Origin of the sequence: Bifidobacterium coryneforme (assembly GCF_000737865.1) — a bacterium.
Classification (GTDB): Bacteria; Actinomycetota; Actinomycetes; order Actinomycetales; family Bifidobacteriaceae; genus Bombiscardovia; species Bombiscardovia coryneformis.
This window is the reverse complement of sequence record NZ_CP007287.1, coordinates 1,384,114-1,439,174: the sequence shown is the minus strand read 5'-3', so window position 1 is coordinate 1,439,174 and position 55,061 is coordinate 1,384,114. Positions and strand designations below refer to the sequence as shown.

Annotated in this window: 60 protein-coding genes, 2 tRNA genes and 2 pseudogenes (2 of these 64 only partly in view); 49 read left to right on the top strand and 15 right to left on the bottom strand. The window is 60.8% G+C overall.

Annotated features, from left to right (window positions below; genetic code table 11):
- The 26 genes from adhE to bcor_RS05700 all read left to right on the top strand — a co-directional run.
- Positions 1–1,478: the 3' portion of a bifunctional acetaldehyde-CoA/alcohol dehydrogenase gene (gene adhE, locus bcor_RS05825; RefSeq protein ID WP_033497882.1), read on the top strand. 1,246 nt of this gene lie to the left of the window's left edge; the window shows 1,478 of its 2,724 coding nt (coding positions 1,247–2,724); the start codon falls outside the window, past its left edge; it ends in the stop codon at positions 1,476–1,478.
- Positions 1,479–1,842: 364 nt separating this feature from the next.
- Positions 1,843–2,151 carry a 30S ribosomal protein S10 gene (gene rpsJ, locus bcor_RS05820; RefSeq protein ID WP_006295278.1) on the top strand — a complete coding sequence of 103 codons (309 nt, stop codon included), beginning with the start codon at positions 1,843–1,845 and terminating at the stop codon, positions 2,149–2,151.
- A 16-nt stretch (positions 2,152–2,167) separates the two neighbouring features.
- Complete coding sequence (rplC, locus tag bcor_RS05815; protein ID WP_033490670.1) at positions 2,168–2,821, top strand: 50S ribosomal protein L3; 654 nt, start codon at positions 2,168–2,170, stop codon at positions 2,819–2,821.
- A gap of 4 nt (positions 2,822–2,825) precedes the next feature.
- Positions 2,826–3,500 carry a 50S ribosomal protein L4 gene (gene rplD, locus bcor_RS05810; RefSeq protein WP_033490669.1) on the top strand — a complete coding sequence of 225 codons (675 nt, stop codon included), beginning with the start codon at positions 2,826–2,828 and terminating at the stop codon, positions 3,498–3,500.
- Positions 3,501–3,505: 5 nt separating this feature from the next.
- Positions 3,506–3,808, top strand: coding sequence for a 50S ribosomal protein L23 (gene rplW / locus bcor_RS05805; protein ID WP_033490668.1), 303 nt, complete (start codon positions 3,506–3,508; stop codon positions 3,806–3,808).
- Positions 3,809–3,843: 35 nt separating this feature from the next.
- Positions 3,844–4,674 (top strand): 50S ribosomal protein L2, encoded by an 831-nt coding sequence (gene rplB / locus bcor_RS05800; RefSeq protein ID WP_038459255.1) that lies wholly within the window; start codon positions 3,844–3,846, stop codon positions 4,672–4,674.
- A gap of 15 nt (positions 4,675–4,689) precedes the next feature.
- Positions 4,690–4,968 carry a 30S ribosomal protein S19 gene (gene rpsS / locus bcor_RS05795; RefSeq protein ID WP_033490666.1) on the top strand — a complete coding sequence of 93 codons (279 nt, stop codon included), beginning with the start codon at positions 4,690–4,692 and terminating at the stop codon, positions 4,966–4,968.
- A gap of 21 nt (positions 4,969–4,989) precedes the next feature.
- Entirely contained in the window at positions 4,990–5,349 is a 360-nt protein-coding gene (gene rplV, locus bcor_RS05790; RefSeq protein WP_033490664.1) for a 50S ribosomal protein L22, read from the top strand.
- Entirely contained in the window at positions 5,349–6,194 is an 846-nt protein-coding gene (gene rpsC / locus bcor_RS05785; protein ID WP_033490662.1) for a 30S ribosomal protein S3, read from the top strand. Before rplV ends, rpsC begins: the two co-directional genes overlap by 1 nt.
- 3 nt (positions 6,195–6,197) lie before the next feature.
- Complete coding sequence (rplP, locus tag bcor_RS05780; protein WP_033490660.1) at positions 6,198–6,617, top strand: 50S ribosomal protein L16; 420 nt, start codon at positions 6,198–6,200, stop codon at positions 6,615–6,617.
- On the top strand, positions 6,617–6,880 hold the full coding sequence (gene rpmC / locus bcor_RS05775) for a 50S ribosomal protein L29 (protein WP_033490659.1): 264 nt from the start codon (positions 6,617–6,619) through the stop codon (positions 6,878–6,880). Before rplP ends, rpmC begins: the two co-directional genes overlap by 1 nt.
- Positions 6,881–6,882: 2 nt before the next feature.
- Complete coding sequence (gene rpsQ, locus bcor_RS05770; RefSeq protein WP_033490658.1) at positions 6,883–7,149, top strand: 30S ribosomal protein S17; 267 nt, start codon at positions 6,883–6,885, stop codon at positions 7,147–7,149.
- A 76-nt stretch (positions 7,150–7,225) separates the two neighbouring features.
- Entirely contained in the window at positions 7,226–7,594 is a 369-nt protein-coding gene (rplN, locus tag bcor_RS05765) for a 50S ribosomal protein L14 (protein ID WP_033490657.1), read from the top strand.
- Position 7,595: 1 nt separating this feature from the next.
- A complete protein-coding gene (gene rplX / locus bcor_RS05760; RefSeq protein ID WP_033490656.1) occupies positions 7,596–7,931 on the top strand; it encodes a 50S ribosomal protein L24 in 336 nt (111 codons plus the stop codon).
- Entirely contained in the window at positions 7,928–8,500 is a 573-nt protein-coding gene (rplE, locus tag bcor_RS05755; protein WP_033490654.1) for a 50S ribosomal protein L5, read from the top strand. Before rplX ends, rplE begins: the two co-directional genes overlap by 4 nt.
- Before the next feature lies 1 nt (position 8,501).
- Positions 8,502–8,687 carry a type Z 30S ribosomal protein S14 gene (locus tag bcor_RS05750; RefSeq protein ID WP_015022346.1) on the top strand — a complete coding sequence of 62 codons (186 nt, stop codon included), beginning with the start codon at positions 8,502–8,504 and terminating at the stop codon, positions 8,685–8,687.
- Positions 8,688–8,767: 80 nt separating this feature from the next.
- Positions 8,768–9,166, top strand: coding sequence for a 30S ribosomal protein S8 (rpsH, locus tag bcor_RS05745; RefSeq protein WP_033490652.1), 399 nt, complete (start codon positions 8,768–8,770; stop codon positions 9,164–9,166).
- Positions 9,167–9,182: 16 nt separating this feature from the next.
- The gene (rplF, locus tag bcor_RS05740) at positions 9,183–9,722 is read left to right on the top strand and encodes a 50S ribosomal protein L6 (RefSeq protein ID WP_033490650.1); all 540 of its coding nucleotides are present in this window, start codon (positions 9,183–9,185) and stop codon (positions 9,720–9,722) included.
- A gap of 1 nt (position 9,723) precedes the next feature.
- A complete protein-coding gene (gene rplR, locus bcor_RS05735) occupies positions 9,724–10,095 on the top strand; it encodes a 50S ribosomal protein L18 (RefSeq protein ID WP_033490648.1) in 372 nt (123 codons plus the stop codon).
- Positions 10,092–10,847, top strand: coding sequence for a 30S ribosomal protein S5 (gene rpsE / locus bcor_RS05730; protein ID WP_033490644.1), 756 nt, complete (start codon positions 10,092–10,094; stop codon positions 10,845–10,847). Before rplR ends, rpsE begins: the two co-directional genes overlap by 4 nt.
- Positions 10,847–11,032 carry a 50S ribosomal protein L30 gene (gene rpmD, locus bcor_RS05725; protein ID WP_033490643.1) on the top strand — a complete coding sequence of 62 codons (186 nt, stop codon included), beginning with the start codon at positions 10,847–10,849 and terminating at the stop codon, positions 11,030–11,032. Before rpsE ends, rpmD begins: the two co-directional genes overlap by 1 nt.
- A gap of 2 nt (positions 11,033–11,034) precedes the next feature.
- Complete coding sequence (gene rplO / locus bcor_RS05720) at positions 11,035–11,499, top strand: 50S ribosomal protein L15 (RefSeq protein WP_033497622.1); 465 nt, start codon at positions 11,035–11,037, stop codon at positions 11,497–11,499.
- Between the two features lie 177 nt (positions 11,500–11,676).
- Complete coding sequence (secY, locus tag bcor_RS05715) at positions 11,677–13,005, top strand: preprotein translocase subunit SecY (protein ID WP_033490640.1); 1,329 nt, start codon at positions 11,677–11,679, stop codon at positions 13,003–13,005.
- A 193-nt stretch (positions 13,006–13,198) separates the two neighbouring features.
- On the top strand, positions 13,199–13,771 hold the full coding sequence (locus bcor_RS05710) for an adenylate kinase (RefSeq protein ID WP_033490636.1): 573 nt from the start codon (positions 13,199–13,201) through the stop codon (positions 13,769–13,771).
- Positions 13,772–14,067: 296 nt separating this feature from the next.
- Positions 14,068–15,894, top strand: coding sequence for an ABC transporter ATP-binding protein (locus bcor_RS05705; RefSeq protein WP_033497624.1), 1,827 nt, complete (start codon positions 14,068–14,070; stop codon positions 15,892–15,894).
- Positions 15,887–17,899 (top strand): ABC transporter ATP-binding protein, encoded by a 2,013-nt coding sequence (locus tag bcor_RS05700; protein ID WP_033497626.1) that lies wholly within the window; start codon positions 15,887–15,889, stop codon positions 17,897–17,899. Before bcor_RS05705 ends, bcor_RS05700 begins: the two co-directional genes overlap by 8 nt.
- A gap of 139 nt (positions 17,900–18,038) precedes the next feature.
- Here the strand turns inward: bcor_RS05700 and gdhA are convergent.
- A pseudogene (gene gdhA / locus bcor_RS05695) lies at positions 18,039–19,387 on the bottom strand (NADP-specific glutamate dehydrogenase).
- 385 nt (positions 19,388–19,772) lie between these two features.
- Here gdhA and bcor_RS05690 point away from each other — a divergent pair.
- The 9 genes and pseudogenes from bcor_RS05690 (at position 19,773) to bcor_RS05650 (ending at position 25,051) form a co-directional block, all read left to right on the top strand.
- Positions 19,773–20,234 carry an Hsp20/alpha crystallin family protein gene (locus bcor_RS05690; RefSeq protein ID WP_033497884.1) on the top strand — a complete coding sequence of 154 codons (462 nt, stop codon included), beginning with the start codon at positions 19,773–19,775 and terminating at the stop codon, positions 20,232–20,234.
- Positions 20,235–20,529: 295 nt separating this feature from the next.
- Positions 20,530–20,748, top strand: a complete 219-nt coding sequence (infA, locus tag bcor_RS05685; protein WP_004268611.1) for a translation initiation factor IF-1 — start codon at positions 20,530–20,532, stop codon at positions 20,746–20,748.
- A 24-nt stretch (positions 20,749–20,772) separates the two neighbouring features.
- Positions 20,773–20,886 carry a 50S ribosomal protein L36 gene (rpmJ, locus tag bcor_RS05680; RefSeq protein ID WP_015022330.1) on the top strand — a complete coding sequence of 38 codons (114 nt, stop codon included), beginning with the start codon at positions 20,773–20,775 and terminating at the stop codon, positions 20,884–20,886.
- Positions 20,887–21,015: 129 nt separating this feature from the next.
- Positions 21,016–21,393, top strand: a complete 378-nt coding sequence (rpsM, locus tag bcor_RS05675; protein WP_015022329.1) for a 30S ribosomal protein S13 — start codon at positions 21,016–21,018, stop codon at positions 21,391–21,393.
- Positions 21,394–21,476: 83 nt separating this feature from the next.
- Positions 21,477–21,875 (top strand): 30S ribosomal protein S11, encoded by a 399-nt coding sequence (gene rpsK, locus bcor_RS05670; RefSeq protein ID WP_015022328.1) that lies wholly within the window; start codon positions 21,477–21,479, stop codon positions 21,873–21,875.
- A 76-nt stretch (positions 21,876–21,951) separates the two neighbouring features.
- Positions 21,952–22,947, top strand: coding sequence for a DNA-directed RNA polymerase subunit alpha (locus tag bcor_RS05665; protein WP_033490629.1), 996 nt, complete (start codon positions 21,952–21,954; stop codon positions 22,945–22,947).
- A 131-nt stretch (positions 22,948–23,078) separates the two neighbouring features.
- Positions 23,079–23,573: pseudogene (gene rplQ / locus bcor_RS05660) on the top strand (50S ribosomal protein L17); the annotation flags it as partial.
- Between the two features lie 299 nt (positions 23,574–23,872).
- Positions 23,873–24,874: a tRNA pseudouridine synthase A gene (locus bcor_RS05655; RefSeq protein WP_051875716.1), complete on the top strand. Its 1,002-nt coding sequence runs from the start codon at positions 23,873–23,875 to the stop codon at positions 24,872–24,874.
- An 88-nt stretch (positions 24,875–24,962) separates the two neighbouring features.
- Positions 24,963–25,051, top strand: a tRNA-Ser gene (locus bcor_RS05650).
- A 392-nt stretch (positions 25,052–25,443) separates the two neighbouring features.
- On the opposite strand, the gene bcor_RS07305 is transcribed toward bcor_RS05650, so the two are convergent.
- Positions 25,444–26,379, bottom strand: coding sequence for a hypothetical protein (locus tag bcor_RS07305; protein WP_148303975.1), 936 nt, complete (start codon positions 26,377–26,379; stop codon positions 25,444–25,446).
- Between the two features lie 71 nt (positions 26,380–26,450).
- On the opposite strand from bcor_RS07305, the gene nusA reads away from it, so the two are divergent.
- From nusA to ribF, 5 genes are all read left to right on the top strand, one after another.
- Positions 26,451–27,509, top strand: coding sequence for a transcription termination factor NusA (nusA, locus tag bcor_RS05640; protein ID WP_033497632.1), 1,059 nt, complete (start codon positions 26,451–26,453; stop codon positions 27,507–27,509).
- Positions 27,510–27,694: 185 nt separating this feature from the next.
- Complete coding sequence (infB, locus tag bcor_RS05635; protein WP_033497634.1) at positions 27,695–30,547, top strand: translation initiation factor IF-2; 2,853 nt, start codon at positions 27,695–27,697, stop codon at positions 30,545–30,547.
- Between the two features lie 137 nt (positions 30,548–30,684).
- Complete coding sequence (rbfA, locus tag bcor_RS05630) at positions 30,685–31,293, top strand: 30S ribosome-binding factor RbfA (protein ID WP_081870375.1); 609 nt, start codon at positions 30,685–30,687, stop codon at positions 31,291–31,293.
- A 185-nt stretch (positions 31,294–31,478) separates the two neighbouring features.
- Positions 31,479–32,615 carry a tRNA pseudouridine(55) synthase TruB gene (gene truB / locus bcor_RS05625; RefSeq protein WP_033497636.1) on the top strand — a complete coding sequence of 379 codons (1,137 nt, stop codon included), beginning with the start codon at positions 31,479–31,481 and terminating at the stop codon, positions 32,613–32,615.
- Positions 32,616–32,707: 92 nt separating this feature from the next.
- The gene (gene ribF / locus bcor_RS05620; protein WP_033497638.1) at positions 32,708–33,892 is read left to right on the top strand and encodes a bifunctional riboflavin kinase/FMN adenylyltransferase; all 1,185 of its coding nucleotides are present in this window, start codon (positions 32,708–32,710) and stop codon (positions 33,890–33,892) included.
- Between the two features lie 214 nt (positions 33,893–34,106).
- On the opposite strand, the gene bcor_RS05615 is transcribed toward ribF, so the two are convergent.
- The 3 genes from bcor_RS05615 to bcor_RS05605 are packed head-to-tail and all read right to left on the bottom strand — an operon-like array spanning position 34,107 to position 36,634.
- Positions 34,107–34,880, bottom strand: a complete 774-nt coding sequence (locus bcor_RS05615) for an amino acid ABC transporter ATP-binding protein (protein ID WP_033490613.1) — start codon at positions 34,878–34,880, stop codon at positions 34,107–34,109.
- Complete coding sequence (locus tag bcor_RS05610; RefSeq protein WP_033490611.1) at positions 34,877–35,734, bottom strand: amino acid ABC transporter permease; 858 nt, start codon at positions 35,732–35,734, stop codon at positions 34,877–34,879. Before bcor_RS05610 ends, bcor_RS05615 begins: the two co-directional genes overlap by 4 nt.
- A gap of 36 nt (positions 35,735–35,770) precedes the next feature.
- Entirely contained in the window at positions 35,771–36,634 is an 864-nt protein-coding gene (locus bcor_RS05605; protein ID WP_045921510.1) for an ABC transporter substrate-binding protein, read from the bottom strand.
- 244 nt (positions 36,635–36,878) lie between these two features.
- Between bcor_RS05605 and bcor_RS05600 the strand changes: the two genes are divergently transcribed.
- Positions 36,879–37,700: a 5'-methylthioadenosine/S-adenosylhomocysteine nucleosidase gene (locus bcor_RS05600; protein ID WP_158332637.1), complete on the top strand. Its 822-nt coding sequence runs from the start codon at positions 36,879–36,881 to the stop codon at positions 37,698–37,700.
- Here the strand turns inward: bcor_RS05600 and bcor_RS05595 are convergent.
- The 4 genes from bcor_RS05595 to radA all read right to left on the bottom strand — a co-directional run bounded on the left by bcor_RS05595 (position 37,675) and on the right by radA (position 42,576).
- The gene (locus bcor_RS05595) at positions 37,675–38,163 is read right to left on the bottom strand and encodes a cupin domain-containing protein (RefSeq protein WP_033497640.1); all 489 of its coding nucleotides are present in this window, start codon (positions 38,161–38,163) and stop codon (positions 37,675–37,677) included. The genes bcor_RS05600 and bcor_RS05595 overlap by 26 nt on opposite strands.
- Before the next feature lie 26 nt (positions 38,164–38,189).
- Positions 38,190–39,578: an amidohydrolase family protein gene (locus bcor_RS05590; protein ID WP_051875713.1), complete on the bottom strand. Its 1,389-nt coding sequence runs from the start codon at positions 39,576–39,578 to the stop codon at positions 38,190–38,192.
- Positions 39,575–41,098, bottom strand: a complete 1,524-nt coding sequence (locus bcor_RS05585) for an adenosylhomocysteinase (protein WP_033497643.1) — start codon at positions 41,096–41,098, stop codon at positions 39,575–39,577. The genes bcor_RS05590 and bcor_RS05585 overlap by 4 nt, the downstream gene beginning before the upstream one ends.
- Positions 41,099–41,166: 68 nt before the next feature.
- A complete protein-coding gene (gene radA, locus bcor_RS05580) occupies positions 41,167–42,576 on the bottom strand; it encodes a DNA repair protein RadA (RefSeq protein ID WP_033497645.1) in 1,410 nt (469 codons plus the stop codon).
- A 131-nt stretch (positions 42,577–42,707) separates the two neighbouring features.
- Here radA and bcor_RS05575 point away from each other — a divergent pair, with 131 nt between their 5' ends.
- Complete coding sequence (locus tag bcor_RS05575) at positions 42,708–43,331, top strand: hypothetical protein (protein ID WP_033497647.1); 624 nt, start codon at positions 42,708–42,710, stop codon at positions 43,329–43,331.
- Positions 43,332–43,399: 68 nt separating this feature from the next.
- Positions 43,400–43,489: a 30S ribosomal protein bS22 gene (locus bcor_RS07430; RefSeq protein WP_003817716.1), complete on the top strand. Its 90-nt coding sequence runs from the start codon at positions 43,400–43,402 to the stop codon at positions 43,487–43,489.
- A 78-nt stretch (positions 43,490–43,567) separates the two neighbouring features.
- Here bcor_RS07430 and rpiA read toward each other — a convergent pair whose 3' ends face one another.
- The 4 genes from rpiA to bcor_RS05555 form a co-directional block, all read right to left on the bottom strand.
- Entirely contained in the window at positions 43,568–44,266 is a 699-nt protein-coding gene (gene rpiA / locus bcor_RS05570; RefSeq protein WP_033497649.1) for a ribose-5-phosphate isomerase RpiA, read from the bottom strand.
- 93 nt (positions 44,267–44,359) lie between these two features.
- Entirely contained in the window at positions 44,360–45,478 is a 1,119-nt protein-coding gene (locus tag bcor_RS05565) for a ribonuclease H family protein (protein ID WP_033497651.1), read from the bottom strand.
- Positions 45,479–45,559: 81 nt separating this feature from the next.
- Complete coding sequence (gene pgm, locus bcor_RS05560) at positions 45,560–47,233, bottom strand: phosphoglucomutase (alpha-D-glucose-1,6-bisphosphate-dependent) (RefSeq protein WP_033497653.1); 1,674 nt, start codon at positions 47,231–47,233, stop codon at positions 45,560–45,562.
- A gap of 64 nt (positions 47,234–47,297) precedes the next feature.
- A complete protein-coding gene (locus bcor_RS05555; RefSeq protein ID WP_033497655.1) occupies positions 47,298–48,386 on the bottom strand; it encodes a diacylglycerol/lipid kinase family protein in 1,089 nt (362 codons plus the stop codon).
- A 199-nt stretch (positions 48,387–48,585) separates the two neighbouring features.
- On the opposite strand from bcor_RS05555, the gene bcor_RS05550 reads away from it, so the two are divergent.
- The 4 genes from bcor_RS05550 (at position 48,586) to bcor_RS05535 (ending at position 51,717) form a co-directional block, all read left to right on the top strand.
- Complete coding sequence (locus bcor_RS05550; protein WP_033497657.1) at positions 48,586–49,266, top strand: serine dehydratase beta chain; 681 nt, start codon at positions 48,586–48,588, stop codon at positions 49,264–49,266.
- A 28-nt stretch (positions 49,267–49,294) separates the two neighbouring features.
- Positions 49,295–50,170, top strand: coding sequence for an L-serine ammonia-lyase, iron-sulfur-dependent, subunit alpha (sdaAA, locus tag bcor_RS05545; protein ID WP_033490596.1), 876 nt, complete (start codon positions 49,295–49,297; stop codon positions 50,168–50,170).
- Positions 50,171–50,255: 85 nt separating this feature from the next.
- Positions 50,256–51,542: a serine--tRNA ligase gene (serS, locus tag bcor_RS05540; protein WP_033497659.1), complete on the top strand. Its 1,287-nt coding sequence runs from the start codon at positions 50,256–50,258 to the stop codon at positions 51,540–51,542.
- 92 nt (positions 51,543–51,634) lie between these two features.
- A tRNA-Ser gene (locus tag bcor_RS05535) sits at positions 51,635–51,717 on the top strand.
- Between the two features lie 210 nt (positions 51,718–51,927).
- Here the strand turns inward: bcor_RS05535 and bcor_RS05530 are convergent.
- A complete protein-coding gene (locus bcor_RS05530; protein ID WP_033497661.1) occupies positions 51,928–53,019 on the bottom strand; it encodes a type I restriction endonuclease in 1,092 nt (363 codons plus the stop codon).
- A 394-nt stretch (positions 53,020–53,413) separates the two neighbouring features.
- Between bcor_RS05530 and bcor_RS05525 the strand changes: the two genes are divergently transcribed.
- Complete coding sequence (locus bcor_RS05525; RefSeq protein WP_033497663.1) at positions 53,414–53,911, top strand: hypothetical protein; 498 nt, start codon at positions 53,414–53,416, stop codon at positions 53,909–53,911.
- Positions 53,912–53,981: 70 nt separating this feature from the next.
- Here bcor_RS05525 and bcor_RS05520 read toward each other — a convergent pair whose 3' ends face one another.
- Positions 53,982–54,593 carry a Type 1 glutamine amidotransferase-like domain-containing protein gene (locus tag bcor_RS05520; protein WP_033497665.1) on the bottom strand — a complete coding sequence of 204 codons (612 nt, stop codon included), beginning with the start codon at positions 54,591–54,593 and terminating at the stop codon, positions 53,982–53,984.
- A 191-nt stretch (positions 54,594–54,784) separates the two neighbouring features.
- Here bcor_RS05520 and bcor_RS07300 point away from each other — a divergent pair, with 191 nt between their 5' ends.
- Positions 54,785–55,061 carry the start of an HAD-IA family hydrolase gene (locus bcor_RS07300; protein WP_051875712.1) on the top strand. The gene runs 383 nt beyond the window's last position, so 277 of the gene's 660 nt are visible here — the first part of the coding sequence; the start codon lies at positions 54,785–54,787; the stop codon falls past the right edge of the window.

Sequence of the window (55,061 nt, the reverse complement as noted above, 5' to 3'; positions counted from 1 at the left end):
AGCCCAGCTCCCTGGGTGGCATCGGCGACATCTACAACTCCATCGCTCCCTCCCTGACCCTTGGTTGCGGCTCCTACGGCGGCAACTCCGTGTCGGGCAACGTACAGGCGGTCAATCTGATCAACGTGAAGCGCATAGCGCGGAGGAACAACAACATGCAGTGGTTCAAGGTGCCGCCCAAGACCTACTTCGAACCCAACTCGGTACGGTATCTGCGCGACATGTTCGGCATCCACCGCGCTGTCATCGTCTGCGACAAGGTCATGGAGCAGCTGGGCATCGTCGACAAGATCATCGATCAGCTGCGTGCCCGTCCCGAGCCCGTTACCTTCCGCATCATCGACTACGTTGAGCCAGAGCCAAGCGTGGAGACCGTGGAGCGCGGTGCCGAGATGATGCGCGACGAGTTCGGCCCCGATACGATCATCGCGGTGGGTGGCGGCAGCCCCATGGATGCGGCCAAGATCATGTGGCTCCTCTACGAGCGTCCGGAGATATCCTTCGCCGACGTGCGTGAGAAGTTCTTCGACATCCGCAAGAGGGCCTTCAAGATTCCGCCGCTGGGTTCCAAGGCCAAGCTGGTCTGCATCCCCACCTCGTCAGGCACCGGCTCGGAGGTTACCCCCTTCGCGGTCATCACCGACCACAAGACCGGCTACAAGTACCCGATCACCGACTATGCCCTGACCCCCAGCGTGGCCATCGTCGACCCGGTCCTGGCCCGGACCCAGCCCAAGCGGCTCGCCTCGGACTCAGGTTTCGATGCCCTGACCCACTGCATGGAGGCCTTCGTATCGGTCTACGCCAACGACTACACCGATGCCATGGCCCTACGGGCAGCCAAGCTCATCTGGGACAACCTGGCCGTTTCGGTCGGTACAGAGGGCGGCCGGACCAAGATCCGGGCCCAGGAGAGAATGCACAACGCGGCCACCATGGCAGGCATGGCCTTTGGTTCGGCCTTCCTGGGTATGTGCCATGGCATGGCACATACCATTGGGGCACTGTGCCACATCGCGCATGGACGGACCAACTCCATCCTCCTGCCCTACGTGATTCGCTACAACGGGCAGATTCCGCAGGAGCCCACTTCCTGGCCCAAGTACAGCGAGTACATCGCGGCCGAGCGTTACCAGGAGATGGCACATGTGCTGGGCATCGAGTCCTCCACCCCCGAGGAGGGTGTGGAGCTCCTGGCGCGGGCCGTTGAGGACTACCGCGACCAGAAGCTGGGCATGGACAGCTCCTTCCAGGCTGCAGGTGTGGATGAGGACTACTTCTGGAGTGTCCTTGACCAGATAGGCATGCGTGCCTATGAGGATCAGTGCACCCCGGCCAACCCCCGCATTCCTCAGATCGAGGACATGAAGGACATCGCCATCGCCGCCTACTACGGTGTTCCTCAGGAAGAGGGCCATCGTCTGCGCGTCAGCAGGGAGGGCGAGGCAGCTACGGAGGAAGCTTCGCAGCGCATCTGACCCTGTCAAAGACAGGTTGATTGGTCGGCCTCTTCACCGGGATCTAACTCACGGTGAAGAGGCCGACCATTTTCATGCGCGAGGCGCTGGTATGAGCGGTTTTATGATCGAGACCAAAGCGACACGCCCGGATTATGCTAGGGGTGGCCTCGTGGTTAAATATGAAAGTTGCCTGTTTTGGGCTCGCACTTTGTAATTCAAAATAGCGGGTACAGCTCGGGACCTGACCCCACTGGGTTCCGGACGGCTGTGCATGGATGCGGTTTTGGCTTGTCGGGTGGAATTCCCGCTGAGCCCCGCCGATCAGTGCCCTGCAACAGGCTGGATAACCAGTCATATAGATCGCTAGAAAGGGCGGACGGCAATGGCGGGACAGAAAATCCGCATCAGGCTAAAGTCCTATGACCATGAGGTCATCGACCAATCGGCGAAGAAGATCGTCGAGACGGTGACGAACGCGGGCGCAACTGTGGTTGGCCCCGTTCCGCTGCCGACTGAGAAGAACGTGTATGTCGTCATCCGTTCTCCTCATAAGTACAAGGACTCCCGCGAGCATTTCGAGATGCGCACTCATAAGCGTCTCATCGACATCGTGGATCCCACGCCCAAGGCTGTGGATTCTCTGATGCACATCGATCTGCCGGCGGACGTCAACATCGAAATCAAGCTGTAAGGGAGGAGGAAACCGTATGGCTGAAGATCAGAGGAACCGAAAGGCCCTCCTGGGCCGCAAGCTGGGCATGTCCCAGGTCTGGGATGAGAACGGCTTCTTCGTCCCGGTGACCCTGGTGGATGTTTCCACCAACGTGGTGACCGCGGTCAAGAACGAGGAGACGGACGGCTACAAGGCCATCCAGATCGGCTACGGCCAGATCGATCCCACCAAGGTGACCAAGCCCCTGGCTGGCCACTTCGCCAAGGCCGGTGTGACCCCTCGTCGTCACCTGGTCGAGGTCCGAACCGGTGATGCCGATAGCTACCAGCCCGGCCAGGAGCTCGGTCTGGAGCTGCTGCCCGAGGGCAGCGAGGTCGATGTGACCGGCACCACCAAGGGCAAGGGCTTCGCGGGCACCATCAAGCGTTGGGGCTTCAAGTCCTATCGCCGTACCCACGGCTCGCACAAGAACGAGCGTCGTCCCGGTTCTGTCGGCGCATGCGCCACCCCCAGCCGCATCCTCAAGGGGAAGCGGATGGCAGGCCGCATGGGTCACGACACCTCGACGGTCCAGAACCTGACCATCGTCTCCGCGGATACCGAGAAGGGCGTCATCGCCATCAAGGGTGCCGTCCCCGGCCCCCGCGGCGCCATCGTCCTGGTCCGTTCGGCAGTGAAGGGAGCCTGAAATCATGGCTAAGTTGACTCTGAACATCACGGACGCCAAGGGCAAGGCAGCCGGCAAGGTTGAGGCCCCCGAGGACATCTTCGGCATCGCCGAGGATGACGTCCAGGCCCACGTGCCGCTGATCCACCAGGTCGTTGTGGCCCAGCTGGCCGCGGCTCGCCAGGGCACCCACTCGGTCAAGACCCGCTCCACCATCTCCGGTGGCGGTCGTAAGCCTTGGAAGCAGAAGGGCACCGGTCGTGCCCGTCAGGGTTCCATCCGCGCCCCTCAGTGGGCCGGAGGCGCTGTGGTCCACGGACCCCAGCCCCGCGATTACTCCCAGCGCACCCCCAAGAAGATGAAGGCTGCAGCATTGCGCTACATCCTCTCCGACAGGGCCAACGCAGGGCGTATCCACGTGGTTGATTTCGGTATCGGTGAGACTCCGTCCACCAAGGCGGCCAAGGCAGCTCTCCTGCCCCTGGTCGAGAACCGCTTCACCACCATCGTGCTCTCCCGCGAGAACATCAACGAGTGGCTCTCCGTGAGGAATCTGCCCACCGTGCATGTGCTCTTCGCCGATCAGCTCAACACCTACGACGTGGTCACCGCAGAGGATGTCGTCTTCAGCAAGGACGGCTTTGAAGCCTTCCTCGCTTCCAGGGGCGACGCCAAGTCCGAGACCGTCAAGGAGGCCTGATTTTCATGGCAGCAATCCATAAGCCCGCGCACGATATCATCCTGCGCCCGGTCGTCTCCGAGAAGAGCTATGCCAACTCGGATCGGGGCCAGTACACCTTCGTGGTGGATCCCTCCGCCAACAAGGTGGCCATCAAGCAGGCCATTGAGCAGATCTTCAATGTGAAGGTCACATCGGTCAACACCCTGAACCGCAAGGGCAAGCGTGTTCGTACCCGTGCAGGGTACGGCCAGCGTGCCAGCGAGAAGCGCGCCATCGTCAAGGTGGCCGAGGGGCAGTCGATCGATGTCTTCGGTAGTGGTAACTGAAGGCTAGCCGAGAAAAGTTAAGGAAGAACTACATTATGGCTATCCGTACATATAAGCCGACGACCGCGGGCCGTCGCAACGCTTCGGTTTCGGACTTTGCCGAAATCACGCGCTCCAAGCCCGAGAAGTCGTTGGTTCGCAAGCTCAGCAAGACCGGTGGACGCAACTCCTATGGTCGTGTGACCAGCCGTCACCGTGGTGGTGGACACAAGCGCCAGTACCGTCTCATCGATTTCCGTCGCTGGGACAAGGACGGCGTGCCCGCCAAGGTTGCCGAGATCGAGTACGACCCCAACCGTTCGGCCCGTATCGCCCTCCTGCACTTCGCGGATGGTGAGAAGCGCTACATCATCGCCCCCCAGGGCGTCAAGCAGGGTGATGTCATTGAGACCGGCSMSAAGGCCGATATCAAGCCCGGCAACAACCTGCCGCTGCGCAACATCCCCACCGGTACCGTGGTCCACGCCATCGAGCTGAGGCCTCTTGGCGGCGCCAAGATCGCTCGTTCGGCCGGTGCGGCCGTTCAGCTGGTCGCCAAGGATGGTGCTTACGCCCAGCTGCGTATGCCCTCCGGAGAGATTCGCAACGTGGATGCACGCTGCCGCGCCACTGTGGGTGAGGTCGGTAACTCCGATCATGCCAACATTCAGCTCGGCAAGGCTGGTCGCGCCCGTTGGCTCGGTCGTCGACCGATCACCCGTGGTGAATCCATGAACCCCGTCGACCACCCGCATGGTGGACGCACACGCGGTGGTAAGCCGCCGGTGTCTCCTTGGGGCAAGGGCGAGGTCCGCACGCGCAAGCCCAAGAAGGCATCCAACAAGATGATCGTGCGCCGCCGTCCAAATGGTAAGAACCGCAAGTAAGGGAGTGCCGAAGAGATGACTCGTAGCATCAAGAAGGGCCCATTCGTCGACGCCCACTTGCAGAAGAAAGTCGACGAGCAGAACGAAAAGGGAACCAAGAACGTCATCAAGACCTGGTCCCGTCGTTCCATGATCACCCCGGACTTCATCGGGCACACCTTCGCTGTGCATGACGGTCGTAAGCATGTCCCGGTCTTCGTGACCGAGGCCATGGTGGGCCACAAGCTCGGCGAGTTCGCCCCCACGCGCACCTTCAAGGGGCACGTGAAGGACGACAAGAAAGCACGCCGCTGAGGCGAGGGAGAGTAGAGACACATGGAAGCTAAGGCAATTGCACGTCACGTCCGCGTGACGCCTCGCAAGGCTCGCCGCGTCGTCGACCTCATCCGAGGCAAGCAGGCGACCGAGGCCGTGACCATTTTGAAGTTCGCCCCCCAGGATGCGGCCGTTCCGGTCCGCAAGTGCCTGGAGAGCGCCATCGCCAACGCCCGTGTCAAGGCGGATAGGGCCAATGAGCCCTTCCGTGAGAACGAGCTTGTGGTTCGTGAGACCTATGTGGACGAAGGCACCACCCTGAAGAGGTTCCGTGCCCGTGCCCAGGGTCGTGCGGCCCGCATCAACAAGCGGACCAGCCACATCACGGTCGTGGTGGCCGACAAGGAAGGAGCCCGGTAATGGGGCAGAAAATCAACCCGTTTGGGTACCGACTCGGCATCACCGAAGAGCACCGCAGCAAGTGGTACTCCGACTCCAGCAAGCAGGGGGAGCGTTACAGCGACTTCGTGCTTGAGGACGACAAGATCCGCAAGGAGATGAACAAGGACCTGGAGCGCGCAGGCGTTTCCAAGATTGTCATCGAGCGGACCCGTGATCGTGTGCGCGTCGACATCCACACTGCCCGTCCGGGCATTGTGATTGGTCGCCGCGGTGCCGAGGCGGAGCGCGTCCGTGCCAAGCTGGAGAAGATCACCGGCAAGCAGGTTCAGCTGAACATCTTCGAGGTGAAGAACGCCGCGATTGATGCGCAGCTGGTTGCTCAGGGAATCGCTGAGCAGCTGACCAACCGCGTCACCTTCCGCCGCGCCATGCGCAAGGCCCAGCAGGATGCCATGCGCGCCGGGGCCAAGGGCATCAGGATCAAGCTCTCCGGCCGCCTGGGTGGAGCCGAAATGAGCCGCTCGGAGTTCTACCGCGAGGGCCGTGTGCCCCTGCAGACGCTCCGTGCCCTGATCGACTATGGCTTCTTCGAGGCCAGGACCACCTATGGTCGCATCGGCGTCAAGGTATGGATCTACAAGGGCGATATGACCGAGCGTGAGTTCGAGGAGCAGCAGGCTCAGCAGAACAACCGCCCGGGTCGTCGTGGAGACCGCCGTCCCCGTCGTGGTTCCCGTCCCACTGAGGGACGCACCAGGCGTGAGCAGGACGCAGCCCAGCAGAACAGCGGTGTGGCGACTCCGCCAGCGGCAGCTGAAGAGCAGACCGCAGCGGCACCCGTCGCAACTGAAGCAAAGGAGTGAGCTGTGCTTATCCCAAAGAGGACTAAATACCGCAAGCAGCATCGTCCGGTTCGTTCGGGCATGTCCAAGGGCGGCAACGAGATTGCCTTCGGCGATTTCGGCATTCAGGCTCTGGCTCCGGCTTACCTGACAAACCGCCAGATCGAGGCGGCCCGTATCGCCATGACCCGTTACATCAAGCGTGGTGGTCGAGTCTGGATTACGGTCTTCCCCGATCGCCCCCTGACCAAGCACGCCCTGGGATCCCGAATGGGTTCCGGTAAGGGTGCGCCCGAGTTCTGGGTGGCCAATGTCCGTCCCGGCAGGGTGCTCTTCGAAATCGGTGGCGTCTCTGAGGAAGTGGCCCGCGAGGCCCTTCGTCGTGCCGTCGACAAGCTCCCTATGAAGTGCCGGATTATCGCACGCGAAGGCGGTGACATCTGATGTCAGTCGGAACAGCCGAATATTCCATCAAGAATCTGAACGAGAAGACCGATGCGGAGATCGAGGACTTCCTGAAGAAGTCAAAGGAAGAACTCTTCAACCTGCGCTTCCAGTCCGCTACGGGCCAGCTGGAGAACACCTCCCGCCTCAAGGCCGTCAAGCACGACATCGCCAGGATGTACACGGTGCTGCGTGAGCGCGAACTGGGCATCAGCCAGGCGCCCTCCGATGCAAAGGCCGATAGCAAAGCTGAGGAGAAGTAAGCATGGCTGACAAGCAGGAGCGCAACTTCCGCAAGGTACGCACCGGATATGTCGTCTCCGACGGTATGGACAAGACCATCACCGTCGAGCTGGAGCAGCGTTCGACCCACCCCCTTTACGGGAAGGTCGTTCGTAGCAACCGCAAGGTCAAGGCTCATGATGAAAAGAACGAAGCGCATGTTGGCGACTTCGTGAGTATCATGGAGACTCGGCCTCTGAGCAAGACCAAGCGCTGGCGTCTCGACTCCATCGTCGAGCGCGCCAAGTAACAAGTTCGGCCAGGCTCCGCATCCATCCGCCTTTGGCAGGGTGTCTGCGGAGAACCAGCGCGGCTAAGGAGAATCAATGATTCAGCAGGAATCGCGGCTTCATGTCGCCGACAACACGGGTGCCAAGGAGATTCTGGCCATCCGCGTGCTCGGCGGGTCGAAGCGTCGCTATGCCGGCATTGGTGATGTAATCGTCGCCACCGTCAAGGATGCCATTCCCGGCGGGTCGGTCAAGAAGGGCGAGGTCGTCAAGGCGGTCGTCGTCCGTACAGTCAAGGAGCACCGTCGTCCCGACGGCTCCTACATCAAGTTCGACGAGAACGCGGCGGTCATTCTGGGCAATGGCCGCGAACCCCGCGGTACTCGTATCTTCGGGCCGGTCGGTCGTGAGCTGCGCGACAAGCGCTTCATGAAGATCGTGTCCCTCGCACCGGAGGTGATCTGAGATGGTAGCCAAGATCAAGACAGGCGACCAGGTCAAGGTCATCCGTGGCAAGGATCGCGGCAAGGAAGGAAAGGTCGTCAGGATTCTTCCCAACGACCGTCTGATCGTCGAGGGCGTCCAGATCGTCAAGAAGCACGTCAAGGCGACTCAGCAGGGTCAGGAGTCGGGCATCGTACCGACTGAGGCCCCGATCCACCGCTCCAACGTGATGGTCATCGATCCGGACACCAAGAAGCCGACCCGCGTCGGTGTCAACATCAAGGAGGAGGCGCGCGACGGTAAGGTCAAGATCGTGCGTACCCGCTTCGCCAAGAAGTCAGGCAAGGAGCTGTCATGAGCGATACAACCGTTGAAGCACCGGCAGTCCCTCGTTTGAGGCAGCAGTACAACGAGCAGATTGTGCCCGCACTGAAGAAGGAATTCAACTTCTCCAACCCCATGCAGGTCCCGAAGGTCGAGAAGATCGTCGTCTCCATGGGTGTAGGTGCAGCAGCTCGTGACTCCAAGCTGATCGAGGGTGCGGTCAAGGACCTGACGGCCATTACCGGCCAGAAGCCCAAGATCACCAAGGCCAAGAAGTCCGTTGCGCAGTTCCACCTGCGTGAGGGCCAGGCCATCGGCGCCTACGTCACCCTGCGTGGCGAGCGTATGTGGGAGTTCCTGGACCGCCTGTTGACCCTGGCTCTGCCCCGTATCCGTGATTTCCGCGGCATCAGTGGCCGTCAGTTCGATGGTCAGGGCAACTACAACTTCGGCCTCACGGAGCAGTCCATGTTCCATGAGATCGATCCCGATCAGATCGATCACCAGCGTGGTATGGATATCACCGTGGTGACCTCCACCAAGAACGATCAGGAGGCCAGGGCACTGCTGAAGCAGCTCGGCTTCCCCTTCAAGGAGAACTGATATGGCAAAAACCGCTCTGAGAAACAAGGCGGCACGCAAGCCGAAGTTCAAGGTGCGTGGCTATACGCGCTGCCAGGTCTGCGGTCGTCCTCATTCCGTCTATCGCAAGTTCGGCCTCTGCCGCATCTGCCTTCGCGAGAAGGCCCATCGCGGTGAGCTCCCCGGAGTTACGAAGTCCAGTTGGTAAAGATCGACGCTGAAGGTCCGCGGCTGCTGCAGGAATCTGCACGGCGGCGGAAACCACGGCGAGGAAGGGCATAAGCCCACATGACAATGACAGATCCCATCGCAGACATGCTCACACGTCTGCGCAATGCGAGTGCGGCCAAGCATGAAACAGTCGACATGCCGTACTCCAAATTCAAGGCGAACATCGCGCAGATTCTCAAGCGTGAAGGCTACATCGCCGACTTCCGGGCCAAGGAAGCACGGGTTGGGCAGGATCTGGAGATCACGCTCAAGTACGGCCCCGACGGACGTCAGTCCATCCAGGGCATCAAGCGCGTCTCCAAGCCCGGTCTGCGCCGTTACGCCAAGTCCGATTCTCTGCCCATGCCCCTGGGCGGGCTGGGAATCGCCATCATCTCGACCAGCTCGGGACTGATGACCCAGAAGGAATGCCTCGACCGAGGCATTGGTGGCGAAATCGTCGCCTACGTGTGGTGAGAAAGGAGAGCTGAACATGGCATCGCATATCGGTAAGCTCCCCATCGCCGTACCGGCAGGTGTGGAAGTCTCCATCAATGGCCAGGAATTCGCGGTCAAGGGTCCCAAGGGCTCCAGCAGCTACACCATCCCCGACGGGGTGGAAGGCAAGGTCGAAGACAACCAGATCATCATGGTTCCGGTCAATGATGAGCGTCCCACCAGGGCCAAGCATGGCCTGAGCCGCTCCATCGTGGCCTCCATGGTCGAGGGCGTCTCCAAGGGGTACAAGAAGCACCTGCTGATCGTAGGTACCGGTTACCGCGTGGTGGCCAAGGGCAAGAGCCTGGAGTTCTCTCTCGGTTATTCCCACACCATCACGGTGAACCCCCCGGAAGGCATCACCTTCGAGACCCCGAACGCCAACGAGGTGATTGTCTCCGGCATCGACAAGCAGGCCGTCGGTCAGGCTGCGGCCAACATCCGCCGCCTGCGCGCCCCCGAACCCTACAAGGGCAAGGGCATCAAGTACGCCGATGAGCACATCATGCGCAAGGCCGGAAAGGCTGGTAAGTGATATGACAGTCACGATTCTAGGTAAAGGCAAGAAGGTAGCCCGCCTGCGTCGTCACGCCCGTCTGCGCAAGCGCGTGGTGGGAACCGCAGAGCGTCCTCGTCTGGTGGTCACCCGTACCAACCGCAACATGATCGCCCAGATCGTCGACGACTCCAAGGGTGTCACCCTGGTGAGCGAGTCGACGATGGCTTCGGATTATTCCTCCTTCGAGGGAACCAAGACCGAAGCAGCCCGCAAGGTGGGCGAGCAGATTGCGGCCAAGGCCAAGGATGCCGGCATCACCGCCGTGGTCTTCGACCGTGGCGGCAACAAGTACCATGGCAGGGTCGCAGCGGTTGCAGAAGGCGCCCGTGAGGGAGGTTTGGCACTGTGAGCGACAACGAGAACACGAAGGAAACAACCCAGGTGACTGAAGATTCCAAGAACACTCAGTCCAGCCAGGGTGGCAGGAACGACCGGAACGATGACCGCCGTGGTGGTCGCCGTGGCGGTTCCCGGGATGGTCGTCGTGACGGTCGCCGTGGCCGTCGTGATCGTGACGATAACCGGGATGATCTCCTGGACAAGGTCGTGACCATCAACCGTGTGTCCAAGGTCCACAAGGGTGGACGTACCTTCAGCTTCGCGGCCCTCGTGGTCGTGGGTGATGGCAAGGGCACCGTCGGTGTCGGCTACGGTAAGTCCCGTGAGGTTCCGGCAGCCATCGCCAAGGGTCAGCTGGACGCCAAGAAGCACATGTTCACGGTTCCCCGCATCCGTGGCACCGTCACCCATCCGGTGATTGGCCACGATGCAGCAGGTACCGTCCTCCTAAGGCCTGCGGCCCCCGGTACCGGCGTTATCGCCGGTGGTCCGGTCCGCGCCGTCCTGGAGTGCGCCGGCATCACCGACATCCTCAGCAAGTCCATGGGTTCGGCAACGGCCGTCAACATGGTTCGCGCCACCGTGGATGCCCTGAAGCAGCTGGAGGAGCCCGAGGAGATTGCGGCCCGCCGTGGTCTGCCCCTGGAAGAGGTTGCACCCGATTCCCTGCTCCGCGCACGTGCCGCCGGCATTGCCGAGGCCCGCAAGGAGCGTGAAGAGGCCAAGGACAAGGCTAACGACGACGCTAAGGCAGGTGAGTGATGGCCAAGCAGATCAAGATCACACTGACCAAGGGCCTCGTGCACACAACTGCACGCCAGAAGGAAAACGTCAAGTCCCTGGGTCTGCACAAGATCGGGCAGTCCGTCATTCGTGAGGACACGCCCGTCTACAGGGGCATGGCCAACAAGGTCCGCCACCTGGTCACCGTAGAGGAGGCTGACTGACAATGGCTAGCGAGAAGCAAGAGCCCACGATTCTGCAGATGCATGATCTGCGCCCGGCTCCCGGAGCCAAGCGTGACCGCATTCGCGTGGGTCGAGGCGAAGGTTCCAAGGGTAAGACCTCGGGCCGTGGCATGAAGGGCACCAAGGCGCGCTATCAGGTGCGCCCCGGATTCGAAGGCGGCCAGCTGCCTCTGTACATGAGGCTGCCCAAGCTGCGTGGATTCCGTAGCCCCTTCAAGAAGCAGTATCAGGTTGTCAACCTCAACGCATTGAGCGAGCTCTTCCCCAAGGGTGGCGAGATCACGGTCGATGATCTGGTCAAGGGCGGGGCGGTCCGCAAGGGCTGCCCGGTCAAGGTCCTCGGCGAAGGTGAGGCCAAGTCGGCCTTTACCCTCAAGGGCATGAAGGCTTCGGCCACTGCCAAGAGCAAGATCGAGGCGGCAGGCGGGTCCATCTCCGAAGACTGAAAGTCGGAGGGGACATAACCTGCCTGGCAGGAATGGTTCATCGGTCCTCCCCGTTCTACGGGTGAGGACCGATTCCAATTTCGAGCCGGTATGACTGACCCATCGGTTATGCTGGATTGAGCAAAAGATGAGCGCGGCTTTAGGGCAGGTCTCAGGCGCGGTAGGGAAGGAACATAGGTGAGGACGTTAATCCAGGCCTTCAGGACCAAGGAGTTGAGGAAGAAAATCCTCTTCGTCTTCGGTATCATCATCATCTATCGGATCGGTTCTTTCATACCGACCCCCGGAGTGGACTACCCTGCGGTGCAGAAGTGCATTACGACAGCGGGCAACGAGGACTTCATCGGCCTGGTCAACCTCTTCTCGGGTGGAGCCCTGCTCCAGCTCTCCATCTTTGCATTGGGCATCATGCCCTACATCACGGCTTCCATCGTGGTTCAGCTCCTTCGTGTGGTCATTCCTCGCTTCGAGGCCCTGCACAAGGAGGGGCAGTCGGGTGAGGCCAAGCTGACTGAGTACACCAGGTATCTGACCATCGGCCTGGCTATCCTCCAGTCCACGACCATCCTGGTCACTGCACGGTCCGGGGCCCTCTTCAACGGGGCCTGCCAGAGTCAGGTCATTCCTGACAGCTCTGTATGGAACCTGGTCGTCATGGTTCTGATCATGACCGGTGGCACCGGTCTGATTATGTGGATGGCCGAGCTCATCACCGAGAAGGGCATCGGCAACGGTATGTCGGTGCTCATTTTCACCTCCATCTGCTCGGGCTTCCTGCCCCAGCTCTGGAACATCGGATGGGGAACCACCGGCAAGAACGGCGACTGGACCAAGTTCGGCATCGTCGTTGCCGTTCTGGTCTTCATCCTTATCTTCGTCGACTTCGTGGAGCTGGCCCAGCGCCGCATTCCCGTTCAGTACACCCGCCGTATGATCGGCAGGAAGATGTACGGGGGATCCTCCACCTATCTTCCGCTGAAGGTCAACATGTCGGGTGTCATTCCGCCGATCTTCGCCTCTTCGATTCTGGCCATCCCCACCCTGATTGCGCAGTTCGGCAAGCCTGAGCAGAACTGGGTCAAGTGGATAGACGAGAACCTCGCCAACACCACGTCGGTCTGGTACATCGCCCTCTACTCGGTCATGATCGTCTTCTTCTGCTTCTTCTACACGTCGATTACCTTCAACCCGGATGAGACCGCCGACAATATGAAGGAGTACGGTGGCTTCATTCCCGGCATCAGGGCAGGACGTGCCACCAGCCAGTACCTGAGCTACGTCATGAACAGGCTCAACACCGTGGGCGCCATCTATCTGCTCTTCGTGGCTCTGATTCCCACCGTCCTGATCATGTTGCTCAAGATCAACTCGAAGCTGCCCTTCGGCGGTACCACCGTCCTGATCATCGCTGGTGTCGGCCTGGACACCCTGCGGCAGGCCAAGGCACAGACCGAGCAGTTCCAGTACACCGGGTTCCTCCTGGATGGGGACCACAAGGAAGGCTGATTCCTCCTGCCGGTTCCGATTCGATTCGGCCGAAGAAGAGTTGAAGGTCCGACCACCATGCCGGTGGCCGGACCTTCCTGGTTTAGGGAATGGCCGCTTTGGACCGTGCAACCGCTAACATACGTAGATGAGGGTTCCGCGCGGCTGACGCGTCGGGGACCGGATAGACAAGGACTCGAGCAAAGGACGAGGAATGGTACAGCGACTGTTGATCATGGGACCGCAGGGAGTGGGCAAGGGTACTCAGGCGGCCCTGCTCAGCAAGCATTATGGCATACCCGCCATCTCCACCGGTGACATCTTCCGATACAACCTGAAGAACGGCACGGAGCTGGGCATGCAGGCCAAGGCCTATACCGACAAGGGTGAACTGGTGCCCGACGAGCTGACCAACAAGATCGTCAAGGACCGGCTGGGTATGGAAGATGCCGCTCAGGGGTGGATTCTGGACGGCTACCCCCGCTCTTCCTCGCAGGTTGAAGCCTTGGACCAGATGCTCCAGGAGCTGGGTACCCCCCTTACGGCCGTGGTCGCCCTGGATGCCGATCATGACATCCTGATGAAGCGCATTGCCAAGCGTGCAGAGGAGGAGGGGCGCGCTGACGATACCCCCGAGGCCATCGCCAAGCGTCTGGATATCTACGCCGAGAAAACCGCACCTCTTCTGGACACCTACAAGTCCCGTGGTCTCCTGGTTGCAGTCGATGGACAGGGCGAGGTCGACAGGATCTCCCAGACCATCATCGAAGAGCTGGACAGGCGCTGACCTTTGAGGATGTGCGCCGCGATAAGCGGACACGTCCGTTTGCGCGGTGGGATGGATGAGCCATCCGGCTCCCGGCGGCTGGCCTCCGGTTCCGGCGTCATCTGACCGGCATATTCTTCAAGGAAGTTGCATGACCTGAACGGTCGTGCAACTTCCTTTTTCGTGAATGGTTGAATACCAGCCCTAGTTACCCCAATAGGAAAGAACAAAGTGGTAGCGTTGATTCGTTCATTCCCATGCCTGCCGAATGCAGAAGCCGGTATGGATGAGACCGCACAGAAACCAGGGAGGGCAATTTGAAGGGTTCTACTACATCCGAGACGGAATCGGACAGGCAAGAACCGGCCCACCCGCAGCACACCGTCCGCACCATTCTGGGTTCTCTGCGCGAATACAAGAAGGCAAGCCTGCTGGCGCCGGGCTTTGTTTTCCTTGAAAGCGTCCTGGAGATAGTGATACCGACCATCATGGCCTCCCTGATTGATCAGGGTGTATCAGGACGCTCCATGCCGGCCATCATAAAATTCGGACTGATACTGCTGATCTGCTCGGCGGTCTCCCTCTTCTCGGGATTCATGTCCGGACGGTACGCGGCGATTGCATCCTCTGGCCTTGCGAAGAACGTCCGCAGTGACCTCTTCGCCCAGGTGCAGTCCTTCGGTTTCACCAACATCGACAGGTTCTCCACCGGGTCCATTATCACCAGACTGACCACCGACGTGACCAACCTCCAGAACGCCTACCAGATGGTTATCAGGGTCGGTGTCAGGGCACCGATCATGGTTATTGTGGCCTGGTTCTTCTCTTTCAGGATATCCAAACCCATATCCTTGGTCTTCCTGATTGTCATCCCCATCCTCGGCCTTGGCCTGATCGGTCTTTCCCTTCTGGTCCATCCGATATTCGAGCGGGTTTTCCACACCTACGACCGGCTCAACAATGTTGTGGATGAGAACCTTCAAGGCATCCGTGTGGTCAAGTCCTACAACCGGGAGGACTATGAGGAGGGCAAGTTCGGCAGGATTTCCCAGTCCATATACCGGGCCTTCTGCAAGGCCGAGCGGATTATGAGCCTGAATCCCGCCCTCCTCAACTTCTGCATCTATGCCTCTCTCCTGGTCATATCCTGGATGGGTGCCTCACAGATCGTGGCCTCCGGCAACAACGCCTCCCTGGGTCTGACCACGGGTGATCTGACTGCCCTGGTCACCTATGCCATCCAGATCATGATGGCCATGAACATGGTCTCCATGATTGTGGTCATGGTCGTCATCTCCCAGGCCTCAGCCGAGCGTATCTGCCAGGTCCTGCAAGAGGTGAGCACCGTGCAGGATCCCGCAGATCCCGTCATGGAGGTTGCCGACGGGTCCATCAGGTTCCAGGATGTGACCTTCCGCTATTCGGATCGGTCGGAGCGCCCCGTGCTGAGCCACATCGACCTGGACGTTCCTTCCGGCTCGACTCTGGGCATCGTAGGCGGGACAGGGGCCTCCAAATCCAGCCTGGTCCAGCTCATTCCCCGCCTCTATGACGTGACCGAGGGATCGCTTCAGGTAGGTGGTGTGGATGTGCGCCGGTACGACCTGACGGTCCTGCGCGACCAGGTGGCCATGGTGCTCCAGAAGAACGTCCTCTTCAGCGGCACCATTGCGGAAAACCTGCGCTGGGGCAACCCCCAGGCAAGCGACGAGGACCTGGTACATGCCTGCTCTCTGGCCAAGGCGGATGGTTTTGTACGGGAGTTCCCTGACGGCTACCAGACCCGTCTGGACGAAGGGGGGTCCAACCTTTCCGGCGGACAGCGCCAGCGTCTCTGCATAGCCCGGGCCCTGCTGAAAAAACCGGACATCCTGATCCTGGACGACTCCACCAGTGCCGTGGATACCAAGACCGACCAGCTGATTCGACAGGCGTTCAGACAGGAGATTCCCGACATCACCAAGATCATCATCTCCCAGCGGCTGGCTTCGGTGGAGGACGCGGACATGATTCTGGTTTTGGAGGAGGGGAGGATCCTTGATAAGGGTACGCACCAAGACCTCCTGCGAACATGTCAGGAATACCGATCCATATACGAATCACAGACCAGGAACAAGGACGGGGAGGACAAGGACCATGAGTGACGGATCATTCAAGAACCGCAAGCCCCGCCTGGACAAGGCCGCACCGGGAACGACCCGCCGCCTCCTGAGTTATCTGATGGCCTACCGCTGGCAGATGGTCGTGATTGTGGTTTGCATCATCATCAGCGCAGGGGCCCAGGCGGCATCCGCCTTCTTCCTCCAGCCCCTGATCGATCACTACATCCTCCCCCTGGTGGGAGTCACCGACCCGGATTGGGGCCCCCTGATGCGGACCCTGATTCTGATGGGGTGCCTCTACCTGGTGGGGACCTTCTGCTCGTGGTTCTGGAATTGGCTCATAGTCGGGGTGGAACAAGGCACGCTGAAAACCATCCGCGACCAGATGTTCGCCCACCAGCAGGAGTTGCCCATCGGCTTCTTCGACACCCACGAACACGGTGACACCATGAGCCGATACACCAACGACACGGACACTCTCCGCCAGGCCATCTCCCAGTCCTTCCCTCAGATGGTCTCCTCGGTCCTCTCCGCCCTGGCCGCTCTGATCTCCATGCTCTTGCTGTCCATTCCCTTCACCATCCTGACCCTGGTCTTTGCAGCGGTCCTGATTGTGGTGGTCCGGGTCCTGGTTACCAGGAGTGGTCGGTATTTCGTTCATCAGCAGCGCTATCTCGGCCAGGTCAACGCCTTCGTCGAGGAGGCCGTAAACGGGCAGAAGGTCATCAAGGTCTTCAACCATGAGGAGGCCACGGCACAGGCCTTCGAGGCCCGGAACGAGGAACTCTTCCACGCCTCGGCCCAAGCCAACACCTATGGGAACGTGACCATGCCCGTCGTGGGCAACATGGGGTATCTGCTCTATGTCATCCTGGCCATCGTCGGTGGCCTTGCCGGCATTGCAGGCATGGGGAACGTGGGGCTGACCGGAAAGGGGCCGCTCACATTGGGGACGATCGTCTCCCTCCTGACGCTCTCCCGGTCGTTCATCAATCCCATTGGTCAGGTGTCCATGCAGTTCAACATGGTCATGATGGCCCTGGCCGGTGCCTCCCGGATTTTCGACCTGATGGACGAGCCTGTGGAATCCGACCAGGGCTCGGTCAGTCTGGTTCATGTCGAGCTTGCCTCGGACGGGCGAACCATGACCCCTGTCGATTATGAGACCGGGCACTGGGCTTGGAAGCGCGCCGTTGATGATGACGGCAGGCGCTCGCTGGAGGCCGCCATGAAGCTCCCCGGCGATGCCCGGGATGTGGCCCTGAAGGCCAAGGACCAGGCCATCACCTCGGCCGACGGCCGATACACCCTTCTCCAGGGGGACGTGCGGTTCACGGATGTCGGTTTCGGCTATGATCCGAAAAACCCCGTTCTGCATGACATCACCTGGTTCGCCAAGCCCGGGCAGAAGGTGGCCCTGGTCGGAGCCACCGGTGCCGGCAAGACCACGATCACCAATCTGATCAACCGCTTCTATGACATCCAGCAGGGGCAGATACTCTACGATGGGATAGACGTGAGGAACATCCGCAAGCCGGATCTTCGCCGCTCCCTGGGCGTTGTCCTCCAGGATGTCAATCTCTTCACCGGCACCGTCCTCGACAACATCCGGTACGGGCGCCTGGATGCCACGGATGAGGAGTGCATCGAGGCGGCAAGGATGACCAATGCGGACAGTTTCATCCGGATGCTTCCCCAGGGTTACCAGACGGTTTTGGAGGGGGACGGGAGCGGCCTCTCCCAGGGGCAACGGCAGCTGATATCAATTGCCAGGGCTGCCGTTGCCGACCCGCCGGCCATGATTCTGGATGAGGCCACGTCTTCAATCGACACCAGGACCGAAGAGGTGGTCCAACGAGGTATGGATGCCCTGATGCAGGGAAGGACCGTCTTCGTCATAGCCCATAGGCTGTCCACGGTCCGGAACTCCGACGTGATCATGGTGCTGGACCACGGCCGTATCATCGAGCGCGGCAACCATGATGAACTGATTGCCAAGCGAGGGGAGTACTACCAGCTCTACACGGGTGCCCTGGAGCTGGAGTGAGATAGGTGTCCGACCTCATTGTGGTCGGAGGTGCCGAACGCAATGGAGGGGGCCGACCCTGATGAGTCGGCCCCCTCCATTGATGTTTCCGGAGAATCAGGTAGCGGGTTCTTTTGCTGTTCCGCTTCGGCAGGTCGGTTCAGAGCACGCCCTGGGCCACCATTGCGTCTGCGACCTTGGTGTGAATCCTGCCACGTTGGCACCCAGCATCAGGTCGCCGGGGGTGCCGTACTCTTTGGAAGCCGCATAGGACTTCTGGAAGATGTCGGCCATGATGTCCTTCAGCCGCTGGTCCACCTCGTCGAAGGTCCACTGGAGACGGAGGGAGTTCTGGCTCATCTCCAGGCCTGAGACGGCCACGCCGCCTGCGTTCGCGGCCTTGGCAGGACCGTAGAGCACGCCATGGTCCTGATAGACGGCGATGGCCTCGGGGGTGGAGGGCATGTTCGCGCCTTCGCAGACCACGGTGCATCCGTTGGCAACCAGGGTCCTTGCGGATTCCTGGTCGATTTCGTTCTGGGTGGCACAGGGAAGCGCGATATCACAGGGAACGGTCCAGACCCCCTCGCAACCCTCGTGATACTCGGCTCCGTCGACCCGGTCGGCATACTCCTTGATTCTGCCGCGGTGGCCCAGCTTGATGTCCTTCACGATATCGAGATCGATACCGTTCGGGTCGTGGATGTACCCGTTGGAGTCGGATGCGGTCACCACCTTGGCACCCAGTTGCTGGGCCTTTTCAGTGGCGAAGATGGCCACATTGCCCGACCCGGAGATGGCCACGGTCTTGCCCTGGAAGGAATCCTGACGCAGGGCCTTCAGTGCCTCCTGGGTGTAGTAGCACAGACCATAACCGGTGGCCTCGGTACGGGCCAGGGACCCACCGAATGTCATGTCCTTTCCGGTGAGGACCCCCGAGTACTCATCGCGCAGACGCTTGTACTGGCCGAAGAGGTAGCCGATTTCACGACCGCCCACATTGATGTCACCGGCGGGGACATCGGTGAACTGGCCGATGTGGCGCTGGAGCTCGGTCATGAAGGCCTGGCAGAAGCGCATGACCTCGGCATCGGAGCGCCCCTTGGGGTTGAAGTCCGATCCTCCCTTGCCTCCGCCCATCGGCAGACCGGTCAGGGAGTTCTTCAGAATCTGCTCGAAGCCCAGGAACTTGACAACCGACTCGGTCACCGTGGGGTGGAAGCGCAGGCCTCCCTTGTAGGGTCCGATGGCTGAGTTGAACTGGACCCGGTAACCCCGATTGACCTGGATTCCGCCCTGGTCGTCCGTCCATGCCACTCGGAACTTGACGACCCGCTCAGGCTCGACCAGGCGCTCCAGAACGCCATTGGCCTCGTATTCGGGATGCTTGGACACAACCGGTTCCAGGCTCTCGAACACCTCGCGGACGGCTTGGAGGAATTCGGGCTGGTCGCCGTCGCGGCGCTCTACCTGCTGGTAGACACGATTGACATATTCATTGGTAAACACACAAGGCTCCTTAGTCTTGATGGTTCTTGACAGTCGGCTGCACGGCGGGAATCGTGTCCCCATCCACTGTTGCCGGTTTGGCAAATCGGTTTCATTCTAAAGTCCGGCCTTGTGCGGAAACAAGGGTCCGGCCCTGAAGTGTCTGACATGTGGGCGGTTATCTCTCGGCAGACGGAATGTGAGGAAGTAAAACTTGAGTCCTGTACACTCAAGTTTTTGCCTCAGAGTGAAATCCGGGCATGATCTGGGTGCCTGGGGGATTGAATACAGTGACAGGCAACGAAGGGGCGAAGACCTCGGATGTCCCGCCATCCACGTGTTTCCGAGTGGGGGTGCGGGGCGGCTGCCGGGATATTCGGACAGACAGTACTGAAGGAGCGCAATGATGGCTATGTTCCCTGCATTGATGAACAACTCGATTTTCGGTGATTTCTTTGACGATCCCTTCTTCAACAACTGGCATGACTCCCGTCGCCAGGGCGATGGAAAGGGGCTTGCAATGAACAGTATCCTGATGAATACGGATGTCCGCGAGACGGAAGATCAGTATCGGATCGATGTGGACATGCCTGGATTCGACAAGAAGGACATCGCACTGCGCCTGGAGAACGGGTATCTGGTGGTCTCCGCCCAGAAGAGCGGTGATCAGGGCGACAAGGACGACAAGGGGCGCTGGATTCGGCGTGAGCGGTACACCGGTTCATGCTCCAGGAGTTTCTATGTGGGCGACCAGGTCCGTCAGGAAGACATCCATGCCAAGTACGCCAACGGGACCTTGGCGATCAGCCTGCCCAAGGCCAGTGTCAAGCCGGTCGAGAACAAGAAGACCATCGCCATCGAGGGGTGAGGTTCCCCTCTCGCCAAGGCGCTGAAGAGCGCGTATCGGGCGGTTTAAAAGCTCCGCGGGCTGAATCGGGTAATCTCCACCACCGATCGGTCCGCGGTTTTTCATGTCTGCTGGCTGATTGGAGAAGCCGTTCCGATACGCTGCTATGATTGGATTGCATAGTGGGTCGTATGGGTGCGGCTTTTTTGCTATATCAACACGCCACTTTACTGAGCGTTATTGAAGGTGCTATACTTGCAAGTTGGCGTGTCTTCTGACACGTTGTGTAATCAGCCGAGGATCGGATAGAAGGCTTATGGCAAAAGATGGTGTGATTGAAGTTGAAGGGCGTGTCGTCGAGGCGTTGCCGAATGCAATGTTTCGCGTCGAGCTCGAGAACAAGCACATTGTCCTGGCCACCATTTCAGGCAAGATGCGCAAGAACTACATCCGTATCCTGCCCCAGGACAGGGTGGTGCTTGAAATGAGTCCCTACGATCTGAACCGCGGTCGTATTACGTACCGGTACAAGTGATAGGTACACAAGTAAAGGAAAACCATGAAGGTCAGCCCTAGTGTGAAGAGAATCTGCGAGAACTGCCGCGTGATTCGTCGACACGGCCGCGTCATGGTGATCTGCAAAAACCCGCGCCACAAGCAGCGCCAGGGCTGAGCGGATTTCCAGCGGCAATGTAACAAAGGCGCTAAGTCACAGCCGACAGGCTGAACCCCGGGTGCGCAGGCCCGGGCCGGGAGACCGGATGACTTGGTGCACGACCTGCGTAGAACAAAAGGAATCGCAATGGCACGTCTTGCCGGAGTCGACATCCCCAACGAGAAGCGCATCGAGATAGCCCTCACCTATATCTTCGGTGTCGGGCGCACTCGTGCCAAGGAAACACTTGCCGCGACCGGAGTGAATCCGGACACCCGCGTCAAGGATCTCACGGATGAGCAGCTGATTACGCTGCGTGATTACCTCGAAGGCAACTATAAGATCGAGGGTGATCTGCGTCGTGAGATTGACGCCGATATTCGCCGTAAGATCCAGATCAATTGCTATCAGGGCCAGCGCCACCGCAGGGGTCTGCCCGTGCGTGGTCAGCGCACCAAGACCAACGCCCGTACCCGTAAGGGACCGAAGCGCACAGTCGCCGGAAAGAAGAAGGCGACCAAGTAAGGCCGGATTCGGGACCGGGGGAGCAGTGCTCCGACCGTCCCGGGCAAGCAATTCAGTAATTCGTTAGAAGGAAACGAGGATCAATGGCAGCAGCAAAGCAGGCCGCGCGCAAGCCTCGTCGCAGGGACCGCAAGTCGGTTCCCGTCGGGCAGGCGCATATCAAGTCAACATTCAACAACACCATCATCTCCATCACTGACCCCTCCGGCGCAGTCGTCGCCTGGGCCTCCGGTGGCGATGTCGGTTTCAAGGGCTCCCGTAAGTCCACGCCCTACGCAGCGGGTATGGCCGCGGAGTCTGCCGCACGCAAGGCCATGGAGCATGGCGTCAAGAAGGTGGACGTTTTCGTCAAGGGCCCCGGCTCGGGTCGTGAGACCGCCATCCGTTCCCTGCAGTCCGCAGGTCTCGAGGTCGGTTCCATCTCCGATGTGACTCCACAGGCACATAATGGTGTCCGTCCCCCCAAGCGCCGTCGCGTCTGAGCACTAGAAAAACCATGGAATCCACCCGCGAAGACCGGTGTGTGCACCGCCGGTCGGAGCTGAAAGGATAGCAACAGTGCTTATTGCACAGCGTCCGACACTTACTGAAGAAGTCGTCAATGCCCAGCGCTCACGCTTCACCATCGAGCCCCTGGAGCCCGGTTTTGGTTACACACTGGGCAACTCGCTCCGACGTACCCTGCTGAGCTCCATCCCCGGTGCGGCCGTCACCTCGGTCCGTATTTCCGGAGCCCTGCATGAGTTCACCACCCTGCCCGGTGTGGAAGAGGACGTGACCGAGATCCTCCTCAACATCAAGGGCATCGTGCTGACCAGTGAGTACGACGAGCCTGTGGTCATGTACCTGCGTAAGAGCGGCAAGGGCGAGGCCACCGCCGGGGACATCACCCCGCCGGCCGGCGTCACCATCGCCAACCCCGACCTCCACATCGCCACACTGGCCGATGACGGGGAGCTGGAGATTGAGTTCACCGTTGAGAGGGGTCGTGGCTATGTCCAGGCTCAGCTCAACAAGCAGGACGGCGACGAGATCGGCCGGATTCCGGTCGACTCCATCTACTCGCCCGTCCTGAAGGTCAGCTACAAGGTCGAGGCCACCCGTGTTGAGCAGCGCACGGACTTCGACAAGCTGGTCCTGGATGTCGAGACCAAGCCGGCCATCTCTCCACGTGATGCTGTCGCTTCGGCAGGTTCCACCCTGGTGGAGCTCTTCGGTCTCTGCCGTGAGCTCAACACCCAGGCCGAGGGCGTGGAAGTCGGCCCGGAGCCGGTCGTGGAAGAGGCCGATCCGGAGATGTCCGTGCCGATTGAGGACCTGAACCTGACGCAGCGTTCATACAACTGCCTCAAGCGCGAAGGTATCCATACCATCGGTGAGCTGGTTTCGCACACCGAGCAGGACCTGCTTGACATCCGCAACTTCGGTATGAAGTCCATCGACGAGGTCAAGGAGAAGCTCGAAAGCATGGGTCTCTCCCTGAAGGCTTCGCCTTTGGGATTCGATGCCAACAATCTCGAAGGAGGCACCTTCTTCTCGCCTGATGACGAGTGAGGATGCCGTCAGCCTTCGTAGGAGCGGATGCCGGAGTTCTGTCGCGGCGCCCGCTGAAGTAAGAGATCCCCGGGATCGGATGTTCGGGCGAATGCCCACCTGGTCACCGGGGCCTGTAAGGAGATAATCCAATGCCAAAACCCAGCAAGGGCCCACGTCTGGCCTCCAGCCCGGCCCATGAGCGGCTGATGCTGGCCAACATGGCCACCAGCCTGTTTGCCCATGGTCGTATCACCACCACCCTGCCCAAGGCCAAGAGGCTTCGTCCTCTGGCCGAGCGTCTGATCACCTTCGCCAAGCGTGGGGATCTTTCGTCCCGCCGCAGGGTCATGAGGGTCATCCGCGACAAGTCCGTGGTCCACATCCTCTTCACCCAGATTGCAGAGCAGATGGAGCAGCGTGAAGGTGGATACACCCGTATCACCAAGATTGCTCCGCGTCGTGGAGACAACGCCCCGCAGGCTGTGATCGAGCTCGTGACCGAGCCCCTCTCCGCCAAGAAGGCAACCGTCAAGGAGGCCGAGGCTGCCGCCAAGGTGGCTGCCAAGGATGAGGATGCCGAGGTTGCAGCAGCAGCCGATGCCGCCATCGCCGATGGTGCTGCGGAGGATGCCGTGAACCAGGCTGTCGATGCCAATGAGTCCGGTGCGGATGTGGCCCAGGCTGATGAGGCCGCCGAGGATCTGGAGAAGACCGCTGACCAGGCTGACGAAGCCGCAGAAGCTGCTGAAGAGGCAGCTGACGTGGCCGAGGATGCCGATGAGGCCTCCAAGAAGTAAGCCTCGAAAAGGCGCCAGCAGGTGCCGTTAAGGTCTGAACGAGGGTCGGGAGTTACTTCCCGACCCTCTTCCGTATTCCGCCCCTCTTGTTTCGTTGACTCCAGCTTGGAGTGTGGGGAGGGTATACCAAGAGCAAAGGAAAACCGATGGCTGAGAATCTGAGAGAGGGTAGCGCCCCGGAGGCGGATGAACCGTCAGATACCGTCAGGTTGCGCCTTGATCTGGCCTACCAGGGAGGGGACTTCTATGGATGGGCCAGGCAACCTTCGCTGAGGACCGTTCAGGGATGCCTGGAGGAAGCCCTGGCCCTGGTCACCCACCAACGGGGGAAGCGGGCAGGCAGCCAGGCAGCGGTATGGAATCCCCGCCTGGTGGTGGCTGGTCGGACCGATACCGGTGTGCATGCATCCCATCAGGTCTGCCATCTGGATATGCCTCGAACCATCCTGGAATCCTGCAGGGGGCACATGGACGTGGATCCGGCAGAAGCCTTGAAGAGGCGGCTCCGGCATCTTCTGCCCTCCGATATCGCCCTTCATGATCTTGGCCTGGCTCCAGCAGGTTTTGATGCCCGCTTCTCCGCACTTGAACGCACCTACGTCTACCGGGTCTGCGACCGGCCTGATGACCTGGACCCTAGGATGCGTGGGTTTGTTCTTCCCGTCGATGGTCACGTGGATCTGGATGCCATGAACCTGGCGGCTCGCTGTTGCCTGGGGTTGCATGACTTTGGGTCCTTCGCCACAGCGAACGAGGGGGGGACCACGATTCGAAAGGTTCTGCTGGCACGCTGGGACAGGGTTGAAAGACGCTCGCTGATTGAACCGCCCGCCGAATTGGTCGAGGGTTCAGACTCTGCCCGGATGAACTATGACACACCGATGATGGAGTCTGGGCTGGTCTGTTTCACCATTGTGGCCGATGCCTTCGCCCACAACATGGTCCGATCCCTGGTCAATGCCTCGCTTCGAGTCGGGTTGGGCAAACGGTCCGTCTCATGGTTCGCCGATAAGGTGGAGCATCCCGTCCGGGAAGGATCGACTGGTCCCATTGCGGCTTGCGGACTGACACTTGAGCATGTGCAGTATCCTCCTGACGACCAGCTAGCGGCACGGGCTGCGTCCATCCGGGCCAGGCGTACCCTGTAGCTCTGCTCATGCGCCACGCGGTTTGTCAGACGGGGAAGGTGTGGCATAATGGAAAAGTTGTTGTTCGGCAGCGTCGTGCAACGACATTGGTTGAGTGTCCGAGCGGTCTAAGGAGCACGCCTCGAAAGCGTGTGAGGGCAACCCCCTCCGAGAGTTCGAATCTCTCCTCAACCGCCAATGAGAGCCCCGGGATTCCCGGGGTTTTTTCCTTATGTTCTGTCGGACTCGTGCACGGAGATGTTCGAGTGCGGAGTCCCGTAGAAGAACGAAGAGAGGCTGAAAGCGGTCTATTCGTCAGGTTTCTCGCACCATGCAAGCAGTTGAACCAGACTGATGAATCACCGGGACGGCTCAGTGAGGGTGGCAGCCGTATGCCGGACACCCGTCAACGCAGGGGAGCAGGAACAGTGTTCACCATCCCCTACGCTGACTTGGTGATACCCCCCGTGTTCCAACGGAATAGCCGCTCGGAACACGTTCTATCTTAACACCGTTAGATACCGTCAACGCCATGAAAATCAACCGGGACAGGGGTTGAATTCCCGGCTTGCCCAACTGGAGGACCGGGGTCAGGATGCGGAGAGTGGCGCGAAGATGGCCGTCTTGGTATTGGGGTAACCGAACGCCAGGGAGAGGTATATGTGGGAGACGGCCAGGTCGGTCAACTCCCGCACGGCTTTCCGATGGTTCCTGGCGGCCTCGTCGGCCGAGCCTTCTTGGTGCTTACCGGTTCCTGATGTGGTCTTGGACATGGCATCGATGGAGGCCAGGATGGAACGGGCGGCGTTCATTTCCACAAGGGCAGTGGTTGGGGCCCGAAGCCCGTTGGCCTTGTCGATGATGGTGTCAGGGTGGGCCAGGAGTTCCTGGACCGAGTAGGTGCCTGGCCGCGGGTCGGCTTCCAGGTGGGAGACCAGAATCTGCCCGGCCGTGGTATGGGCGTCCGACAGGGACAGCATCCATTCCGCGCCGGCATGGCGTGCCGCCAGGACCGACATGGCGAAACCAGCCATGTCCTCGCCTTTGGCTGCCTGTGTGGCCGCCTCCTTCCCCATGGTTGCGGCGGCGGTATCCAGGTTGTCGGACGAGGAGATGGCGAGGCTTGTGGACGGCTTCGCCCCGGCGGCCTCCCCACTCTGTACATGCCAGGCTCGCATGTGGGCACGAGCGGCGTAGACGGCCGCTTCATCACGTCTGGAGGGGCACTCGACGGCTGCATCTATCCACGACTGGGCGGTTTCTTCATAAGACTCCGCCGTGGCGATACCGAAAGGCCCCATATCCAGGTGCTCTCGCGTGGAGGCTCTGGAATAGGCGGTTTCACAGGTACTGGTCCGGAGACCGCCCGGCTCCTGGACGGATACCTTGATGGGGGTGGGATTGGAACATGCAGCCAGGGCGGGAGTCAGCAGAAGTCCTGCAAAAGCCGCTGACATGAGACGGAGGATTCGCCCCTTCGAACGCCCTGAAGAGCTGGAGGGGCGGAAATCCTGGAGTGTCTGCATGAATGGCTAGAATAGTAGGGATTGCAGACCAGGAAGAAGCAGGGTCTGATAACTTCATAGGAGGTCTTGACATGGAACTGGACCTGGCTGAGATTCATCAGCTGGCTAACGAGCAAGGGATTGATGCCGAGACCTTGGACCAAGCCTTGAGCGAGGCCCTTTTGCTTGCTTACCAGAAATCGCCGCATGCAGCCCGCCATGCCAGGGTGGAACTGGATTCACGGGCAGGCACATTCACCGTCTGGGCCCAGGACGAAACCCCTCGGGAGCCCACAGAATACGATCCTCACCCCGGATATGACCTTGGGGAGGAATACGACGACACGCCCAAGGACTTCGGCAGATTGGCCGCTTCCACGGCAAGACAGGTTATTCGCCAGCTCTTCCGCCAGGCTGAGGATGAACGGATTTTCGGTGCCTTCTCCGGGCAGAAGGGACACCTGATTACCGGCGTGGTCCAACAGGACGCCAATGACCCGGGCAATGTGCATGTGGCCGTCGGAGACGTGGAGGCCATCCTCCCCAGGCGCGAGCAGGTTCCTGGTGAACGCTACAGGCATGGCGAGCGTATCAGGGTCTATGTGGTCAACGTGAACCGTGGACTCAAGGGGCCTGAGATTGTGGTTTCCCGGTCCCATCCCGAACTGGTCCGTCGTCTCTTCGAGCGGGAGGTGCCGGAGCTGGTGTCCGGGGCCGTCTCCATCATGTCCATCGCCCGTGAGGCCGGTGCGCGCACCAAGATTGCGGTCCGTGCCACCTCCAAGGGGGTCAACCCCAAGGGTGCTCTGATCGGCCCGTCCGGTGCCAGGGTCCGTGCCGTCATGGAGAACCTGGGACCCGAGAAGATCGACATCGTCGACTGGTCCGAGGACCCCGCAAAGTATGTGGCTGCGGCCCTCTCACCCGCTGTGGTGCGGCAGGTCGAAATCGTCAGCGAGACCAACCGCACGGCCATCGCCTTCATCAAGGATGCCCAGCTCTCACTGGCCATCGGCAAGGAGGGGCAGAATGCCCGTCTTGCCGCCAAACTGACCGGTTGGAAGATCGGCATCGAGTCCGAGGAGGCTCGCCAGCAGAAACTGCGCGAACAAGCGACGGGGGAGACTTCTTCCACCGACGAAGAGAAGTGACCTGGAACATCCGACCAGGCGAGTATGCTGGACTTGATATTCCGAGCTTGGTGGCCCATGCCCCCAGCTCCGGCACTGAGACGAGGTAACACAATCATGGTCGCACGATGATACAGGATATGTTCGCCGTCATGGAAGAGTGATCGCGCCATTCATATGCGCGGTCCGGTAAAGGAGAAAAGTAAGTGCCCAAAGCACGCGTATATGAATTGGCCAAGGAACTTGGCGTGGACAGCAAGACTGTCCTTGAAAAGCTGAAGGACATGGGGGAGTTCGTCAAGTCCGCTTCCTCCACTGTCGAAGCGCCGGTGGTTCGCCGGCTCAAGAGCTCATTCCCCCAGGGCGGGGCCGGCCAGTCCTCCCCCGAGGGCGCAGCAAAGCCCGGACAGTCTGCCCGCGCAGCCTCGACGAATCGCACCAGTGCCAAGTCGGGCGCGGCGGCATCATCGTCGGAAACCGGTCCCAAGCCTGGAGCCCCAAGTCCCAAGCCAGGGCAGTCCCGCAAGGTCTCCCAGCCTGAGGCCCCTGTGTCTCAGCCCCAACAGTCTTCGGATGCACACACACCCAAGCCCGGTTCCTCCTCGGCCCGCGAGGACGGCAGGCCAGAGCGTGGAGCTCAGGCCCAGCCCTCCAAGGGCCGTGAGGACGGACAGCCCCGTCAGGCAAGGCCTGCCTCCTCCGCCGGCCGTCCCGGCCCGCAAGGGCAGCGTGGTGGTCGCCCCGGTGCAGCTACTCCCGGTACTCCTGGTGCTCATGGTGGGCGTCCCGGTGCTTCGGCACCCCGCCCCGGCAACAACCCCTTCAGTCGCAAGCAGGGCATGAAGGCACCGGTTCCTTCCGATATCCCCAGGCCGCATCCCATGGCGAAGCCGACCGTCAACGACGGCCGCAGGGGCGGCGGTCATGGTGGGTTCCGCAATGGTCGAGGTGGCGGTGCTCCCAGAGGAGGCCAGGGTGCACGTCCGGGCCAGTGGGGCCATAACCGCCCCGGACAGCAGTCGCATCAGGGCGGTGGCAACAGGTTCGGAGCCTCATCGACTCCTGCTTCAGGCGGATTCCATCCTGGTGGCGGTAGCGCTGCCCCGCGTGGTCGTGGCCGGGGCGGTGCCGCAGGTGCATTCGGGCGCCAGGGCGGCAAGTCCTCCAAGGCCCGTAAGAACCGGATGGCCAAGAGGCAAGAATTCCAGGAGATGAAGGCACCCGTCATCGGCGGTGTGCGCATCCCCGCCGGTAACGGCCGTACCGTTCAGCTCCGTCAGGGCGCAACCCTGGCCGATCTGGCCGACAAGATCAATGTCAATCCCGCGGCCCTGGTCACGGTCCTCTTCCACCTGGGCGAGATGGCTACGGCCACGCAATCCCTGGACGAGGCCACCTTCCAGATTCTGGGTGAGGAGATTGGCTGGAACATCAAGATCGTCTCCGCCGAGGAGGAGGACAAGGAACTCCTTCAGCAGTTCGACATCGACCTTGATGAGGAGCAGCTGAGCCAGGACGACGAGAACCTGAAGCCGCGGCCCCCGGTGGTTACGGTCATGGGCCATGTCGATCACGGTAAGACGCGACTGCTGGATACCATCCGGCAGACCAACACCACGGCAAGCGAGGCCGGTGGCATCACACAGAGGATCGGTGCCTACCAGGCCACCGTCAAGCTGGAAGGCGAGGATCGCAAGATCACCTTCCTGGATACCCCTGGTCACGAGGCCTTCACGGCCATGCGAGCCCGAGGTGCCGAGCTGACCGACGTGGCGATTCTGGTCGTTGCTGCGGATGACGGCGTTATGCCCCAGACGGTCGAGGCCATCAACCACGCCCAGGCGGCGCACGTGCCGATTGTCGTGGCGGTCAACAAGATCGATGTGGACGGGGCCAACCCCGAAAAGGTTCGTGGACAGCTGACCGAGTTCGGTTTGGTTTCCGAGGAGTACGGCGGCGACACCATGTTCGTCGACATCTCCGCCAAGATGGGCACCAACGTCGATAAGCTGCTCGAAGCCGTTCTCTTGACGGCTGATGCCGACCTGGATCTGAGGGCCAATCCCGACATGGACGCTCGAGGAGCCACCGTCGAGGCCCGACTGGACAAGGGCCGTGGAGCCGTGGCCACCGTGCTGGTCCAGCAGGGTACCCTGCACGTGGGCGATGCCATCGTGGCGGGTTCGGCCTATGGCCGCGTCCGTGCCATGTTGGATGAGAACGGCAAGCAGATGGATGCCGCGGGTCCCTCGACCCCGGTCCAGGTGCTTGGTCTCACCTCCGTGCCTACCGCAGGCGACCTCTTCCTTGTCGCCCCTGACGACCGCACAGCCCGTCAGATTGCCGAGAAGCGTGAGGCCACTGCCCGCGCGGCCCAGCTGGCTAAGCGTCGCAAGGTTGTCTCCCTGGAAAGCCTGAAGGAGCAGTTCGCCAAGTCCGAGGTCGACATGCTCAACATCGTCATCAAGGGCGATTCCTCCGGTTCCGTCGAGGCGCTGGAAGACTCCCTGATGAAGATCGAGGTGTCCGACGAGGTCGGTATCCAGGTGATTCACCGCGGTGTGGGCGCCATCACCCAGAACGATGTCAACCTGGCAACCGTCGACAAGGCCGTTATCATCGGCTTCAACGTGCGTCCCAACCGTCAGGTCCAGGAGTTGGCGGACCGCGAGGGTGTGGAGATCAAGTACTACTCGGTCATCTACAACGCCATCGAGGATATCGAGGCCGCCCTCAAGGGTATGCTCAAGCCGGAGTACGAAGAGGCCACCACCTCCCACTCCGAGATCCGCGAGATATTCCGCTCCTCCAAGTTCGGCAACATCGCGGGTGTCATGGTCCAGGATGGTACGGTCAAGCGCGGCACCAAGGCTCGCATCGCCCGCAACGGTGTCGTCACCATCAACGACCTTGAGATATCTTCCCTGCGTCGTTTCAAGGACGATGTCAACGAGGTGTCCGAGGGGTACGAGGCAGGTATCAACCTGGGCTCCTTCAACGACATCGAAATCGGCGACATCATCGAGACCTTCGAAATGCGCGAGGTCGAGCGCAAGTAATCACAGACGGACGGTATCGGGGGACCGGTGGTTGAAGTCGCCGGTCCCCATCGGATGCCAGGTCTGGTCCTCCGCCCCGGTTCGGGTCATCCCGTCCGGGGCGGACTTCCATGACAGACCATGAGAAAGGAACCAGGATGGGAACCAATCCGCGCGCCGTACGAATCGCGGCGCTGATTCAGCGGGTCATTGCGTCATCCTTGGAATCACAACTGCACGATAAACGGCTGAGTGGTGTCACCATAACCGAGGTAAGGGTGACCAACGACCTGCAGATCGCCAAGGTCTACTGGACCCAGTTGGGCCGGGAGGGTCGAGAGCAGGGTGAGCGGAAGCGTGCCCAGCAGGCCCTTCGCCAGGCCAGCGGGCGTCTGCGCTCCCTGGTCGGTGCCAGGGCGGGCCTTCGCCTGACGCCGACCCTGCGGTTCATCTATGATGAGGTGCCGGCCGAAGCCACCGAAATCGAAGATGTGCTCACCGCCGCCCGTCACAGGGACGAGGAAATCGCCAAGGCCAGGGCCACCGCCCAGTATGCCGGAGACCCTGATCCCTACCGTCATGACGATGATGAAAACCAGGATTACGAAAACACGGACCAGGACGGAACCGCGACCGGTGACGTCGACTCGGGTACGGATGGGGAGCAGGCCGCGGAAGCTGCGGGGCTTGCTGAAGAACAGGACGATCAACCCCTCGGCCCCGCCTCCCGGACGGCTTCCATGCTGTCCTGGCCGGACGAGCAGTGACCGGTTCCTGGTTGTCAAACAACCAGGAATGGTCTCATCCTCATGCTTCCCGCCGCCGATGGTGTGCAGGTTTCTGCTTCATCGGAACCGGCGCCCGGTGGTATCGCAGAGCACGAGGATGAAACTCGCTCCCCGTATGTAAGTTGCGCTGTATCGGTTGTATATGTGCCGGAAAGGTGGATGGTATGAAGGGTTCCGGACAGGAAAACCGGTCTGGTATTGTCCTGGTCGACAAACCCCAGGGGGTGACCAGCCATGACCTGGTGGCGGCTGTGCGTTCCACGCTGGGCATGCGGCGGGTGGGACATGCCGGAACCCTGGACCCTATGGCCACAGGCCTGCTGATCATTGGGTTTGGGCAGGCCACCCGCCTGCTCAAGGTGGTCGTCGGTCATGACAAGACCTATCTCGCCACGATTCGTCTGGGACAGGCCACAACCACCGACGATGCCGAGGGAAGGATGCTTCCCTCCGGGCCGGACGTCCGGCAGGCGGTCAAGGGTCTGGACCGTGCTGCCGTGGAGCGGACCATCGCCGACCACCTTACAGGTGATATCAATCAGGTGCCCGATTCGTTCTCCGCCATCAAGGTGAACGGCCGTCGGGCTTATGATCTGGCCAGGCAGGGCAAGGAGGTCGAGCTGGCGGCTCGGCCCATACACATCGCTCGTTTCGAGGTGTTGGATTACCGCACCCTGGTCCTGCCGGGCAAGGACATGGGCGGTGTCGACCAGCAGCCTGAAACAGGTGAGTTTGATAGGTCGTCATCCTGCGAAGGTGCCTTACCTGCAGAAGCACCCGGTAGCCCGTCAGGCGGGCTGGAAGTGGTGGATCTGGATGTGGTGGTGACCTGTTCCAGCGGGACCTATATCCGTGCCTTGGCCAGGGACTTGGGTGACCTGCTGGGCACCGGTGGGCACCTGACCAGTCTGCGTAGGACCAGGGTGGGTCGGTTCGATCTTGAGACTCCGGACCTGGAAGACAGGTTGGTCACCGGGCAGGTCTCGGCCAGGACCTATACGGACCGTCAAGGTCAGACGGTCTCCAGGAACAGGGTCGATCTGGACCAGTCCTCCGAGGAGATACTGCGAGGCTCCATCAGCCTGGTCGATGCTGCCAGGCTGATCATGCCCACCATCGAGGTCGATGGGGAGGAGGCCGCCATGCTGGCAAACGGCCGCTTCCTGAAAGTGGGGGTCGAGGGGGCCACGGCCGCCATCGCCAGGGATGAAACAGGCCCATACCTCGCTGCCGTCCTGGTACCCCATGGGGGCCAGCTGTCGAAACCGGATGTCGTCTTCCGCCGTGATTCCCAGCGGTGAATCGTATTGCCTGGCTTTCCAGGCTGGGTTAAAGTGCTAATGAGTCTGGCCTTGTCCGTTCCGGGAAGGCCTCAACAGTCGACGGGACACAGATGAAAGTCAGCAGGTTGAAACCGAATCCGGCCGGTATCGTGGAGTGGCCGGTGCTGAGTACGACCAGGGGTTCCGTGCTGACCGTGGGTGAGTTCGATGGGGTCCATCGGGGTCATCAGGCTGTTTTGGAACGTGTGGTGGACCTTGCTGCCGAATCGGACTCCACAGCGGTGGCCATCATGTTCGACCCAAGTCCCAAGCGGGTTCATCTCTATGCGGACACGCATGCCATGGCTGATTTGCCCAATGACCTGCTGGGCCATGACTCCGAAGAGGTCATGGGGGTTGATGAGCGCGTCCGCCTTATGGAGGAGATGGGGCTGGATCGGGTACTGATTGTTCACTACACATTGGCATTTGCTGCCAAGTCATACCGCTTTTTCATCAGGCAGCTGGTCGACAGGCTGGGCATGCAGACTCTCGTTCTGGGCCGGGATGCTCGGATGGGTGCCGGGCGGACCGGCGATGTCGCTGCCATCGGAGACCAGGCGGAAGAGACGGGCATGTTCCGTTTGGATGTAGTCGACGACAGGGGTCCGGGATATGTATCCCTGGGCGGGGACGGGGCGGTTGAACCCAGCGAAGCCTCCTCTGGTGAAGGGCGCCGGAGGGTCCGGGTCTGGAGCACCACGAACCTGCGTCACCTCCTGGCCGAGGGGCGTGTTCGGGAGGCTTCCGAGATTATGGGTCGAGTCCACTCGGTCGAGGGGCTGGTGGTTCAGGGGGAGCAGCGTGGACGGGAGCTTGGTTTTCCCACTGCGAATCTGAGCAGTGAGCATAGCGGATATATGCCGATGGATGGAGTCTATGCCGGCTGGCTGGTCGACATGGGGCCGGTACGTGATGCCAGCCGAGATGGTGAGGGGGAGGGGCCAACCGGGGGTGTGGCCAAGACGCTTGACAGACATGTTCGTCTGGCTTCCGGTTCTCCCTGGCGGATGCCGGCGGCGATCTCCATCGGTACCAAGGAGACCTTCCAGTCCGAAGGCGGGCATGCAGAGCGGGTGCTGGAAGCCAATGTCATCACCGATAACTGGCTGGAACTGTATGGGCACCGGGTCCGTATCGAGTTCCTTGACTTCCTGCGTCCCCAAGAGCGGTACGCGGGTGCTGACGAGCTCAAGGACCAACTTGCATTGGATGCTCAGCACACCGGCGTCTTGACCGACAAGGCGGTAGGGTAACCCGACACGGATCCGGCGTGATGCGGCAGCCCCGCCCAGATTGGAATCGTGGATGGGGCCGGCCTGGCCGGGTGCTTGTTCCAGTTCTGAGATTCTGGTTGAGATGATGACGATCGTGCCGCTCAGTACCGGGCTCCGAGTCGAAGATGAGTGATTGACATATGGGTGTGCCCCACCGATTGCAACCGGTGGGGCACACCCATACATACCCTGTCTACAGACCTCGGAAGTGGCTGAAGAACTCCTTGGTCTTGGGATTTTCCGATTCGTCCATGACTTCGCGGGGAGTTCCGTTTTCGGCGATGACCCCGTTCAGGAGGAGGACGATTCTGTCTGCCGCGTGGTGGGCGAAGCTCATCTCATGGGTGGCCATAAGGATGGTGGTTCCCTTGTCGGTCAGCTCCGAGACCATCTCCAGGACCTCGCCAACCAGCATCGGATCCAGAGCCGATGTGATTTCGTCAAGCAGAAGGAGCTCGGGGTCGGTCATCAGGGACCGCACGATGGCCACACGCTGCTGCTGGCCTCCGGAGAGCTGGTCGGGATAGGCGCCGGCTTTCTGCTTCATGCCAATCCTGTCCAGGAGTTCCAGGGCCCTCTCCCTGGCCTGGTCCTTGGGGACACCGTGGACCTTGATGGCACCCAGGGTGACGTTCTTCAGAACGTTCATATGGGGGAAGAGGTTGAACTGCTGGAAGACCACACCAATCCGCGACCTGCACTGATCCCGGTTCACCCGCGGGTCGGTGATGTCGGTGTCGCCCAGCCAGATCTGTCCATCGTTGACCCGCTCCAGCAGGTTGATGCACTTCATCAGGGTGGATTTACCCGACCCGGAGGGACCCAGGAGGGCTACGGTCTCGTGGGGCTTGATGTCGAAGGAGATTCCCTTGAGAACCTCGTTGCCTCCATAGGACTTGCGAACCTGGTCCAGGCGCAGAACCGGGGTTTCCCCACCGGTTTCGGGAACGCGTGTCGTGGTGCTCATACCATCCCTCCACTCTGCTCGCGCTTGCGAAGTCTGTTGGAATACCAGTCATTGAGAAGAATGAAGGGCACCGAGGTGCAGATGAAGAGGACCGATGCAACCACATAAGGTGTGAAGTTGTAGCTGGTGGCAACCACGATTTGGGCGGCCCGTACCGCGTCGACGGCACCCAGGACCGAAATCAGCCCCACATCCTTCTGCATGGAGATGAAGTCGTTCATCAGGGCAGGGGCCACCTTGCGCAGGGCCTGGGGGATGACCACGATACGCATGGTCTGGCCCGAGGTCAGGCCCAGGGAACGGGCCGATGCCCGCTGTGAAGGGCTTACATCCTCAAAGCCGGCCCTGAGGACCTCGGCCACATACGAGGAGTAGGAGAGAATCACGGCCACCGTGCCCAGGAGAGCCACCGGAATCCGGCCGAAGATGGCCAGGCCGGGAATGCCGAACCCGATCAGGTAGAGGACCACAATCATGGGGATACCGCGCATGATTGTGGTGTAGACCTGGGCCAAGGCCCGGAGCGGGAAGAGGAAGGGGGAACGGCTGGTCCGGATCATGGCCAGGAGGGTTCCCAGGATCGCCACCCCGATTACTGCGAAGAAGAGGACCTGGAGGTTGAGCCAGAGTCCCTGGAGCACCTTGGGGAAGGCGAGGGCGAAGTACTTGCCCGAGAAGAAGGATTCCTTGACCCTGGGCCAGCCCGGGGCGTAATGGAGACCCAGGGCCACCAGGAAGGCCAGCACCAGGGTGCTGACGATGCTGGTGGCCACTGACTTCAGGTTCTGGTGACGGTCATACTGCTCCCGTTCCCTCTGAACCTCACTGATGTGTATTTGCGCGGTTGAAGACATACCTGACCGATTCTGATCCGTCTGTTCCGACTCTGGTCAGCCCAGGGTGGGGGTGGAGGTGTACTCGTGCAGCCACTGCTCCTGCAGCTTCTTCAAGGTGCCGTCCTTGTCCAGTTCGGTCACGGCCTTGGAGGCTGCTTCCGTCAGCTTGGAATCCTTGGGGAGGACGATGCCCATGCCCTCGGGATCCTCGGATCCCTTGATCTGACCGAGTACGGCGCCCTCTTTGACCTGCTTGGATTCGACGATGTTGTAGGCCGAAGGGGTATCAATGACCAGTGCGTCGATCTGGTTGGTATCCAGTGCCTGGGCCAGGGTGGCGTTGTCGTTGAAGGTCTGGACGTCCTTCTTGAGCTTGTCCTGTGCCACAGTGTATGAGGTCGAACCCACCATGGCGCCGATCTTGGCGTCCTTGAGCTCGCTCAGGGACTTCGCCGAGGCGTACTTGGAATCCTTGTGGACAACCAGGGACTGGGTGGAGTTGTAGTAGCTGGGGGTGAAATCGACGGCATTCTTGCGTTCCGAAGTGATCGAGAACTGCTGGATGTTCATGTCGAAGTCCTTGGTGCCCGGGGCGATGGCGGCATCGAAGGAGGTGCGGGTCCACTTGACCTTGTCCTTGCTGAAGCCCATCTTCTCGGCGACCGCGTAGGCGACGGCGGCCTCATAGCCCTTGCCGCTCTCGGGATCGTTGTCTTCGACGTAGGGCGTGTATGCGGGATCCCCCGTGGCGATGGTCAGGGTACCGGGATTGATGGTCTCTTCGGTGATGGCTCCCGACTTGGTGTCGTCCTTGGCCGAGGACGAGCCGGAACCGCAGGCCGCTCCCGACATCAGGGTAGCGAAGGTGAGTGCTGCGACCATGAACCTGGTCGTTGTCTTCCTGGTGAAGAGGGTCATGTGTGGATTGCTCCTTAGTGACAATGACTGTGGTGGCTACTGGGATCGGATCCGGTCAACAACCAGTCTCGGCGATAATCTCCTCAACCGTCCGGACGGGAACCATACTAGCGGCAAAGGTCTACCGGAGCGCGCCCGTACAGACATCCATATGGAGGATAGCACTTCAGTTTTTTCTTATAAGGGCCTCTAGATTTCATCTATGCGACCAATGTTTGTCGGCCATGTCGGCGACCATCGAACCATGGACAGGAAACAGATCAGCACCGTGACCATTCAATGCGCCTTGGACAGGGAAGCGGCCCCAATCAGGGCCGCACTGGAGGGGCGGCAGGAGCTTGCCCTGCTTGGGAACCATGTGTGGACCGGAACCTATGCCGGCATGAATCTGGCGGTCTGCGTCGGTGGTATGGGAGTGGCCAATTCGGCCTCCTGCGCCCAGTTCCTGATTGACCGGTTCAATCCGCAGGCGGTGATTTTCAGCGGAATCGCAGGATCGATCAACCCCAACCTGGCCATTGGAGACCTGCTTATCGGGGCCGAGCAGCATTATGCGGAAACCAACACGGCAATCATCGCCGAGTGTCCTCCCTACCTGGAGTACTTCCCGGCTGATTCGGACCTTCTCCAAACCGCCACCTCAGCTGCCGAGGCACTGGGCTACCAGCGGGCTGAATCCGTAGGGGACCTGGTCGCATCGGGGCGTTGGAGGGGACGCGATGCCCGCCCGGCACCGGTAGTGGAACCAGGAGGGGAAAGGAGTGGCCAGGAGACTCATTTTGTGGTCGGCAACATCTCGACCAGCGATCGCTTCAACACCGCTCCTGAGGTGTTGGACGAGCTGGTCACCAGGTTCCGGGCCGACGGGGAGGCCATGGAGGAGGCCTCCGCGGCTCAGGTCTGCGGTAAGTGTGCGGTGCCCTTCCTCTGTGTGCGGGGCATCAGCAACCCTTGCGGCCAGGCCTATGATGACCTGAACAGCCATGAGGCCGATATGGATAGGGCCGCCGATGCCGCCGCGCGGGTTGCCCTCAAGACGGTCAGTCTGTTGAATCCTCAAGGATGAAGCCGTCGAAGGTGAAGCCGGGGCTGACCACGCAGGACACCAACGCATCGCCCTGGCTTGGGAGGGTCCGCTGCCAGCATCCCTCAGGAACCAGATAGTGCCCGCAAGGGGTTGCATCGGCTGCGGTGTTTCCGCCCTCGGTCAGCTGTGATCCCAGCGAGATATCGGTCAACTGGTCCGGCTCCCGGGCGGGGGAGTCGCCGTATCCTCCCAGTTGCAGATGGACGGGTGCCGGTCCGTGCCAGAGCCAGATTTCGTCGGCATCCACCTTGTGCCATGCGCTGGCATCGCCCTGGGCCAGGAGGAAGTAAATCAGGGATGAGAGCGGCCTCTCGCTGGCGGTGTCCATATGGGTGCTCCGCCAATCACTCACATACCAGCCGCCTTCGGGGTGGGGCTCCAGTCCCAGCCGGTCTACCAGGGAACGTGCGTAGGGACTCATGTCCTGTAGCGCCAAGCTCATAAGGGTCTCCGTCCTTCTCGGTTCAATCAGAAGATACCGGCATTGTAGGCCACCCGGCCGGATATGAGGGTGGCTCGGTTGTGGCCGCCGCCGGAGGCGACCAGCTCCTCCAGGGTCCGATCGATGGCGTCCGCGTTTTCCGTCCGGACGGGAATATCCATGAAGGCGAGATCGGCCAGTGATCCGGCGTTGATCTGCCCTATCCGGTTGGCTGCCAGATGCAATCCCATGGCGGAGGCCCCGTTCAGGGTCAGCATGTGGATCAGTCTGCGGGGGAGATCCCTGCCTCCGTACCCTTGTTGGCGTGCCAGCCGGTACAGCGCAGCGGCCTCGTCCATAAGGTCCAGGCTGGGGGAGCTGGAGAGGGAATCGGTACCCACGCAGAGGGCGTTTCCCTCCTTGAGGTACCGGCTTACCGGTGCGTCCTTGCCGGTGTTGGTGATTCGGTTGGACCTGGGGCAGAGGGCTACGGAGACCTGGCGCTGACGGAGGGTTCGACGGTCCTCCTCATCCGCCCAGACCCCATGGGCGATGTGCACGTCCGGCCCCAGGGAGCCCAGCTGGTCCACGAACTGGATGGCCGAGAGTCCCTGCCCCTCCCGCTTGTATTCTCGATAGCTGGTCCAGGTCTCGTCGCCCCGGATGGCGGACGATATGGCCCGTTCCGATTCAGGGGCCTCCGTTCGTGCCTCCAGGGGTGTTTCAGCCAGATGGATGTGGAGCCGCATGTTCAGACGCCTGGCGATGTCGGGCAGGTCCACAAAAGGCTCGGCCTCCAGGGTGTAGGGGGCATGGGGGCTGATGCCCAACTGCCGGACATGCTCCTCCTCCAGTCGATGCAGCTCGAGGTTGAGGCGGTACCGGCCCCTGTCGTCCCAGTCCTCGTTTCCCCAGCCCATGACCTCCCAGTAGGTGATGCCGTGCATACCTTGGGACACCATGCCCGCAGCCGCGTCCAGGTCGGTGACGATATCGGCCGCGGCCGTGGTGCCGGACTCGACACACTGCCGGGCTCCCTCCATGGCCCAGTAGCGCCAGGCGTGGGGCAGGCTCTCATCGTCGTAAATCAGGTTGAAGGCCTCTTCCCAGGCGTGGAAGTCCTTGTACTCGCCCTGACCCACCTCGGCCATGCCCGTGTACTGCAGGTGGGTGTGGGCGTTGACCAGACCCGGCATGAGAATCCCGTCCCAGTACCGTTCGGTCACCTTGCCCCCGGGTGCCTCCTCCTTGAGCTCCTGGAGGACCCAGGCCCGTGTGCCCACATGGACCACCCTGTCGCCGCTTACCGCAACGGCCCCATTGACGATGACCGGTGCGGTGACGGGGATGACGAGCTTGGCGGAGTATACGGTCACATCCGCCAAGCGGTCTTCTCCCAGCCCCAGGTTGCCCAGTGCCGATGATGCTGTCTTCATGCCTGCGATTTCTCCCTTCGGGCATCAAAACGGGTGGTTCTCCAATCCTGGACGGTCTCGGATGCCTGATGGCGTACCTGGTAGCCGCGGGCCTCCAATGCCAGTGAAGCGATGCGCCTGTCGACCTGGTCGGGGAGCCGGTGGACCCTCCGATCCAACTCTCTGCCATGCCTGATCAGGTGGGCCAGGGCGGATACCTGGACGGCGAAGCTCAGGTCCATGATTTCAATCGGATTGCCACCCCCTGCCGTGTAGTTGACCCCATCACCCTGGCTGATCAGGGTGAGCTCCGGCCCGTCCGGGACGCTGATGGTCATGACCTCATCGACCTGATCGGGGAGCCAGTTCGGGATTCGGTCCAGGGCCACCTCATTGGCGATTCCCCCAATGACGGCCAGGACCGCTCCCGATTTCATGGCTTGCATGTCTTCCAGGTCGATGGTGTGGGTGACCCCCGTGGCCGAGATGACCATATCGGCCACGGGCAGGGCCTCCGAGGTGTCCTGGGAGGGGAAGCCATCAAATACCGCACGGAGCGCGGCCCGGGGGTCGGTGTCGCTGACGCTGACATGGGCGCCCAGAGCCCTGGCGCCCAGGGCGAACCCGCGCCCGACAGGTCCATATCCGACAACAAGGACCCGCTGCCCTTGGAAACAGTGTGCCCCCAGGAGTGATTGCATGGTGGTCAGGCAGGTCTCACCGGTGCCGTGGGCGTTGTCGAAATCCGTCTTCATCAGGCTGTCGTTGACGGCGATGACCGGGAAGGTCAGGGCTTCATCCCTTTCCATGGCGGCAAAGGCCCTCACTCCGGATGTGGTCTCCTCGGCGACGCCCATCAGGTCCGCAGCCATGTGCGGGCGCTCGCGGAGAGCCAGGCGGGCGAAGGAGGCTCCGTCATCGATGATCAGGTTGGGGTTGATCCTGTCCATCAGGTCCAGGGCACCCTGCCTGGCCTGGTCGTCGTCCCAGGAGGAGTCGGCGCATACGGTGATTCCCTCCTGCTTGAGCTGATCGGCGACCCGCTGGTCCACGGCCCCGGGTTCGCAGTAGACACCCACCTCGGCCCCTGCACGCTTCAGCTCCCTGAGCAGCACGGCAGTCTTGGGTTCCAGGATCAGACAGGTGGCGATCCGTGCCGAGCCGAAGTCCACTTCGGACTTGAGCCTTGCCATAAGCCCGGTCAGGATGGGCATCCGGGATTGGGCCCAGTCTATGGCCTCGCCCCCGCTGGACCGACGCATATCCACCATGGTCTCCGTGGGGCCGAATGGCAGGTCGAAGTCAGTGGGATGGGGGCGGGCGGAATCCTCGGATGCGGTGGCGTCCACATTGTCGACATCCTGCACGACCATTCCCCACTCCTGGGCCTGGCTGATCAGTCGCTGTCGCTGGCAATCGGTCATGGTGTCGTCGGGCAGGACCAGCCTGGCTCCGGCCAGTGACCGGTTGCTGGTTTGCGACATGGCTGCCGCCCAGGTGGGGAAGTCAGGGACTTCCCCATGCGCGTGATTGATGGGCATGCTCTCTCCTGAGACTAGGGTTTCCTGCCATCTTATAGCCTTTCGGGCACCAGCCCGTATGGCTGTGGTCAGCGGACCCCCAGGGCATCCAGAGCATCGGTCAGGGTGGATACCTCAACAACCTCCAACCCGGGAATGGGCTTGGTGGTTCTTTTCCCCCTGGCGACAGGTATCAGGGCACGGGTGAATCCCAACCGGGCGGCCTCGTTCAGCCGATGGTTCAGTTGGGGCACCGGCCGTACCTGGCCGGTCAGGGAAATCTCTCCGATGGCGCAGGTGGTCTTTTCGATGGGCTTGGCGCTGGCGGCGCTGGCCAGGGCCGAGACGATGGCCAGGTCGCAACCCGGCTCCTTGGCCAGCCCGCCGGCAATCGTGGACACGTACAAGTCCTTGGTAAGCAGGTTCACATGCCCGTGCCGGTAGAGGACCGCAGCCAGCATGGACAGACGGTTGGTGTCGATGCCGTTGGTGTTCCGCCTGGGTGTCGGCAGGACGGAGGCTGTGACCAGTGCCTGGATCTCGATGGGCAGGCTCCTGTGTCCGTCAAGTGTGAAGGTGACACAGGTCCCATCCACCTGGTCCTGGGAGGCCGAAAGGAAGAGGCCGGTGGGGTCGGTCACCTCTTCGATGCCCTGCTCGCCCATGTCGAAGCAACCGACCTCGTCGGTAGGACCGAACCGGTTTTTGGTCGCCCTCAGCATGCGCAGGGCGGTCTGGGAGTCGCCCTCGAACTGGCAGACCACATCGACCAGATGCTCCAGGGTGCGTGGACCCGCAATGGACCCATCCTTGGTTACGTGACCCACCAGGAGGACGGGAATGTCATAGGTCTTGGCCATGTCGATCAGGGATATGGCCACCTCCCGTACCTGGGTCGACCCTCCCGAGATTCCATCAACCTTGTCGGAAACGATGGTCTGGGCCGAATCGACGATGACCAGGTCGGGCTTCTCCTGTTCGATAAGCCCCAGCACCGTGGCCAGATCTGTTGTGGAGGCCAGGAGGAGTGAATCCTTGACGGCCCCGACACGGGTGGCCCTCATGCGCACCTGGGCCTGGGATTCCTCTCCGGATACATAGAGGACCTTGGTGCCGTCATTGTTCCTGCCGGCCACCCGGCCAGCCGTTTCCAGGAGAAGTGTGGACTTGCCGATTCCGGGCTCCCCGGCCACCAATATGACCGACCCGGGCACGATCCCACCGCCCAGGACCCTGTCGAACTCGGTGAATCCGGTGGGTACCCTGGTGGGGTCTTCGGAACCTACCCGGGTGATGGGTTTCGCCTCTTCCGAGCCGGGCTTGGCCGGGCGTGTGTGACCTCCGCCTGCGGCGGAACCCGGCCCCTCCGCACTCCTGGATCGGGGTTCGCGGAACTCTTCGACGGTTCCCCACTGCCCGCATTGAGGGCAGCGCCCGAACCACTTTGCGCCGGTCCATCCGCAGTCGGTGCAGACGTATTGCAATCCAGTCTTGGCCATACCAGCACGCTATCCAAATTGAGCGACAAGGGGTAGTCATATTCACTCGGAGGTGGATGGTTCATCGAAAGGCGAATCGCTTGCAACGACTCTTCGCATCGGTCGCGTCGCGCCTATGAGAGAATAGGGGTATGCCAACTACTCCATCAACTGCTGTTCGTCGTCGCCGTATCAGGCTGGTCATCGCCCTGGCTGCCGTGGTTGTTCTGGTCCTTCTCTCCGCATTCGTCTGGCCTCATTGGGCCGTTAAGGGTCAGGGGCCAAACGCGGGAGCGACTGCAACGGCCGGGCAGAGCCAGGGGCAGTCAGCCAAGCCCAGTCCCAGGATCGCCGCCGTGCCGCTTCCGGAGAACTCAAGTGAGCTGCTCAAGGCCATGCCCGATGCGGTCTCCGATTTTGCCCGTACCAAGGCTGAAGCCGCCACGGACTGGGGGGCCAGGGTGCCGGTCGAGGAATATACCCTGGTCTATTCCACCGGTCAGGACGGCGAGGAGGTGACCCTCCACCTGGCGCAGTGGACCAAGGCGGCTGATGCCAAACAGGCCTACGACGCCTTTGCGGCCGGGATGACCGGCAAGGAGCTTGCTTCCGGCAGGGTCAAGGCTGAAGGCGGAGCCACCGGTGTCTATGTGGAGAGGGAAGTCGCCGGGGATGCCAAAACCGCCCAGGCGCTATGGCAGAATGACACTGTTGTCTTCCAGGCTCAGGGGCCCAAGGCGGCCCTGGAAGCCTTTTACAAGGCATTCCCTCTCTAGTAGTCGCCCAAGCGGTGTACTATTGGGCAAGTTGGACACTTCCAGGTATATAAGGATCGGAGGCTCGGATGGGTTCTGTCATCAAGAAGCGCCGCAAGCGGATGAGCAAGAAGAAGCACCGCAAAATGCTGCGTAAGACTCGTCACCAGCGCAAGTAGCTTTATGACTTACGGCCCTCAGGGTCGGAGAAACCCCCGAATCGGTTTGATTCGGGGGTTTCTTGTTTCTTCTGCTGCCTACTTGTTGGAGTTCGTCATGACTCGTGGGCCGTTGGGGTCGCCGACAATGACGGTGTCGACCATGTTCAGGAAGAGTCCATGCTCCACCACGCCTACGGTGGTGATCAGGTCCTGGGCCAGATCCTCGGGATGCTCGATCTTCTCCATGTGGAGGTCGATGACGTGATTGTGCTCATCGGTCAGTACCCGCTGGCCCTGGTCGTCGAGACGGAGGACGGGTTCGTAGCCCCGCTCCTTGAAGCGGTCCAGGACGTGGCGCTCGCCGAAGGGGATGACTTCCACGGGCAGGGGGAATCGGCCGATGGTGTCAACGACCTTTGACTCATCGACGATCCAAACGATCTTGCTGGAATTGGTGGCGACGATCTTCTCCCAGAGCAGTGCGGCGCCGCCACCCTTGATGCCGTCGAAGTTCTTGTCAACCTCGTCGGCGCCGTCGATGGTGATGTCGATATGGTCTACATCATCCACGTCAACGATGTTGATGCCGTATCCCTCGGCCTGTTCCTTGGTGCGGAGGGAGGTGGTGACCCCCGTGAACGTCAGCCCCTCCTCCTGCACGCGGCGACCCAGTTCATCGACGAAGAATCGCACCGTCGATCCGGTGCCCAGGCCGACGATCATGTCGTTCTCGACCAGCTTGGCCGCTTCGATGCCGGCGGCCATCTTCAGCCTGTCCTGTTCGGTCTTGTCCATTGTTCTCCTTATCCAGCCCCATTACGAGGTGTGGCCTATACAAAGCTTGGTTCCATAGTACGCGAACCCGTTCGTCATCTTGCTGCCGGGCGGTCAGTCATCGATTTCGATGCCGTGCAGGCGGAAGGGGGCCTGGTCGATGACCACCCTGCCCTCCTGGTCTATGTACCCGTCGATTTCAATCGAACCGGTGATGTGGAGCCTGTGTCCAGCGAAACTGGGGCTCTGCGAGGGGGGCGGGGTTATGACGACCTCGCCCTTGGTCAGCAGTCCTCGGGAGGTCGGGGGAGTGTCCGTCGGCTCTGCTGATGATGGGGCCCCGTCCTCTTCGGGCGGACAGGCCATGTCTGGTTCTGTGCTCTCCGGGGAATCAGGGACCTGGGCGTTCATTGCCTGCGCCGGCGGATCGTCATTCCGCTCATCAGGTACTGCATCTGCCGATTGTTTTAAATCATCCCGCCCTTCCGGCTCCGCTTGTTCATTGATGTCAGAATCGTTCTCAGGCGGCTGTTCGGCTTGCGACTGGGTGTTTGTGATTGACGAATCTTCTGCTTCTGCGGTCGTTGTTTCCATCTCTTCCTCCTCGGTGGGAAGCGGCCGGTCGTCGGAGCTGGTGGTGCTGCGCTTGCGTCCCCGGGCATCCAGAACGGCAGGTCCCCCATCCAGCTCCTGCTGTACCTCATCCGGTACCTGCAGCCCCTGGGTGTAGTCGGAGCACAGGAGCGACTGCCACCCCTCGATGGGCAGGCATCCGGTGCGTCCACCGTTCTTGGCTGATTCGGCGTACCCCCGGGCCAGGGAGTCGACCTTCTCGTTGAAGGCATCGCCGGCATGGCCCTTGACCCATACGAAGGTCACGGACCCCTGGCGTTGCCTGATTTCCTTGTCGATGGCCTCAATCAGCTGGCGGTTCTTGACCGGCTTGCCTGCGGCGTTCTTCCACCCCTTCTTCTTCCATCCGTGCACCCACTTGGAGGAGCAGTTGATGGCGTACTGCGAGTCGGTCTGAATTACCAGGGAATCGCTTCCGGGGTGGGCACGCAGGGCCTGGAGCACGGCGCAGAGCTCGCCGATCTGGTTGGTGCCGTTGCTGGCCCCTCCTGCGTCTGCATCCCCACCCTGGTGGTCGGCCCAGGCCCATCCCATGGGTCCGTTGGGATTGCTCAGGGCGCTGCCGTCTGTTGAGACGACCACGGTCTTATCGTTTGTCATGGTTTCCAGATTAGACAGCATGTCAGAAAACCCCCGCAACCAGCCAGTTTGGTTGCGGGGGTATGAGATTGCGTATGCGGCTCAGCCCAGGGCCTTGTCAACCACCTGGCCGGCCTCGTCCAGGACCTGCTCCAAGGCCTCGGGGGAGACGAAGGACTCGGCGTAGACCTTATAGATGTTCTCGGTGCCGGAGGGGCGGGCGGCGAACCAATTGTCCTTGGTGGTCACCTTGATGCCGCCTATCCTTGCCTGGTTGCCCGGTGCCTCGGTCAGCTTGGCGGTGATGGGCTCACCGGCCAGGGTTGAAGCGGTGACGTCGTCGCCGTTCAGACGGGCGAACTTCTGTTTCTGTTCCAGGGTGGTGGGGGTGTCGACACGCGTATACCAACTCTGGCCGAAGCGTTCGACCTGCTCCTGGTGGAGTTGGGCCGGGTTCTTCCCTGTCCGCGCCGTGATTTCCGCGGCCAGGAGGTCGGGAATCAGTCCGTCCTTGTCTGTCGTCCAGACCCGGCCGTCCCGACGCAGGAAACTCATGCCGGAGCTCTCCTCGCCGCCAAAGGCGACCTCACCCTTGAAGAGGGGGTCAACGAACCACTTGAAGCCCACGGGCACCTCGACCAGTCTTGCCCCGATGGAGGCGGCCACGCGGTCGATCAGGGATGAGGAGACCAGGGTCTTGCCGATACCGGCGCCCTCGGGCCATCCGGGCCGGTTGCCCGAGAAGAGGTACTCGGCGCAGACGGCGATGTAATGGTTGGGATTCATGACTCCACTGCCCGGGCAGACGATGCCGTGACGGTCCGCATCGGGGTCTGTGCCGCCTACCAGGTCGTAAGCATCCCAGGCCCCGGCTTCGAGCCTGTTCACCAGGCCCTTCATGGCAAAGGGGGAGCTGGGATCCATCCGTATCTTTCCGTCGTGGTCGACGGTCATGAACCGCCAGGTTGGGTCCACCTCAGGATTCACGACACCGATGTTCAGCCCATACCGTTCGTTTATCAGGGGCCAGTAGTTGACCGATGCACCGCCGAGCGGGTCGATGCCCAGACGTACGCCCGAGGAGCGAATCAGGTCGAAGTCGATGACATTGCCCAGGTCGGCCACGTAGTGCTCGCGGAAGTCGAACCGCTCCACCAGATCGGACTCGATGGCCTGCTCGAAGGGAATCCGCCTTACCCGCCGGTAGTCGCCCAGAAGCTCATTGGCTCGTGCGGCGATGGCATTGGTCGTCTCGGCGGGGGCCGGCCCCCCTGTGGGCGGGTCATACTTGAATCCGCCGTCGGTGGGCGGGTTGTGTGAGGGGGTCACCACGATTCCGTCCGCCAGGTCAGAGCCAGTGAAGCGCTGGGTTCCGTCAGTGGCACGGTTGTGGGTCAATATGGCTTGGGAGACGGTGGGGGTGGGGGTGTAGTCGTCGTTGGCGTCTATCCGGACCCGGACCCCGTTGGCTGTCAGTACCTCGATTGCGGTCTTCCACGCAGGAAGGGATAGGCCGTGGGTGTCCCGCCCGAGGTAGAGGGGGCCGGTGACTCCCTCGGCCTTGCGTCGTTCGGCAATGGCCTGGCTGATGGCGACGATATGAGCCTCGTTGAACGAGGTGGTCAGGGCCGACCCGCGATGACCTGAGGTGCCGAAGGAGACCTTCTGGGCATCGTTGCCGGGATCGGGAACAAGGTCGTAGTACTTGCCGATCAGGTCGTCCAGGTTGATCAGATCATCAGGTGTGGCGGGCATGCCCGCATTCTGTGCTGCCATGCCTTCTATCATGCCACCGGCATGGGAGAACTATCCGAGGGGAGTGGAGGCAGGGAGGAAGGTGTCAGTCGGTCTGGGGCACCCGGACATTCAGGGCCTGACGCTCCACCTCAAGGGCGATGTGGCGGGTCTCTCCCAGGATGTCCCCGTCAACCTGTGCCAGGGCAGGGTCATCCAGCTTGATTTCCGCCCGGGGCCCCTGGAGCTGGACGATGGTCGAGTTGGTGGAAAGGGGTGACTTGCTGGCCTTGCGGGTGATGGTCTGGTGCATGACATCGCCGAAGAGGTTGGCCCAGCCTATGAGTCCCGCCGAGGTGTCGATGATTTCGAAGTCCAGGTTTCCGTCGTCCCAGGACGCGTTGGGCATCAGGGAGAATCCCGGAATCTCGCCGCAGTTGCCGGCCATGAAGGTGCGGAAGGTCACTGATGTGTTGGTCTGGGTCACCTGGTCGGGGCGGGTGATGGATATGTCGCCGGTGTATTTGGGGGCGAACAGGTGCTTGGCTCCACTGATGAAGTAGGCCAGCCAGCTCACGGTCTTCTTGAGATTGGGGTCCGTGTCGTCGATCATCAGTGCGTCGAACCCGATGCCGGCGATGATCAGGAAGGCATGCCCGCGGTCCTTGTCCTGTCCGTCCAGGAGGAACATGCGGCCCACGTCCACCAGGTTGGATCCGTGTGAGGTCGCCACGGTCAGGGCGGCGTCCAGATTGCCGACGGGAATGCCCATGTTCCTGGCGAAGAGGTTGCCGGTCCCGATGGGAATGATGCCCATGGCCTGCCCGGTTCCAGCCAGGGCGCTTGCCACTGTCCGAACCGTCCCGTCGCCACCGACGGCGACGACCACCTGGGCCCCCTGTTCAAGTGCCATCAGGGCGCATGCCTTCCCATCCCTGTCCAGCCGGGTCTCAATGAAGCGAACCTCACGGATGTGTTTGGCCTTGCAGTAGGCCTGGATGTGTTCACGGGTCTCGGCGGCCTGGGGTTTGGAGGGGTTGATGATGAAGGCGTAACTGACCTGGTCGTCGTCCCTGGCCTCCAGTTTGCGTGCGAACTCCCGCTGTTTGTAAGCGCGCATGAGAAGGGCCACCGCCGCAAAGACAATGGCAAGTCCTGCCAGAGTGCACAGGAAGACGACTGCTGGAGTTGGCATGATTCCATTGTGCCGTCCCTGGCGGCGAGGCATCGGGAGCCGACCAGACATGAACGAATCCTCTACGTTGCCTGTCACCTTGCGCATTCATGGTTCGGGGTGTAAACAATGCAAGGACGTGATGTGCCGCTTGAAGTCGGGCGTGACTGCCGATGCAGGTGAGAAAACGATGGTTGAAGGGTGATGATGGGGCTCAGCAATGGGTAAGTACCGCAGTGTGTTCGACATCATCGGCCCTGTGATGATCGGGCCCTCCAGTTCCCATACGGCGGGGGCCGTCTCCATCGGGAGAATCGGTCATATCCTTGCAGGTGGCATACCCGACAGGGCCGTGATTCATTACTATGAGTCCTTTGCCCGGACCCACAAGGGGCACGGGACCGATTACGCCATCGCCAGCGGTCTTCTTGGCCTGGCCCCGGATGATCCCAAGGTTCCCAACGCCTTGGCCATCGCCTGCGGCATGGGTGTGGATATCGAGTTCATCGAGGAGGATGGCGACAGCCCCATCCACCATCCCAATACGGCCGTCCTGGATATGGAAAAGGACGGGAAGGTCGTCTCCTTCTGGGCCTGTTCCATCGGCGGAGGGACCATCGAGGTCCGTCGAATCCGAATGGATGGTTATGACATGAGGCCTTCCGGTCTCCTGCCCATGCTCTTCATCGAGGAGAACCATTCCCGGAGCGACTCCGACAAGGCGCTTTCAACCGTTGAGGCAATGCTGGGCCGGGGCGGCCATGTCATGCAGAAGACCATATATCCCAAAATTGATGGCGAGGGTCGGCGGATGATTGGTTTTGAGTTGGAGCATCCCCTCTCCGCGGCTCAACAGGACGAGATCGATGTCCTCGCGTCGCGGCTGATCTACCTTCACTGAATTCAAATCGAGAAATAAGGAATGTGTCATGTTCGGTTCGATTGCTGAGTTGGTCGGCGCTGCAGAGAAGACAGGGACACCCATCTCCGAGCTGATGATCCAGCAGGAGTGCGCCAGATCGGGGCGGACCCGGGACCAGGTCTGGTCGAGGATGTCGCAGGATCTGGATGTCATGCTGGCCGCCGCCAAGAAAGGGTCGGAGGGCCGGGGCGTTTTCTCCAAGACCGGGCTGAGCGGGGGAGAGGCCGCGCTCCTGGACAGGTATAGGCGAAGTCGGACCACCTTGAGCGGTGACACCATGGTCGGGGCGGTGGTTGCGGCCATGGCCACCAATGAGGTCAACGCCGCCATGGGGGTTATCTGCGCAACGCCGACGGCAGGTTCCTCCGGCACTCTGCCAGGGGTCATCAATGCCCTCAGGGAGCGGATTGACCTTTCCAGGGAGGGGCAGGTCAGATGTCTGTTCACTGCTGGGGCCTTCGGTCTGGTTACTGCCAACAAGGCGATGATTGCCGGGGCCACTGGTGGCTGCCAGGCCGAGGTCGGGAGTGCGTCCGCCATGGCCGCGGCTGCCGCGGTCGAAGCCGCAGGTGGGGATCCGGCAACCTGTGCCGAGGCATTCGCCATGGCGTTGAGCAACCTCCTCGGCCTGGTCTGCGATCCGGTGGCCGGACTCGTTGAGGTTCCCTGTATCAAGAGGAACGCCATAGGTACGGCCAACGCCCTGATTTGCGCCGACATTGCCCTCTCCGGAGGGACAAGCAAGATTCCTGCCGACCAGGTGGTTGCGGCCATGAAATCCATCGGAGAGGCCATGCCTGCATCCCTGCGCGAGACCGGGGCGGGTGGTCTGGCCGATACCCCTGCCGGCAGGGAGTTCAGAAAGACCGTTTTCGGCGAATAGGTGCCGTAGGCGGGGTGGTCCGATTCGTTGATTACCGCGCCCCGGCGAAGCCATCCGTGTCGATTGGCGGAAGTAGAATCCAACTATGCTAGATATCCAGTTCATTCGCGAGCATCCCGATGTGGTTAAGGAATCCCAGCGAAAGCGCGGCGAGTCCGTGGAACTCGTCGACGAGGTTCTCAAGGCCGACGACCAGCGCAGATCGGCGCTCCAGGCCTACGAAACTTCCAGGGCCGAGCAGAAGTCCTTGGGCAGACAGGTGGCCTCGGCATCAGGTGATTCCAAGGCGGAGCTGATTGCCGGGACCAAGAAGCTGGCCGAGCAGGTCGGACGCAACAAGACCGCTGCTGATGAGGCTACGGCCGAATACACGAATCTCCTGTGGCGATTCAGCAATCTCGTGGAGCCCGAGGCACCCGAAGGCGGCGAGGATGATTACGTGGTCGTCAAGCAGGTCGGCACGCCGCGGAACTTCAAGTCCGAAGGCTTCGACCCCAAGAACCATCTGGACCTGGGTGTGGGTGTGGCTGGAATCGACATGCGCCGGGGCGTCAAGATCTCAGGATCCCGCTTCTACTTCCTCCGGGGAGATGTGGCCCGTATGGAGATCGCCATGCTGACCATGGCCGTGGATCAGGCGCAGGAGCATGGCTTCATCCCGACCATCACCCCGACACTGGTCCGCCCCGAGGTCATGGCAGGCACCGGCTTCCTCAATTCGCATGCAGATGAGATATATCGTCTGCGTGAGCCCGATGACCAATACCTGGTGGGCACTTCTGAGGTGGCCCTTGCCGGTATGCATGAGGGCGAGATTCTCGATTTGTCCGATGGGCCCCTGCGTTACTGCGGATGGTCCAGCTGCTACCGCCGTGAGGCAGGCGCCGCCGGCAAGGACACCATGGGCATCATCCGCGTCCACCAGTTCAACAAGGTGGAGATGTTCGTCTACTGCAAGCAGGAGGACTCCCGCGAACAGCACCAGCAGCTGCTGGCCATGGAGCAGGAGATGCTGGAGAAGGTCGACGTGCCCTATCGCATCATCGATACGGCGGCGGGCGATTTGGGATCCTCTGCCGCAAGGAAGTTCGACTGCGAGGCCTGGGTGCCTACTCAGAACCGTTATCGCGAGCTGACCTCCACCTCCAACTGCACCGAGTACCAGGCCCGCCGTCTGAACGAGCGTGAACGCCTGGAAGACGGGTCGACCCGCTCGGTCAGCACCCTGAACGGCACGCTTGCCACGACTCGCTGGCTGGTTGCCATCCTGGAGAACCACCAGAACGCCGACGGATCCATAGTGGTACCGGAGGCCATGCGCTCCTATATGGGTGGCAAGGAGGTCCTTGAACCCACCAAGTGGGAGGTCTGAGCCAGATTTGCGGTGCGGCCCGCGACCCTCGGCGGAATGTCGATGGAGCGGATGTCGTATCATGATAGTTGTGCCTGATGGTTCAGGCTCATGGACAGGTGTCTGAGCGGTCGAAAGAGACGGTCTTGAAAACCGTTGAACGAAAGTTCCGCGGGTTCGAATCCCGCCCTGTCCGCACGGTTGGCCCTGGAAGAGATTCCAGGGCCTTGCTTTAGGAGATTGCGCCCTTGCATGCATCTCGATGCGCGGGAATTAGTTACTTACCGTATAGCTTTGGTTAGGACTTTCAACCTTAGTTTAGGGTAATCACCGCGTCGTGTCCCTGTGAAACATCGGGGCACGACGCAGTGTCATGCTTTACGTACTGGTACTTGACGACTTGCGATTACTCGCTCGTTACGAGTCTCTGTACCTGGTCTCGAATCTGATCTGAGTACTGGTATATTTCATCGAAGTTGTCGATAGGTACCCGCGTTACGGTTTTATTCTCGTCAAAGAGCCCCAGGTACTTCTGCCTTCCATTGAAGAAAAGTCTGACTACGGGGCGTCGGTTGTTGTCGTCCAGGAAGATGGCGCAGTACATCTTTGCATCTCGCATGGTAATCCGGGATGAGTCGACATCGCTGCAAGCAATGGCTTTGACGATGCGATAGGCTGTGAGCTCATCTTCGGTGGTCTCAATGCTGTCGTCCGCTTCGTCAGTACTGCTCTTATCGGAGTTTTGTTCATCGCTCTGAGAAGGTGCTTCAACCTTGATGTCATCGGAGCCTAGAGCGGTCTTGAGTCTGTCATTGACCTGATCTGTTAGGAAACGCTTCAGGGCTTTGTCTACGAGAGGATGGAACTTGTCCATGACGCTCTGACGAAATGCGCCATCATAGACATGCCCTGCAAGGAGCTTTACAAAGTCATCGGAGGGGGTGCGAAATTCGTCTGCTACAGCTCTCTTCAGCGCGCCAACATATTTAAGCTCTTCTGCTGAGCTAGCAATGCTGTCAATGTCAAAGGCGGGTTTGGTGAGCTTTAGCAGTTCGGGGAGAACTGTTTCATCGATATTGAGCAGATCGAGAACAAGAAATGGCTTGGAATCCATACGGTTGGGTTCATCAATGTCCATATAGAAGTTCCATATTTGCCCGTTTGTAAGCACACCGATGCGCGCATGGGTCGTTGCAAAATAACGGAAGAGCTGGCTTGCGTTTTCTACCGAGAGTTGTGACCCGATTTTCTTGCATTCGATGAGAATTTGCACTTGCCCATCGAGAACCAGTGCATAGTCTACTTTCTCCCCTTTCTTCACGCCGACATCGGCAGTGAATTCAGGAATGACCTCGCCGGGGTCGAATACATCGTATCCGAGGACCTGACCGATGAACGGCATTATGAACGCTGTTTTCGTGGCTTCCTCGGTATCGATAGAGTCCTTTAGGTTCTTAATCTTCGACACCACATTCTTGACGGCCTCGTCGAATTCCATAACTATCCCCTAGCATGAAAATAGAATTTTAATAATAGTATATACCCCTTACTCGGCAGTAGTAGAGCTTGAAGTGGTCTTATGCCTGTTCGGAATTGTCGAAGCTGTTGGCATGGCTTTAGGTAGTTCTTGAGTGCCCTGCAATCCTGGAGAAAGCGATGCTTATGTCCGGCTCGCTGTTGTTGTTTGTGACCGCGATTGTTCGCTGCCCGGGTAGGCAGCTATATGTCTGTGTGAGCCGCTAAATACGCTGTCGGAAGTCCGTGCGGTTGGCCCTGGAAGAGATTTTGTATATGGGCGACGGGCTAGAAATGCCCGAGGGGCAGTGCGCCCTGGCCCTGTATCGGTACTATCGTGGCAGCGTCGGCGATGTTCATATGAAAGGTGCAGAATCATGACCTACTTCGTCACTATCGTCTCCCTGTTGGGTGACTGGCTCCTTTTCACCTTCCCCCTGTATCAGGGGCTGATGGAGCTGAACGACTACCAGGAGCTCCTGGTGGGTTTCGATGAGATAAGCGGGAAATGGAAGATGATATCACCCTGGTGGTGGTTGGTTCCCGTGGTCAAGATACAAAAGGAACGTACCCGGGGGTACAGGATTCTGCGCGAGGCCACCAAGAGCAAGAGTGAACGGCATCGGGCGCTCAGTTTCATCGATAAGGCCACTGCCTGGTACTTCGTCGCACTGGCCGGATGGTTGAAGATGATTGCCTCCTCCTACGAGGTCCTGGAGGCCTTTGGCTGCGGCGAGGCAGTTTGGCTCCTCATCGTCATGGTTGTGCTGATGACGGCCGGCGGCCTCTTCAATGCCTACTACCGTATCGGGAAGAAGCGTGTAAGCCGTAAGGAGGAGGAGTTCAAACCTGGGGATGAAGTCACCAACGACTGACTCTTCGCCGCTCATCCCATCCCCGCGTCAGGACAGCTTACGCATGGGTTTCAGATGGTGACCAAGCGATTCAAAGGATGGACAGGCACCTGTCGCATACCCTGATGACCTGGCTGTTGGTGATGGCGACGATGGGGAGGGAATCCCGGTACTGCTCGATGATCTTGTAGTTGGTTTCGGCGAAGGGTTCCTCGGTGTAATGGGGTAATGGATGGAAATCCACCAGGTTGAGTCCCTCGGTGGAGGCCAGGTCCGGGGCTGCCGATCTCGGGTCCATGGCCTCCAGGTAAGCGATGTCCGGTCCGGTGACGACGGAGCCTGCTGACTCGCCGATGTAGAGTTTGCCGCGGTTGACCTGGTCCTTGATCTGCTCGCCGGCACCGGTCTTCTGCAGTTCCTGCAGGAGAAAGAAGGTATTGCCTCCTGACAGGTAAATCAGCTCATCCTCTTCCAGGCTCTTCCTGATGGTGTCCTGGTCGGCGGTCGATATTTCCAGCTCGTCAATCCGGCATCCTAGGTCGGCAAAGGCCTTACGGGCATCCCGTACGTACCAATCGGATTCCTCTGGCAGGTTGGCCGTAGCAATGAAGGCGACGGTCCGTCCTTTCAGGGAATCTCCGGCAGCGTCTTCAACCTTGTCGGCTACTTCGGCGAACGATGAAGTCAGGAAAAGCTGTTTCATTTCTGTCCTTAGACATATGGGCGAGACTCCGTGCCCGGGTTATGCAGACCTGGTTTCCATCTTCACCGCGTGGTCCGCCTGTTCACTTGCATTCCCCTGACAGTATACCGCCGGTTGTTTCCTCGCCTGCCCAGGTCGGGGTGGGGCATTGGAGGAGCGACTTGTAGTTCAGCCTGGTTACCATATGGACCATGGGTACGCAGGGAGAGGGAATCGGCGGTTTTCAAACGGATGAAGAGGACGGACGCATCCGTCATCTGCTGTTTTCCGCACGAGGGGTGCTGGTCGATTGGAACCCCCGCAAAGCGCTGGCAGGGCAGTATCCTCAGGGTGTCATCGACATGGTCCTTGATCCTTGCGACGAGTGGGGAATCTGGCGTTACCGGACCCTGATGAATCTGGGCTGGGACGAGGAGCGTGCCCTGACCGATTACGAGAGCACCCATGGGCCTGCCGTGGCCTGGGTAT

Excerpts from the sequence above, each read along its gene's own strand:
- rpsJ (WP_006295278.1), top strand. The coding sequence starts at position 1,843 with ATGGCGGGACAGAAAATCCGCATCAGGCTAAAGTCCTATGACCATGAG.
- rplC (WP_033490670.1), top strand. The coding sequence starts at position 2,168 with ATGGCTGAAGATCAGAGGAACCGAAAGGCCCTCCTGGGCCGCAAGCTG.
- rplD (WP_033490669.1), top strand. The coding sequence starts at position 2,826 with ATGGCTAAGTTGACTCTGAACATCACGGACGCCAAGGGCAAGGCAGCC.
- rplW (WP_033490668.1), top strand. The coding sequence starts at position 3,506 with ATGGCAGCAATCCATAAGCCCGCGCACGATATCATCCTGCGCCCGGTC.
- rpsS (WP_033490666.1), top strand. The coding sequence starts at position 4,690 with ATGACTCGTAGCATCAAGAAGGGCCCATTCGTCGACGCCCACTTGCAG.
- rplV (WP_033490664.1), top strand. The coding sequence starts at position 4,990 with ATGGAAGCTAAGGCAATTGCACGTCACGTCCGCGTGACGCCTCGCAAG.
- rpsC (WP_033490662.1), top strand. The coding sequence starts at position 5,349 with ATGGGGCAGAAAATCAACCCGTTTGGGTACCGACTCGGCATCACCGAA.
- rpmC (WP_033490659.1), top strand. The coding sequence starts at position 6,617 with ATGTCAGTCGGAACAGCCGAATATTCCATCAAGAATCTGAACGAGAAG.
- rpsQ (WP_033490658.1), top strand. The coding sequence starts at position 6,883 with ATGGCTGACAAGCAGGAGCGCAACTTCCGCAAGGTACGCACCGGATAT.
- rplN (WP_033490657.1), top strand. The coding sequence starts at position 7,226 with ATGATTCAGCAGGAATCGCGGCTTCATGTCGCCGACAACACGGGTGCC.
- rplX (WP_033490656.1), top strand. The coding sequence starts at position 7,596 with ATGGTAGCCAAGATCAAGACAGGCGACCAGGTCAAGGTCATCCGTGGC.
- rplE (WP_033490654.1), top strand. The coding sequence starts at position 7,928 with ATGAGCGATACAACCGTTGAAGCACCGGCAGTCCCTCGTTTGAGGCAG.
- bcor_RS05750 (WP_015022346.1), top strand. The coding sequence starts at position 8,502 with ATGGCAAAAACCGCTCTGAGAAACAAGGCGGCACGCAAGCCGAAGTTC.
- rpsH (WP_033490652.1), top strand. The coding sequence starts at position 8,768 with ATGACAATGACAGATCCCATCGCAGACATGCTCACACGTCTGCGCAAT.
- rplF (WP_033490650.1), top strand. The coding sequence starts at position 9,183 with ATGGCATCGCATATCGGTAAGCTCCCCATCGCCGTACCGGCAGGTGTG.
- rplR (WP_033490648.1), top strand. The coding sequence starts at position 9,724 with ATGACAGTCACGATTCTAGGTAAAGGCAAGAAGGTAGCCCGCCTGCGT.
- rpmD (WP_033490643.1), top strand. The coding sequence starts at position 10,847 with ATGGCCAAGCAGATCAAGATCACACTGACCAAGGGCCTCGTGCACACA.
- rplO (WP_033497622.1), top strand. The coding sequence starts at position 11,035 with ATGGCTAGCGAGAAGCAAGAGCCCACGATTCTGCAGATGCATGATCTG.
- bcor_RS05710 (WP_033490636.1), top strand. The coding sequence starts at position 13,199 with ATGGTACAGCGACTGTTGATCATGGGACCGCAGGGAGTGGGCAAGGGT.
- bcor_RS05700 (WP_033497626.1), top strand. The coding sequence starts at position 15,887 with ATGAGTGACGGATCATTCAAGAACCGCAAGCCCCGCCTGGACAAGGCC.
- bcor_RS05690 (WP_033497884.1), top strand. The coding sequence starts at position 19,773 with ATGGCTATGTTCCCTGCATTGATGAACAACTCGATTTTCGGTGATTTC.
- infA (WP_004268611.1), top strand. The coding sequence starts at position 20,530 with ATGGCAAAAGATGGTGTGATTGAAGTTGAAGGGCGTGTCGTCGAGGCG.
- rpmJ (WP_015022330.1), top strand. The coding sequence starts at position 20,773 with ATGAAGGTCAGCCCTAGTGTGAAGAGAATCTGCGAGAACTGCCGCGTG.
- rpsM (WP_015022329.1), top strand. The coding sequence starts at position 21,016 with ATGGCACGTCTTGCCGGAGTCGACATCCCCAACGAGAAGCGCATCGAG.
- rpsK (WP_015022328.1), top strand. The coding sequence starts at position 21,477 with ATGGCAGCAGCAAAGCAGGCCGCGCGCAAGCCTCGTCGCAGGGACCGC.
- bcor_RS05655 (WP_051875716.1), top strand. The coding sequence starts at position 23,873 with ATGGCTGAGAATCTGAGAGAGGGTAGCGCCCCGGAGGCGGATGAACCG.
- bcor_RS07305 (WP_148303975.1), bottom strand. The coding sequence starts at position 26,379 with ATGCAGACACTCCAGGATTTCCGCCCCTCCAGCTCTTCAGGGCGTTCG.
- nusA (WP_033497632.1), top strand. The coding sequence starts at position 26,451 with ATGGAACTGGACCTGGCTGAGATTCATCAGCTGGCTAACGAGCAAGGG.
- rbfA (WP_081870375.1), top strand. The coding sequence starts at position 30,685 with ATGGGAACCAATCCGCGCGCCGTACGAATCGCGGCGCTGATTCAGCGG.
- truB (WP_033497636.1), top strand. The coding sequence starts at position 31,479 with ATGAAGGGTTCCGGACAGGAAAACCGGTCTGGTATTGTCCTGGTCGAC.
- ribF (WP_033497638.1), top strand. The coding sequence starts at position 32,708 with ATGAAAGTCAGCAGGTTGAAACCGAATCCGGCCGGTATCGTGGAGTGG.
- bcor_RS05615 (WP_033490613.1), bottom strand. The coding sequence starts at position 34,880 with ATGAGCACCACGACACGCGTTCCCGAAACCGGTGGGGAAACCCCGGTT.
- bcor_RS05610 (WP_033490611.1), bottom strand. The coding sequence starts at position 35,734 with ATGTCTTCAACCGCGCAAATACACATCAGTGAGGTTCAGAGGGAACGG.
- bcor_RS05605 (WP_045921510.1), bottom strand. The coding sequence starts at position 36,634 with ATGACCCTCTTCACCAGGAAGACAACGACCAGGTTCATGGTCGCAGCA.
- bcor_RS05600 (WP_158332637.1), top strand. The coding sequence starts at position 36,879 with ATGGACAGGAAACAGATCAGCACCGTGACCATTCAATGCGCCTTGGAC.
- bcor_RS05595 (WP_033497640.1), bottom strand. The coding sequence starts at position 38,163 with ATGAGCTTGGCGCTACAGGACATGAGTCCCTACGCACGTTCCCTGGTA.
- bcor_RS05590 (WP_051875713.1), bottom strand. The coding sequence starts at position 39,578 with ATGAAGACAGCATCATCGGCACTGGGCAACCTGGGGCTGGGAGAAGAC.
- bcor_RS05585 (WP_033497643.1), bottom strand. The coding sequence starts at position 41,098 with ATGCCCATCAATCACGCGCATGGGGAAGTCCCTGACTTCCCCACCTGG.
- radA (WP_033497645.1), bottom strand. The coding sequence starts at position 42,576 with ATGGCCAAGACTGGATTGCAATACGTCTGCACCGACTGCGGATGGACC.
- bcor_RS05575 (WP_033497647.1), top strand. The coding sequence starts at position 42,708 with ATGCCAACTACTCCATCAACTGCTGTTCGTCGTCGCCGTATCAGGCTG.
- bcor_RS07430 (WP_003817716.1), top strand. The coding sequence starts at position 43,400 with ATGGGTTCTGTCATCAAGAAGCGCCGCAAGCGGATGAGCAAGAAGAAG.
- rpiA (WP_033497649.1), bottom strand. The coding sequence starts at position 44,266 with ATGGACAAGACCGAACAGGACAGGCTGAAGATGGCCGCCGGCATCGAA.
- bcor_RS05565 (WP_033497651.1), bottom strand. The coding sequence starts at position 45,478 with ATGACAAACGATAAGACCGTGGTCGTCTCAACAGACGGCAGCGCCCTG.
- pgm (WP_033497653.1), bottom strand. The coding sequence starts at position 47,233 with ATGGCAGCACAGAATGCGGGCATGCCCGCCACACCTGATGATCTGATC.
- bcor_RS05555 (WP_033497655.1), bottom strand. The coding sequence starts at position 48,386 with ATGCCAACTCCAGCAGTCGTCTTCCTGTGCACTCTGGCAGGACTTGCC.
- bcor_RS05550 (WP_033497657.1), top strand. The coding sequence starts at position 48,586 with ATGGGTAAGTACCGCAGTGTGTTCGACATCATCGGCCCTGTGATGATC.
- sdaAA (WP_033490596.1), top strand. The coding sequence starts at position 49,295 with ATGTTCGGTTCGATTGCTGAGTTGGTCGGCGCTGCAGAGAAGACAGGG.
- serS (WP_033497659.1), top strand. The coding sequence starts at position 50,256 with ATGCTAGATATCCAGTTCATTCGCGAGCATCCCGATGTGGTTAAGGAA.
- bcor_RS05530 (WP_033497661.1), bottom strand. The coding sequence starts at position 53,019 with ATGGAATTCGACGAGGCCGTCAAGAATGTGGTGTCGAAGATTAAGAAC.
- bcor_RS05525 (WP_033497663.1), top strand. The coding sequence starts at position 53,414 with ATGACCTACTTCGTCACTATCGTCTCCCTGTTGGGTGACTGGCTCCTT.
- bcor_RS05520 (WP_033497665.1), bottom strand. The coding sequence starts at position 54,593 with ATGAAACAGCTTTTCCTGACTTCATCGTTCGCCGAAGTAGCCGACAAG.